This is a genomic window from Chitinophaga sp. (assembly GCF_017745275.1).
Taxonomy (GTDB): Bacteria; Bacteroidota; Bacteroidia; order Chitinophagales; family Chitinophagaceae; genus Chitinophaga.
On record NZ_JAGHZS010000002.1, the window covers coordinates 235,859 to 293,529 of the forward strand.

General features: G+C 46.2%; 43 protein-coding genes and 1 tRNA gene (1 of these 44 cut by a window edge). 27 read left to right on the forward strand and 17 right to left on the reverse strand.

The features are described 5' to 3' along the window. The 4 genes from J7623_RS06635 to J7623_RS06650 all read left to right on the forward strand — a co-directional run. Positions 1–3,923: Calx-beta domain-containing protein (locus J7623_RS06635; RefSeq protein WP_291918808.1), on the forward strand; the 3,923-nt coding region annotated here is incomplete at its 5' end. A 37-nt stretch (positions 3,924–3,960) separates the two neighbouring features. Beyond that, the gene (locus J7623_RS06640) at positions 3,961–4,962 is read left to right on the forward strand and encodes a type IX secretion system membrane protein PorP/SprF (RefSeq protein WP_291918810.1); all 1,002 of its coding nucleotides are present in this window, start codon (positions 3,961–3,963) and stop codon (positions 4,960–4,962) included. 18 nt (positions 4,963–4,980) lie between these two features. After that, the gene (locus J7623_RS06645) at positions 4,981–6,789 is read left to right on the forward strand and encodes an OmpA family protein (RefSeq protein WP_291918812.1); all 1,809 of its coding nucleotides are present in this window, start codon (positions 4,981–4,983) and stop codon (positions 6,787–6,789) included. Positions 6,790–6,902: 113 nt separating this feature from the next. Further along, on the forward strand, positions 6,903–7,142 hold the full coding sequence (locus tag J7623_RS06650) for a GlsB/YeaQ/YmgE family stress response membrane protein (RefSeq protein ID WP_291918814.1): 240 nt from the start codon (positions 6,903–6,905) through the stop codon (positions 7,140–7,142). A 75-nt stretch (positions 7,143–7,217) separates the two neighbouring features. Here the strand turns inward: J7623_RS06650 and J7623_RS06655 are convergent, their stop codons facing one another. Continuing rightward, a complete protein-coding gene (locus J7623_RS06655; RefSeq protein WP_291918816.1) occupies positions 7,218–8,054 on the reverse strand; it encodes a sulfurtransferase in 837 nt (278 codons plus the stop codon). A gap of 146 nt (positions 8,055–8,200) precedes the next feature. Here J7623_RS06655 and J7623_RS06660 point away from each other — a divergent pair, with 146 nt between their 5' ends. Next, positions 8,201–9,205 (forward strand): hypothetical protein, encoded by a 1,005-nt coding sequence (locus J7623_RS06660; RefSeq protein ID WP_291918818.1) that lies wholly within the window; start codon positions 8,201–8,203, stop codon positions 9,203–9,205. 45 nt (positions 9,206–9,250) lie between these two features. Here the strand turns inward: J7623_RS06660 and J7623_RS06665 are convergent, their stop codons facing one another. Continuing rightward, the gene (locus J7623_RS06665) at positions 9,251–9,940 is read right to left on the reverse strand and encodes a type 1 glutamine amidotransferase domain-containing protein (protein ID WP_291918820.1); all 690 of its coding nucleotides are present in this window, start codon (positions 9,938–9,940) and stop codon (positions 9,251–9,253) included. Positions 9,941–10,133: 193 nt separating this feature from the next. Here J7623_RS06665 and J7623_RS06670 point away from each other — a divergent pair, with 193 nt between their 5' ends. After that, positions 10,134–10,700 (forward strand): Crp/Fnr family transcriptional regulator, encoded by a 567-nt coding sequence (locus J7623_RS06670; protein ID WP_291918822.1) that lies wholly within the window; start codon positions 10,134–10,136, stop codon positions 10,698–10,700. Here J7623_RS06670 and J7623_RS06675 read toward each other — a convergent pair whose 3' ends face one another. Both J7623_RS06675 and J7623_RS06680 read right to left on the reverse strand, forming a co-directional pair. After that, the gene (locus J7623_RS06675) at positions 10,701–11,300 is read right to left on the reverse strand and encodes a macro domain-containing protein (RefSeq protein WP_291918824.1); all 600 of its coding nucleotides are present in this window, start codon (positions 11,298–11,300) and stop codon (positions 10,701–10,703) included. A gap of 78 nt (positions 11,301–11,378) precedes the next feature. Continuing rightward, on the reverse strand, positions 11,379–12,326 hold the full coding sequence (locus J7623_RS06680; RefSeq protein WP_291918826.1) for an NmrA/HSCARG family protein: 948 nt from the start codon (positions 12,324–12,326) through the stop codon (positions 11,379–11,381). Between the two features lie 142 nt (positions 12,327–12,468). Between J7623_RS06680 and J7623_RS06685 the strand changes: the two genes are divergently transcribed. Then, positions 12,469–12,855, forward strand: coding sequence for a helix-turn-helix domain-containing protein (locus J7623_RS06685; RefSeq protein WP_291918828.1), 387 nt, complete (start codon positions 12,469–12,471; stop codon positions 12,853–12,855). Between the two features lie 58 nt (positions 12,856–12,913). On the opposite strand, the gene J7623_RS06690 is transcribed toward J7623_RS06685, so the two are convergent. The 5 genes from J7623_RS06690 to J7623_RS06710 form a co-directional block, all read right to left on the reverse strand. After that, entirely contained in the window at positions 12,914–13,663 is a 750-nt protein-coding gene (locus J7623_RS06690; protein ID WP_291918830.1) for an SDR family oxidoreductase, read from the reverse strand. 33 nt (positions 13,664–13,696) lie between these two features. Beyond that, on the reverse strand, positions 13,697–14,383 hold the full coding sequence (locus J7623_RS06695; RefSeq protein WP_291918832.1) for a hypothetical protein: 687 nt from the start codon (positions 14,381–14,383) through the stop codon (positions 13,697–13,699). 208 nt (positions 14,384–14,591) lie between these two features. After that, positions 14,592–14,876: a transcriptional regulator gene (locus tag J7623_RS06700; protein WP_291918834.1), complete on the reverse strand. Its 285-nt coding sequence runs from the start codon at positions 14,874–14,876 to the stop codon at positions 14,592–14,594. A 10-nt stretch (positions 14,877–14,886) separates the two neighbouring features. Beyond that, positions 14,887–15,459, reverse strand: coding sequence for a hypothetical protein (locus J7623_RS06705; protein ID WP_291918836.1), 573 nt, complete (start codon positions 15,457–15,459; stop codon positions 14,887–14,889). A 166-nt stretch (positions 15,460–15,625) separates the two neighbouring features. Further along, positions 15,626–17,761 carry a GH92 family glycosyl hydrolase gene (locus tag J7623_RS06710; RefSeq protein ID WP_291918838.1) on the reverse strand — a complete coding sequence of 712 codons (2,136 nt, stop codon included), beginning with the start codon at positions 17,759–17,761 and terminating at the stop codon, positions 15,626–15,628. 217 nt (positions 17,762–17,978) lie between these two features. On the opposite strand from J7623_RS06710, the gene J7623_RS06715 reads away from it, so the two are divergent. The 7 genes from J7623_RS06715 (at position 17,979) to J7623_RS06745 (ending at position 26,888) form a co-directional block, all read left to right on the forward strand. After that, complete coding sequence (locus J7623_RS06715; protein WP_291918840.1) at positions 17,979–18,545, forward strand: RNA polymerase sigma-70 factor; 567 nt, start codon at positions 17,979–17,981, stop codon at positions 18,543–18,545. An 83-nt stretch (positions 18,546–18,628) separates the two neighbouring features. Continuing rightward, the gene (locus tag J7623_RS06720; RefSeq protein ID WP_291918841.1) at positions 18,629–19,696 is read left to right on the forward strand and encodes a FecR domain-containing protein; all 1,068 of its coding nucleotides are present in this window, start codon (positions 18,629–18,631) and stop codon (positions 19,694–19,696) included. A 197-nt stretch (positions 19,697–19,893) separates the two neighbouring features. Continuing rightward, positions 19,894–23,148, forward strand: coding sequence for a SusC/RagA family TonB-linked outer membrane protein (locus J7623_RS06725; RefSeq protein ID WP_291918843.1), 3,255 nt, complete (start codon positions 19,894–19,896; stop codon positions 23,146–23,148). Between the two features lie 25 nt (positions 23,149–23,173). After that, a complete protein-coding gene (locus J7623_RS06730) occupies positions 23,174–24,724 on the forward strand; it encodes a RagB/SusD family nutrient uptake outer membrane protein (RefSeq protein WP_291918845.1) in 1,551 nt (516 codons plus the stop codon). 195 nt (positions 24,725–24,919) lie between these two features. Next, positions 24,920–25,798 (forward strand): hypothetical protein, encoded by an 879-nt coding sequence (locus J7623_RS06735; RefSeq protein ID WP_291918846.1) that lies wholly within the window; start codon positions 24,920–24,922, stop codon positions 25,796–25,798. A 65-nt stretch (positions 25,799–25,863) separates the two neighbouring features. Then, complete coding sequence (locus J7623_RS06740; protein WP_291918849.1) at positions 25,864–26,454, forward strand: Crp/Fnr family transcriptional regulator; 591 nt, start codon at positions 25,864–25,866, stop codon at positions 26,452–26,454. Between the two features lie 74 nt (positions 26,455–26,528). After that, the gene (locus J7623_RS06745; protein WP_291918851.1) at positions 26,529–26,888 is read left to right on the forward strand and encodes a nuclear transport factor 2 family protein; all 360 of its coding nucleotides are present in this window, start codon (positions 26,529–26,531) and stop codon (positions 26,886–26,888) included. 86 nt (positions 26,889–26,974) lie between these two features. Here J7623_RS06745 and J7623_RS06750 read toward each other — a convergent pair whose 3' ends face one another. The 4 genes from J7623_RS06750 to J7623_RS06765 form a co-directional block, all read right to left on the reverse strand. Then, positions 26,975–29,857, reverse strand: coding sequence for a glycoside hydrolase family 38 C-terminal domain-containing protein (locus J7623_RS06750; protein ID WP_291918853.1), 2,883 nt, complete (start codon positions 29,855–29,857; stop codon positions 26,975–26,977). Between the two features lie 331 nt (positions 29,858–30,188). Continuing rightward, on the reverse strand, positions 30,189–31,700 hold the full coding sequence (locus J7623_RS06755; RefSeq protein ID WP_291918854.1) for a RagB/SusD family nutrient uptake outer membrane protein: 1,512 nt from the start codon (positions 31,698–31,700) through the stop codon (positions 30,189–30,191). A 55-nt stretch (positions 31,701–31,755) separates the two neighbouring features. After that, the gene (locus tag J7623_RS06760) at positions 31,756–34,803 is read right to left on the reverse strand and encodes a TonB-dependent receptor (RefSeq protein ID WP_291918856.1); all 3,048 of its coding nucleotides are present in this window, start codon (positions 34,801–34,803) and stop codon (positions 31,756–31,758) included. A 289-nt stretch (positions 34,804–35,092) separates the two neighbouring features. Then, entirely contained in the window at positions 35,093–36,403 is a 1,311-nt protein-coding gene (locus J7623_RS06765; protein WP_291918857.1) for a hypothetical protein, read from the reverse strand. 247 nt (positions 36,404–36,650) lie between these two features. Between J7623_RS06765 and J7623_RS06770 the strand changes: the two genes are divergently transcribed. Then, a complete protein-coding gene (locus tag J7623_RS06770) occupies positions 36,651–37,382 on the forward strand; it encodes a GntR family transcriptional regulator (RefSeq protein ID WP_291918858.1) in 732 nt (243 codons plus the stop codon). A 118-nt stretch (positions 37,383–37,500) separates the two neighbouring features. Here the strand turns inward: J7623_RS06770 and J7623_RS06775 are convergent, their stop codons facing one another. Beyond that, positions 37,501–38,388: a hypothetical protein gene (locus J7623_RS06775; protein ID WP_291918860.1), complete on the reverse strand. Its 888-nt coding sequence runs from the start codon at positions 38,386–38,388 to the stop codon at positions 37,501–37,503. 181 nt (positions 38,389–38,569) lie between these two features. On the opposite strand from J7623_RS06775, the gene J7623_RS06780 reads away from it, so the two are divergent. Continuing rightward, positions 38,570–42,595, forward strand: coding sequence for a DEAD/DEAH box helicase (locus J7623_RS06780; protein WP_291918862.1), 4,026 nt, complete (start codon positions 38,570–38,572; stop codon positions 42,593–42,595). Positions 42,596–42,722: 127 nt separating this feature from the next. On the opposite strand, the gene J7623_RS06785 is transcribed toward J7623_RS06780, so the two are convergent. Next, positions 42,723–43,481 (reverse strand): SDR family oxidoreductase, encoded by a 759-nt coding sequence (locus J7623_RS06785; protein ID WP_291918864.1) that lies wholly within the window; start codon positions 43,479–43,481, stop codon positions 42,723–42,725. A 10-nt stretch (positions 43,482–43,491) separates the two neighbouring features. After that, entirely contained in the window at positions 43,492–45,210 is a 1,719-nt protein-coding gene (locus J7623_RS06790; protein ID WP_291918866.1) for an IlvD/Edd family dehydratase, read from the reverse strand. A 231-nt stretch (positions 45,211–45,441) separates the two neighbouring features. On the opposite strand from J7623_RS06790, the gene J7623_RS06795 reads away from it, so the two are divergent. The 6 genes from J7623_RS06795 (at position 45,442) to J7623_RS06820 (ending at position 51,501) form a co-directional block, all read left to right on the forward strand. Beyond that, positions 45,442–48,234 carry an outer membrane beta-barrel protein gene (locus tag J7623_RS06795; protein WP_291918868.1) on the forward strand — a complete coding sequence of 931 codons (2,793 nt, stop codon included), beginning with the start codon at positions 45,442–45,444 and terminating at the stop codon, positions 48,232–48,234. A 5-nt stretch (positions 48,235–48,239) separates the two neighbouring features. Then, positions 48,240–49,010, forward strand: a complete 771-nt coding sequence (locus J7623_RS06800) for a GLPGLI family protein (RefSeq protein ID WP_291918870.1) — start codon at positions 48,240–48,242, stop codon at positions 49,008–49,010. Positions 49,011–49,036: 26 nt separating this feature from the next. Further along, positions 49,037–49,834 carry a helix-turn-helix domain-containing protein gene (locus tag J7623_RS06805; RefSeq protein ID WP_291918873.1) on the forward strand — a complete coding sequence of 266 codons (798 nt, stop codon included), beginning with the start codon at positions 49,037–49,039 and terminating at the stop codon, positions 49,832–49,834. Between the two features lie 142 nt (positions 49,835–49,976). After that, the gene (locus J7623_RS06810; protein WP_291918875.1) at positions 49,977–50,351 is read left to right on the forward strand and encodes a VOC family protein; all 375 of its coding nucleotides are present in this window, start codon (positions 49,977–49,979) and stop codon (positions 50,349–50,351) included. Between the two features lie 105 nt (positions 50,352–50,456). After that, positions 50,457–50,714: a hypothetical protein gene (locus J7623_RS06815; protein WP_291918877.1), complete on the forward strand. Its 258-nt coding sequence runs from the start codon at positions 50,457–50,459 to the stop codon at positions 50,712–50,714. A gap of 253 nt (positions 50,715–50,967) precedes the next feature. Continuing rightward, positions 50,968–51,501 (forward strand): hypothetical protein, encoded by a 534-nt coding sequence (locus J7623_RS06820; RefSeq protein WP_291918880.1) that lies wholly within the window; start codon positions 50,968–50,970, stop codon positions 51,499–51,501. A gap of 8 nt (positions 51,502–51,509) precedes the next feature. Here the strand turns inward: J7623_RS06820 and J7623_RS06825 are convergent, their stop codons facing one another. After that, complete coding sequence (locus J7623_RS06825; RefSeq protein WP_291918882.1) at positions 51,510–51,947, reverse strand: thioesterase family protein; 438 nt, start codon at positions 51,945–51,947, stop codon at positions 51,510–51,512. Between the two features lie 176 nt (positions 51,948–52,123). Between J7623_RS06825 and J7623_RS06830 the strand changes: the two genes are divergently transcribed. The 5 genes from J7623_RS06830 to J7623_RS06850 form a co-directional block, all read left to right on the forward strand. After that, positions 52,124–52,208, forward strand: a tRNA-Ser gene (locus J7623_RS06830). A 329-nt stretch (positions 52,209–52,537) separates the two neighbouring features. Next, on the forward strand, positions 52,538–53,623 hold the full coding sequence (locus J7623_RS06835; protein ID WP_291918884.1) for a hypothetical protein: 1,086 nt from the start codon (positions 52,538–52,540) through the stop codon (positions 53,621–53,623). 169 nt (positions 53,624–53,792) lie between these two features. Beyond that, on the forward strand, positions 53,793–55,520 hold the full coding sequence (locus tag J7623_RS06840; RefSeq protein ID WP_291918886.1) for an ABC transporter ATP-binding protein: 1,728 nt from the start codon (positions 53,793–53,795) through the stop codon (positions 55,518–55,520). 2 nt (positions 55,521–55,522) lie between these two features. Continuing rightward, positions 55,523–56,725, forward strand: a complete 1,203-nt coding sequence (locus J7623_RS06845; RefSeq protein WP_291918888.1) for a glycosyltransferase family 4 protein — start codon at positions 55,523–55,525, stop codon at positions 56,723–56,725. A 15-nt stretch (positions 56,726–56,740) separates the two neighbouring features. After that, positions 56,741–57,671 carry the 5' portion of a glycosyltransferase family 2 protein gene (locus tag J7623_RS06850; protein ID WP_291918890.1) on the forward strand. It continues 107 nt past the right edge of the window, so only the first 931 of its 1,038 coding nucleotides appear in the window; the start codon lies at positions 56,741–56,743; its stop codon lies off the right edge, out of view.

Sequence of the window (57,671 nt, forward strand, 5' to 3'; positions counted from 1 at the left end):
GCGGTAACAGCACCAGCTTCAGCTTCACGACCAGCACTACCAATGGTAATGCGTCCATGAATATTACAGATGATGACAATGTAGCCGCTAACCGGGTAATCTATGTAACAAACCCGGTAGATGCCGCAGAACCATCTGCCAATGGCTCCTTCACGGTAAGCCTGCCAGCAGGCTACACCGCCGCTGAAGATGTTACGGTGAACTATACAGTAGCCGGTACGGCAACAACAGGTACAGACTATACTACCCTGAGTAACAGTGTGGTAATTCCTGCAGGTAAAAACAGTGTATCCGTAGCTGTAAACGTAATCGATGATAAGATCATAGAAAACACAGAAACGGTTGTATTAACAGCTACCGGAGCTGCTTCTACCAGCTTTACATTCGTGGCAGGCAGCACTAACAAGAGCGCCACCGTGAATATTACAGACGATGATAACACTGCTGCTAATCGTGTGCTGAGCGTAGGCAATGCCGGTAATGCGGCAGAACCAGGTACCAATGGTAGCTTCGCTATTAGCTTACCTGCAGGAGTAACCTCGGCTGAGGATATTACTGTCAGCTACGCCATAACAGGTACAGCTACCAGTGGCGCTGATTATAATGCGCTTAGTGGTACCATTGTTATTCCGGCCGGTGCAAACAAGGTAATATTGCCTGTAAATGTGATAGATGATAAAATCATTGAGAACAGCGAAACAGTAGTATTGACCCTGGCCAACGGTACCAGCACCCACTTTGCTTTCACTGCCAGCGCTGCCAATCGCCAGGCAACGGTAACGATAGCCGATGATGATAACGTGCCAGCAAACCGTGTTGTGACCGTAACTGCCACTAAAAACGCGGCAGAACCAGGTACAAATGGTGAGTTTACCATCAGCCTGCCAGCAGGTATCACTGCGTCAGAACCTATTACAGTAAACTACACCACCAATGGTACAGCTACTGCCGGAGCAGATTATACAACGCTCGGTGGAACCGTGATCATTCCTGCCGGACAGAATAAGATTACTGTACCTGTATCCGTAATAGATGACCGGATCCTGGAGGGAACAGAAACGGTAGATATGAAGATAACAAGTGGTGCTTCTACCAGCTTCGTGTTTACCGGAGGTAGCACCGCTATAGTAAATATCACGGACGATGAAGACATAGCGGCCAATCGCATACTCAACATTGTTAAAACTACGGATGCGGCAGAACCGGCCACCAATGGAAGCTTCAGTATTAGCCTTCCTGCTGGTATCGTTGCGGTAGAAAACATTACCGTGAACTATATGGTTAGTGGTACTGCCACCAGTGGTACAGACTATACCTCCATCACAGGATCTGTTACCATTCCTGCTGGTCAGAACAGTGTGGCCGTACCAGTGGTAGTAAAAGATGACCAGGTAATTGAGCAAACAGAAACTGTGATCATGACATTGAATGGTGGAAATTCAAATCATTTCACTTTCACTGGTAATACCAATGCTACAGTAAACATCGCCGATAATGAAAGTAGTACGCCTGCTAACCTGGTACTGACGATTACGAAAGGCGCAGATGGTGCAGAACCAGCTACCAGTGGTAACTTTAAAGTAAGTCTTCCTGCAGGTATCACTTCTTCAGAAGATATCACCGTAAACTATAACGCAACAGGTACTGCAACAGCCGGCGCCGACTACACTACACTGGCAGGAACCGTAGTGATCCCGGCTGGTCAAAACAGCGTAGCTATCCCGGTAGTAGTTGCGGATGACCAGATCATTGAAGTAACAGAAACAGTAGTAGCCACCCTTGGTGGTGGTACTTCCGCTCACTTTACCTTCACAGGTAACAGCAGTGCTACCGTTAATATTACCGATGATGAAAGCATCACTCCGGCTAAGCTGGTATTAACTGCCAAAGGAACAGACGGCGCAGAACCTGCCACCAATGGTGGCTTTACCATCGGATTGCCGGCAGGGATTACTTCATCTGAAGATATCACCATTAACTACGCGATAACAGGTACGGCTACTGCCAATGCAGACTATACTGCGCTGACCGGTACCGTTGTCATTCCAGCAGGCCAGAACAGTATCACCATACCAGTGATAGTGAAAGATGATAAAGTGATAGAAGGTACTGAAACAGTGATCATGACACCAACCAGCGCCAGCTCTGCACACTTTGCCTTCACTAATGCAGGTGCGGCTACTGTCAACATCCTGGATGATGAAACGGTAACTGCTAACCTGGTGCTCAATGTAAGCAGGATTGCTGATGGAGCAGAACCTGCTACCAACGGTAGCTTCGCTATCAGCTTACCTGCCGGCGTCACCGCAGCAATGGATATCACGGCTACTTACACCGTAGCGGGTACAGCGAAGAGCGGCATTGATTACAACACCTTAACCGGTTCAGTGATCATTCCTGCAGGCCAGAACAGTGTGACTATTCCGGTAACTGTTATCGATGATCAGCTGATTGAAGGCAACGAAACAGTGATCATTACAGGAACAGGAGGTAAAGCCGGTACGCTGGTATTCACACCAGGCAACAGCGCCACCGCTACAGTAAATATTGCTGATGATGACAACATCAACCTGGACCTGGAAGCCATAGCTACGAAGTCAAACGCCGCGGAACCATCAACAGCAGGTGAGTTCACGATCAGGCTGGCCAGTGGAAAAATACCAGAAGCAGACATCACCGTTACTTATATTATTGAAGGCACGGCCACACCTGGTAATGACTACCAGCCGCTTACAGGTACTGCTGTTATTCCCGCGGGCAAGAATAGTGTAACCGTACCCGTGATGGTAACTGATGATGATTTGATAGAACCGGTTGAAACAGTAATACTTACTGTTACCCGCGGCCAATCGCCTGCCATTAATTATACAGTAGGAGCCAATAAAAAAGCTACTGTAAACATAGCGGATGATGATAATGCGAACCTGGACCTGGTGGTAACAGCCAGCCAGCCAAACGCTGCTGAACCTAACATCAACGGTGCATTTACGATCAGCCTGGCAAGCGGCAAGCGCACAGCAGCTCCTATCACCATACGATATATGATGAGTGGCAGCGCCACACCGGATGCAGATTACACGGCCATTAGCGGTACCATCACCATCCCGGCAGGTGCAAACAGTGTAGTCGTTCTTGTTATCGTACAGGACGACCGCGAAGTAGAGACTCCGGAAACCGTGGTGTTCAAACTTACCGGTGCCCAATCTGCCGATTATACTTTCACAGCAGGTGCAAGCGATGAGGCTACCGTGACCATTACAGATGATGATAAACTGGCGGCTGATCTGGTAGTGACAAAAGAAATTGTTACACCAGCGGCAGGACCTTACCGCATGGGCCAAAATCTGACCTATCGTATCACCGTGAAAAATATGGGTAACGTATCAGTCACCGATGTAAGAGCAGAAGACCACCTGCCGGTACAACTGGATATACCTACCCATACGGCTGCAGACAAAGGTGAAATCACCATAACACCGGCCAGCAAGCTGGTAGTGTGGAATGTGGGTAACCTGGCAGCAGGTGCTACTGTGCAAATGACGCTGACAGCCCGTGTAATAGAAGGCGGAAAGCTGGTAAACGAAGCAACAGCATACAGTACAACGATGCCGGATGCTGACAGCTCCAATAACACCGGCGTATCTACGGTGATGATAGAAGGATCTGATCTGTCGTTCCCGAATGTGATTACACCGAACGGCGATGGTAAGAACGAAAGGTTCATCATCGGTGGTTTGGAAAAATATCCGGGTGCAGCGATGTATATATTCAACCGTTGGGGTGGACAGGTATATCAATCTAAGGATTACCATAACGATTGGGATGGTTCTAACCTGAATGAAGGTACCTACTACTACATCCTGGAAGTAAGGAAACCGGATGGCATTAAGAAGTATAAAGGTTGGGTATCCATATTACGGTAAGAGATAACAATATTATCTGCTACAAAAAAAGTAAAAGATGCAAACAGTACTTAGAGGAGGAATGATGGTCTTGCTGCTGGCACTCGGTATGCGCGGGGTAGCGCAGCAAAACATACAGTTCAGCCAGTATGTATTCAACGGTTTAAGCGTTAACCCCGCTTATGCAGGCTATAAAGAAGACCTGTATGTGAATACCGTTTACCGCCATCAATGGGCTGGTTTCCCCGGCGCCCCGCGTACAGGTGGGGTGTCAATAGATGGGGTAACGCCAGCCAGCGATAATAAAGTGGGATTAGGGTTGCAAATGTTGTTTGATCAACTGGGGCCGCAGCAGGGATTATCGCTTTATGGTTCTTATGCTTATCGCATTCCGCTGGATGATGAGGGTACACGCCGGCTTTGCTTTGGCCTGGGTGGTGGCGTTACGCAATATTCCATTGATGGTAATTCACTGCAATACATAGATAATGAAGATGCGGCGCTGCCGCTGGGGAAGAAAAGCGTATGGGTGCCCGATGCCCGGTTTGGTATTTACTATTATACTTCCCGTTTTTATGCCGGTGCTTCAGTGATGGATTTGTTTTCGTTGTACTCGGATGCAACCCGCTACAACTGGAAAGGAAATAACTATGCAACGATCCGTAAAACACAACACCTGTATATTACTACCGGGGCCATGTTTCCTTTAAGTGAAAATTTGCAGCTAAAGCCTTCCATCCTGATCAAGGAAGATTTTAAAGGACCTACGAATGTAGATATCAATGCTTTCCTGCTGATTGGTGAAAAGCTATGGGCAGGTGCTTCTTATCGCACAGGGGTGGGCATATGGCGCAAAACCAACCTGCAGAAGGATCTCAGTGAAGTAGATGCAGCCAGTGTAATGGTGGAGTTTTATGCTACTGAAAAACTGCGTATCGGATATTCCTACGATCTGACCATTAATAAAATGGCAGGATACCAGGGAGGATCCCATGAGATATCACTGGGCTTTTTAATTCCTTCCAAACATTTTACCGTAAGAAGCCCCAGGTATTTTTAACCTTTAGTTATTACACGTATGATACGTTGCAAGATAATGGCCATTCCGCTGATGCTTTTGATGACCTCCACATTGTATGCCCAGGAGCAGAAGAGTTGGTTGCAGTTAGCTGATGAAGCGTATGCAAGACAGGAGTACGCCAAAGCAGGGACCTTGTATTACCGGATTGCCCGCAGCAAGGGGAGTAAAACACCGTTAAGTCAGTTGATAAAAATGACCCATAGCTACCAGGCAATTGGTTACTATAAAGCGGCGGCGGATATCTGTAAGGAAATGACCAGTCGCCCGGACTGTCCTCCGGCTGCCCATTTTACTTATGGAGAAGTACTTCGGCAGTTAGAGCAATATGAGGAAGCCAAAAAGCAGTATGCTTTATTTACGACCTCTAATGCCGACAGCCTTACATTAAAAGATATCGCGCTGCAAAGTTGCGATAGTGCTGTAATATGGAACCAGCAAGGCGCTCCGGTATCATTAAAGCCGCTTAAAGAGTTGAATACTTATGGCTCTGAGGTGGTAAGTGGCGCTGTAAAGAAAGGGCTGCTGGTGATGTCGAACGGGTATCGTTCAATGGCGCTTAATGGTGGGGGGCAATCGCATCCGGCCATCGATAAACGTACAGAACAACCTTATTACAAAGCATATGTTTACCAGCAATATGCAGGTGACAATTCAAATGCATACCTCGAAGAACTGGTTCCCCAGTTGCTTGGGAAATATGATTATCATATTGGACCTGTATGTTTAAGCAGCGGAGAAGACACGCTGTATGCTACCATCAATATACAGGGAAGGGGAGTGCCTGTTACCAGTAAAGGCATTGTGAACGGTGTACGCCAGCTACAGCTTTACCAGTCTGTAAAAAAGAACGGTAAGTGGGAAACCCCGGTATTGATGCCGGGTATTAACGTAGACGGCTACTCGGCGAGTCATGCCGTATTGAGTTCCGATGGGGATATCCTGTATTTTGTATCCGATCGCCCGGGAGGCCTGGGACAAACAGATATATGGTATACAGAAAAGCAACCCGATGGTACCTGGGGCGCGCCCATTAACTGCGGCAGCCAGGTAAACACCGTGGCTGCGGAAACTTTCCCCACCGTGAATGAAGAGGGCATTCTCTATTTCTCCAGCAGAGGCTATGCCGGCATGGGCGGTTATGATATTTATCGTGTAAAAGGAGCAAAATCCAGTTGGGAGAAGCCGGAGAATATGAAATTACCATTCAATTCCGGCGCTGATGATATGGGATTGGTGTTAAAACGAAATGGGTATGAAGGTTACCTGGCTTCGAACCGGCCAGGTGGCATGGGCAAGGATGATATCTATTATTTTTCAGACCCTAATTACTTTAACCGGGGTACCCCTGGCCAGGAAGTGACTCCGGTTGTCAAACCCGGTACACCACCTGGAACAGGAGAACAGCCGGTTCCGGTAGGAAAAGATCATACCGCGGAAGAAAAGACAGACCGGCAAAAGCTGGAAGAGTTGAAGTTTTTGTATGACTACAACAGTGCATCGTTGTTGACGGAGTCCCGTAGAATCCTGGACCAGGTGGCTGCTGTCCTGAAACGTCATCCTGGCTGGAAGATCGTAGTTACTTCCTTTGCCGACAACCGTGGTTCAGACCAGTATAACACTGACTTGTCTGCACTGCGCTGCTATGCAGTTATCGATTATCTTGCTGGTAAAGGTATTGATCCAAAACGGCTTTACTATAGCAACAAAGGGGAGAAGGACCCGGTAAATGGATGTAAAGATGGAGTACCGTGCAACGAAGAAGAATACAAGCAAAACAGGCGTTCAGAGTTGCGGGTGAAATGGTAGTTTTAGCATTAAAAAAGTAAGCGCCTTCAGATGTTCATCTGAAGGCGCTTACTTTTTTAATGACATATGTTGTAAATAATTGTTACATTCATTTATCTTAAAAATATCTCCTTATGTTATGGACTTTACTCATTGGCGGCATTGCAGGATGGCTCGCTGGTAAAATTATGCGTGGTGATGGATTTGGTGTGTTGATAGATATCCTGGTAGGCGTTGTGGGTGGCTGGCTCGGTGGCTGGTTATTCGGCAAGCTGGGTATCCATATGGGGAATGGTTTTATCGGTTCCCTGATAGTAGCATTAATTGGATCGGTGATCCTGATTTGGCTGGTGCGCCTTGTAAAAGGGAAGTAGCAGATTGTTGTGTAGTGAAAAATGTTGATGCATGGTGCTGTGATTGTACAAATCACAGCACCATGTATTATTTTGTCAGATCTCTTTTGCTACTGGTTTATCTCTTCGGCTCCATTCACTCCAGGAGCCTACATACAAATTCGGCATTTCCATACCTGCAGAGGTCAGTGCTAAAATAGTATGACAGGCAGTTACTCCCGAACCACAGTGGATAATGAGTTTTTCGGGTTTGCCTGATAATAGGTTCGTATATTTTTCCTTTAAAATTTCCGGGGAGAGAAACTGGCCATTTTCGTCGAGATTTTCCGAAAAAGGAATATTAATCGCGCCTGGAATATGCCCTGCTACCAGGTCGATAGGCTCTGATTCACCACGATAGCGGTAGGCATCCCGCACATCAATGACGGTAGCTGATTGGGCAGCTATTTCTTTTTCAACGTCTTCAATATTGGAGAGCGGCAGTTCCCATGATATCCTTTTCTGCAGTTGTCCTTTTTCCACCGTTTCTTCTCCCTGTGAAAACGCCAGCCCTTCTTTTTCCGCTGCAGGAAGGCCACCATCCAATACCTGCACATTTTTTAATCCGAATGCTTTCAGCATCCACCAAAGTCGTGCGGCGGCATTGGAGCCATTTTTGTTATCATAAATAATGATGTGTGCATCTTCTGTAACACCGGATTGCTCCAGCGTTTTTCGGAAGTCTTCAAGGCCTGGTAACGGATGTCTTCCTCCATTGGCGGCGTTTTCCGGAACATTAGCCAGGTCTTTTTCCAGGTTGGAAAAACGGGCACCTTTTAAATGTTTGGAGAGGTATTGCTGGTACGCATCTTTTCCCGCGCTGGCATCGAAAATGATAAGATTTTCCCTGCTGGAAATTGCTTTGAGATGTTGGGGACTAATAAGTGGTTCCATCTTTTCAATAATTATTATACCCGGTTATAAAAATTAGTGTTGAGGAAATACGGCGAACACTATCACAAGATAATCAATCGCTGTATTTTCCTGGAGCTAATCATGAAAAACGATTATTTTAGCTGATATCATATTGTTATAAGTGCATGAAACCTATACTCTCGCTGTGCCTGATTTTCCTATGGTGTAGTTGCCACCAGGCAAGTAGCGGCGGTGAAGTCCCACAAATAGAAAGCGATACCTCACAGCGTTTCCCCAAACCAGATTCCCTGAGCCATTTCAAAGAAACTGTTTTTGTACCTACTTTGGAAAGCCGTATTCCTACGGGAAAAACGGCCATATATACTCCCACGTTATTATTGTCCTGGGATAAGTTACGGGAAGCACTGCCAGATGGCATTTCATTATTCCCGGATGCTCCGGAGGAGTTGAAGTTATTAAATACCACTTCATCTTTTAAAGACGCACTCCGCAAGGGTGAGTATGAGGTAACCGCCGGAGCGGAAGGGGGACTATTGTACGCAAAGTCAAAATTCAGTAAGTCGTTGCCCTACAAAATACCTTTTGATAGCCTGGTAGATTTTCTTCAGTTTAATAATACTCCCGTAAGGGCGTTCGGGTTGCTCCGCTATGATTATTTGATAGTAGATAATTTTTCCATTAACTCATATAAAGATGCAGATCACTTTGTAGTTACCCTGCAACCGGCTGATACTACCCAGGAGATTATAATGGCCAAAGGGTTATCACATTTCAGTAATTTGTCTGCCGGAATAAAAGCGGTAAATGCCTGGCTGGCTGCTGGTAAAACAGAAGAGCATCTTTATTTTGACACCCGGGATGAACTGGCGATACCAGTGTTGAGATTTAACCTGGCTACCCGTTACTCCTCATTGGAGCAACAATCCATCTTGTCAAAATCAACTTCATTTTTGTTGGCTGAAGTATCGCAGCGCATTGCATTGGTAATGGATGAAAACGGCACTGAAGTAGAGAGTGAAGCAGTGGCCGCCGCCGCTGTAGATAGTATGCCGCCGGCACCGAAGAAATTATATTTCGATAAGCCGTATTTGGTGATGATGAAGAGAAAAACGGTGAAGGAGCCTTACTTTGTGATGTGGGTGAATAATTCGGAGTTAATGATGAAGTAATGCATCAGGCTTCAAACTAATGCATTTGAAGCCTGATGTATCATTTTATTTCTCCTGCAAAGCAGCCATTACTTTTTCTCCAACCAATACTGCTGATGCGGGATTCTGTCCGGTAATCAGATTCCCTGCTGTTACCGCAAATGGTTGCCAGTCGGCGCCCTTTACATATATCGCCTGCTTTTCCTTCAGCATATCTTCCAGCATAAAAGGTACTTCCTGGGTGGTTTGTCCGGCAACTTCTTCGCTGTTGGCGAACCCGGCTACCTGTTTGCCATGTACCAGCGGTAAGCCGTTTTTATTTTTTACGTTTTTCAGTGCAGCCGGTGCATGACATACCAGCGCTACTGGTTTACCTGCCTCATAAAAATTTTCGATGAGCTGAATAGAAGCAGTATTATCTACCAGGTCCCACATAGGACCATGGCCGCCGGGGTAAAAGATGGCGTCATAATCTTTGGCCTGTACGCTGCTGAGAGGTACCGTATGATCCAGTTGTTGTTGTGCGGAGCTGTCCTGGAAGAATCGCTTTACGGAAGGAGTGCTGAATTCCGGGCGGGTACTCTTGGGATCTATAGGAGCCTTTCCACCTTTAGGCGATGCAATGGTAACGTTGTAACCCTGATCGGTAAACTGGTACCAGGGAGTTGTAAATTCTTCTATCCAGATGCCTGTTGGGTGGTTGTTGTGAGGTACTGCATCACAAGAAGTAACCACGATCAATATCTTTTTACTCATATGATTTGTTTTATTTTGACTGTAGGCGAAAAAGCCTGTTAATAAGCAGCATAATAGCCAGATGCTTTGTTTCATGTGATAAATTTGATGTAAAATTCGCATGCTGGCAGGACCTGTAAAAGGATACAGATCACTATTAAATAGTGATCTGCATCACATTTAAACCTATTTTGCAGGCGTAAATCAGTAAAAAATGAGTACCGTATTAAGACAACATATCGCTGCTATTGTATCACTGACGGATACTGAATTTGAGCAGGTACTCTCTTATTTTACCACGAAGAAATTAAAGAAGCATCAATACCTGGTGCAGGAGGGAAGTGAAGTAACACAGGAGTATTTTGTGGTGAGTGGGTTGTTGAAAGCTGCCTATACCAACGAGGCGGGGAAAGAACACATTTTACAGTTTGCGATGGAAGACTGGTGGATCTCCGATTACCTGGCATACCTGCAGCAAACGCCGGCGCAATTGAACATCAATTGCCTGGAAGATACCACGCTGCTGTGTATATCTATCGAAAACAAAAAAAAGCTATGCGAAACCTCTCATAAGATGGAACATTTTTTCCGGATGAAAGTTTCGTCAGGATTTGTAGCCCAGCAGCAAAGGATTCTTTCGTTGTTAAGTAATGATGCACAGTCGCGCTACGAGCTATTGCTATCGCAGTACCCGCGGCTATTTCAGCGGGTTTCCAAAACGCTTATTGCTGCCTACCTGGGTGTTTCCAGGGAAACGCTGAGTCGTTTTTCGGGGAAGTAATCAATGCGTCCAGATCATCCCTTGTGGGTTGATATTCCAATGGTATTTTTGAGCCTCCCCGAAGTTCGCGAAGTCCTGTTTCTTTCCTGCCACTATTTCGTCGTAGGCATAGCGCATTTGTCTGGCGCAGATCACAGGCTGCATACGGCCTACGCCTGTACAGAGACCGGGAATAGCTACCATTTGTATCCGTTCATCACCATCGGCTGCTATCAGAATTGCCTTCATGGCGAGGTAGGCATTAATGGACGTGTCAATATTGAAATTAGTAGGAATACGCATGGTCGGCGCAGAAATAAGATATGGAATGTCGGGGTCATTGGTTTCCAGTACCATAGCTTTCCCTACTAATAATTCCCCCTCCGGGAGATGCTTAATGCGTTGTTGCAACTCCTTCTCCAACTGCCATCCCAGTCGCTCTGAAATGGCATAGTCCAGTGAACCATCCATGAAACCAAATGAATTGGCAGGGCTTACGATAGCATCTGTTTTTAATTTGGTAATATCACCTTCTATGATTTTTACATGCGGTACGTCGGCAAAGGATTCCCTCCAGGCGGCGACTAACTTAGGGTTGGTATCTATTAAAATGTATTCCACAGGTATTCGTTTACCCGTGTAAGATAGTAAATAAAGAGAAGCGGCCGCAGGAAGGATATGGCCGCTTCTCTTTTGCCATTAATAGGCCCGTTTTTCACCTTTCCAGCCCGTGTTGTGTAAGAACTGTTCCCAGGTAACACTGTCGGGGTTTATCTGCCGGCTCCACTCCAGGTCGCGTCCTTCCTGGTAGTAACCATGTTCATAAGCATATGATACCATGCCTAAAAGCTCTTGTACCAACGTTTCATTTTCTCCAAAGTGCGGGAAGTGTGTTAATAATTCTTCCCGCGTATAGGCGGAGGCGTAGGTGGCTTTTTTGCCGGTAACCCGTACAAAGGTGTCGACCATTTCCTGCGGGGAAATAAATTCACCGATGACAGGCAATCCTTTCCCGGCGTATTTGTCGGGGTTTGAAAGAATTTCCAGTACTGCAGGTCCCGTGGCCGTTAACGGATCAACGAAGGGCGCCTTGAAGTCTTTCGGCAGATAGATGGGGAATACCAGTGTATCTTCTTTTTGATAAGGGGTATAAAACTCCACCAGGTTGGTATAAAAGAAAGCCATGTAGATAAAGCTGCTCCTGATAGGGAGGGTACGGATATAGGCTTCTACGTTAGCCTTGTCTGTAAAGTGAGGGGCAAATTTCTCACCGCCACTGATGGCATGCACGTTCTCCAGGCTGCTGAAGATAAGATGCGGTACACCTGCTGCTACTACGGCGTCGGCCAGTTCTTTACCCAGTGGCGCTTCATGAGTAGCGGGAGGAGTAATGCCCGGCGTCATCAGGAACACGCTATCGGAGCCGCGGAAAGCTGCTATAAACTCAGATTGATGCCCCAGGTCCAGCGGGATACTTACCAGTTCCACGCCTTGTTCCGCTAAACTGATGGCCTCCGGTGAATGAACGCGACGGGTGATACCGCGTACCCGGTAACGTCCACTGTCTATTAAAGTGCGTGCTGCACTAAGTCCCTGCTTGCCTAAAACACCTACGATGGTAACGAGTGGTTTATATGGATGTGTCATTATTACCTGTTTTTTAAAGTTAAATAGTTGGTTTTCGCTATCAATTTTTAGTACTATAAAATTTATAGTTGCAAAACTAAGTATAGTTAAATAGCTTTGCAATAACTATCCATTTGGATAGGTGTATGAAAAAACAATGATGATGAAAATAGAATGCGAAAGCGACTATATAAAAGTAAATGGTAAGCTATATCCCTGCACAGTAAGCCTGGCGATGGATTTCGTGGGAGGCAAATGGAAGACGGTGATTTTTTATCATTTAAAAGATGGATGCAGGCGATATAACGAGCTTAGAAAGGAAATGCCCAGTGTAACGGAAAGAACGTTGAGTTTACAGTTAAAGCAACTGGAAGATGATGGGTTGGTGTCAAGAAAGGTGTATGGAGATAAGCCGCCGATTAAAGTTGTGTATGACTTAACTGATTTTGGGAAAACATTCGTGCCGGTATTAGACGCACTTTTTGGATGGGGCAACCAGATTGCTACAGAAAAAGGAGAGTTTGTAAGAGTGAAGGTGCCGGCAATATAAAAAACATGGCCACGCCTAAAGCGTGGCCATGTTTTTTAAACGATAGAAGGAAACGCCTTTAGCCCGCCAGTAGCCCACCGTCTATCGGTAAAGCTGCGCCTGTGATAAACTTGGCCTTATCTGAAGCGAGGAATAAAATGAGCGGTACAATATCAGTTGGTGTAGCCAATTTGCCGGTAGGCATGGCTTCTGCAATTTTTTCCAGGCGTCCGGGTATTTTTTTTATGTTCTCCAGCCATTGTTCCGTTTGAATCACGCCTGGTGCAATGGCATTTACGCTTATCTGGTGACGGGCATTTTCCAATGCGGCGGCCCTGGTTAATCCTATCAGTCCGTGTTTGGCGGTTACATAACCCGCAATGTTTTGTCCTACGCCCTTCAAACCTGCAGTGCTGGCAGTATTGATGATACTTCCACCAGCGGCTTTCATGACCCGTATTTCATGCTTTAACGCATAAAAGGTGCCTGTCAGGTTCAGTTGAATAGTGTTGGCAAATTGTTCAGCAGTGGTATCTTCTATGGGGGTGTTGCCCGCATTGCCACCTGCGTTATTGAATGCCACGTCTAATTTCTTATAGCGACGAATGGTTTCATCTACCAGGTGTTTTACCTGTTCTTCCTGGGTTACATCGGCCTGGATAAAAGTAGCTTCTCCACCAATTTTGCGGATTTCATTTTCCAGTGCAAAACCCGGTTCTGTGCGTCTGCCGCAGAACACTACCTTGGCGCCTCTGGCGGCAAAAGCGCGGGCAGCATCAGCACCCAAACCGGCAGTGCCGCCCGTAATCAGTATTACTTTGTTTGTCATTATGAATTGCTTTATAGTTGAAAAGGAAAAGAATCAAACTGATTTGTTTTTCATTAGCGAAAATCCTGTACTCACCATCCAGATATAAGATCCAAAGCGGACGATGGGCAGGAGGATAAAGGCGGATTCCAGCACCAGGCCGAACATCGACACTTGTGCGAGGAACCCCAGTATGATCCCCAGCCACGCCATCCAGGCAGGTGTATATTTTCTCAGCAAACAGGGAACGGAGATACCGGCCATGAGTAAACCCAGTGCCATGGCATGTGTAATGCCACCGGTGGCAAATCCCAGTAACCGCAATACACGCACTGTCTCTACATTGTCTGCAACGCCCGGCTGCGTAATGATCCAGCTGGACACCCCGGAGAGGCTCACGAACAACGAAGCCGTAATGCCACCAAACAATGCCAGGGTAGGACCTGCGGCCATCACACCAAGTGATCTCGTTTTACTGACAATGGCGGCCGTAAAGATCCCCAACGGCATGGCACTGGCTACTTGCAGCAGTGAATTGGCTTTCAGTGCGGCCGGGAAATCCTTTACCAGTTGCTGGAATTTCCCCAGGTCACTAAATGGCGAAGGAAAAGTAGCGCCATGCGCAAATACGGAGAACAGTATAATACTGGCCATAAACAGCACGATGTAAACGATGGCCAGTATGCCGGGATGTGGCCCCAGGTAACGCTTTGTAGCACGAAGATTTGTGGTAACATTCATAATGAGTACTATTTTAAATAATGATGAACGCAGGTGCCGGTAGCTGCAGGAAGCCCGTATTCCCGCTGCTACTAACCTTTTTTTGATTTTATTTGTTAATCTTGTTTGTATCACAAACTAAAAAAGACTAAAAAAAGGCTGATTTTAGCCCGTTAAAAAAAGCCCCTTTTTTAGTCGTAATGTTGATCGATACAAGCATCACCCACCCTCACAAGTGTAAATATTTTTTGATGTCCTCCACATACTTTTCAAATGCTTTCCTCCCTTTGGTAGTGAGTTTACAAATGGTATGCGGATAGTTGCCTTTAAATGTTTTGATCACTTCCACATATTCCGCTTCATTTAATTTCTTGATCTGGTGACTCAGGTTGCCTTGTGTAGTTTTCGTTACTTCCATTAAATAACTGAAATCTGCCTGCTTCATTTTTATCAATACCGAAACAATTGCCAGTCTTACAGGTGTATTTAAAACAGGATCAAGATCACTAAACATGCAACGTTAATTATGATTTGGAATATTTAAGCAAATACCCGGGAATAAGATACCCCAGCATTACAGCAATACCATGAATGAGCGGACGATACATCTCATCTATGAAAACGCTGATAACGGCAAAGATAAAAAACAATATTCCTCCAGCCATCAGTGGTTTGAATCGGAGATTTAACCCCGAAACAAGGGTACCTATGCCACCGATCAGCAGGGTAAAGGTAAAAGGCTGTACTTTTTGGGTAAGACTGATAAACACCGTCAACACAAAGCAAATGCCCAATACAAACCATAAATTTTTCAGGTAACCCGCCAGGTATGTTTCAGCCGTTTTTTTGGAGGACCGGTAATACAGCGCTGTAATCAGTACACCAGCTCCCACCAGCAACGGAAACGGCAGAAAGAACAACGACGAGGCCGTAAACGTATGCAATGCAAAGAATGCAATACTGGCCACTGCAATGATCCATCCCCATACCAGGTAAAGAAAGCCATAGTTCTTTAGCTCGTCTTTAGTCTGCAAAATGACATCTGATATTAACTTCAGACTTTGTAAAGGATGCATTTCATTTTCCACTGCACTCATAATGCTGTTTTTACATACGAATGTAAATCTTGTTTGTGATGCAAACAAAAAATTATTTTAAACAGGCTGGGAGAATTACGAATTTGCAGGGAGATTAACAACGGGGTAAGACCCGCGTTTACTATCTCCCCACAAATCCGTAATTCATAATTCATAATTCGTAATTCTACTTAGTATTCACTTCTATCACGCCGCCATTCCTGAATAAATCATGTGGTACAAAGTATCCTTTGTTCGTTTGTCCGTTTACTTTGATTCCCGTCAGGTTCCTTCCTGTTGCTGGCCTGGAGATGGTGAGCCATTTTCCGGTGGCGGTTTTCCATTTTATTTCATCAAAGAGCGGAACGGTGACGAGGTAGTTAGGATCGGTGGCCGAGTAGGGGTACAAGCCTAAGGCGCTGAATACATACCAGGATGACATTTCACCGGCATCATCCATCCCGCACAGTGCAATGCCATCATCACCGATACCGTAGAGGGTATTCAGGATGGTATCAATGATATGTTGGGATTTAGCCGGCTTCCCTACAAAGTAATAAGCGAAAGGCGCTTCGTGGTCCGGTTGGTTACCGTGACAGTACTGGCCTATCATGGTTTCTACGTTTCTGGCAATGTAATGTGGGTTCCAGGGAACGGTGAATAAGGAATCCAGTTTGGATTCAAAGGCATCCGCACCGCCGTACAGCGCAATCAGGCCTTCCATATCATGCGGCGCAAAGAAGGATACCTGCCATGCATTGGCTTCACGGAACATGTATTCGTAGTAGGGATATTGTGGGTCGAAGGGCTCAATCCAATTGCCATTGGCCAGTTTACCCCGCATAAACCGGATGGATGGATCAAACACATTTTTATAGTTCTTTGACCTGGCCATGAGGATGCGATAGTTGGCGGTGTCGCCCAGTTTTTGTGCGATCTGTGCTACCGAATAATCATCATAGGCATATTCCAATGTTTTGGATACGCCGGCTTTTCCCTTGCTTTCCACGTGGGGATGGCTGATATCCGGGTCCGCAATAAATCCTTTTTCAATGTATTCTTTAATGAAAGGCCTGGCGCCACCTTCTATGTTGGCGTTTTTCAACAATATGTCATACGTGCCTTTGATGTCAAACTTATCAATGCCGCGGAGATAAGCACCAGCAATGGAGGAAGCCCCGTGGTCACCATGGAAAAAAGTAGGGATAAAGCCCTTCTTGTCTCCCACATCCTTCATCGACTTAATCACATCCAATGTTACCTGCGGAGAAATCAGTCCCAGCAACACATCTTTATTCCGGTAAGTATCCCAGAGAGAGGGTTCAGTATAGTAATTAAAATCAGCTTTCACCACCTTGTGTTGGGCGTCGGTATAGTCGCCATTTACATCGCTGCGCAGGGCTGGCCATAGGAAGGAGCGGTACAGGCAGGAGTAAAACATGCCCTTTTGTTTTTCTGTACCACCTTTTACCTGGATAGATGATAACAGCGTTTCCCATTTTTGGGTGGCTTCCTTACGGATATCACTAAACGTTTTTTTTCCAATTTCTTTTTCCAGGTTCTCCTTAGCGTTCATGGTGCTCACGAAAGAGATGCCTATTTTCATTTCTACCGGACCGGTGCCGTCCACCAGTGTAACGAGGCCATAGCCGCTACTGTTGCCTTTATTGGGCAGGTCTAACTTAGCAATATTGGTATTCAGGATGGCGTAGAAAAAGATGCGTTCTCCCGTTTGCTGGTAGCCTTGCAAGGCATTATTGCCCACTTTTTCCATATCCCAGCTATTTACGTGGTTATTAGCTTTGGCCAGGTCAAACAGGATTTGCCGTTGATGGGCGTCTTTGAATTGATATTGGTGATAGCCGCATCTCAGGGTAGAAGTGAGACGTACGTCTACGTTATAATCATCCAGGTATACCTGGTAAAATCCGGGGGCGGCGCTTTCTCTTTTATGAGAAAACCGGGAACGGAAGGTTTCGCCGGGATGAGATACCGGAAGCACCGGGATATTACAAAGGTTCCAGTGTCCTTTGTTGGTATGGGTAAAACTGTAGATGATGCTGTCTTCATATTGATACCCTGCGCCGGAGCCATAAGCGGTCATGGGGCTGAGCTGTACCATGGCATTGGGTAATGAGCTGCCGGGGAAGGTAAGGCCGGCCCAGGACCGCCAGCCCTGTGGCAGTTCGTAGCCCAGGATTTTTGGATCTGTAAGCGGTGCGGTTCCAACAAATGTATTGACGTACTTCGTATAGGCCTTTTTAGACTGACTATTGGCGGTTGCAGCCAGCAGCAGGAATAGTAGAACGTGGAATCCCTTCATAATGCACTTGTTTATGGGTTCGTAATGAGTATCCGTATGGACCTTATAAGGTTGCTAAACCGATTTAGGTGCCGATAAAAATATTTAAAAAATCCTATTAATCAAAGCGAAGAGGACGCAGTTGGTATATAATAACACTATTTACAGGTAATTTACTATTGAAAATAGGTAATCCGATATTCAGCGGGTATCAAAAGAAATACTATTTTAGTTTTTCATGACCATGAGTAGTAAAGCAGCTGATTATTCTTCTTTTTGGGCATTGGGGGATCTTGCCGTATTTAAGCAGATGATGAAGGCGTTTAGTCCTTCATTGCGGTATTTCGCGTGCAGCATTGTGGGCAATGAAGCAGAAGCAGAGGAAGTGGTAGCAGATGTATTTATCAAAATATGGCAGCAAAGAGCGCAGGTAACCCCGCCTGATAATGTGCAATACTATCTTTTTAAAGCAGTAAAAAATACGGCGCTTAACTACTTAAAGCAAAATGGGCGGCGACAAACACACCTGGCCGCCTGGGAAGTGGAAGTGAGCCACCACCATGCACAAAACCCGGAAGATATCCTGATCAACAAAGAGCAGCTGGATCATATACAAGCCGCTATCCAGTCTTTGCCGCCCCGTTGCCGGCAGATTTTTATACTGGTAAAAGAGGAAGGATTTTCCTATGAGCAGGCCGCCACCCTGCTGGACCTTTCGAAAGCCACCGTGAATGTACAAATGACCATCGCCCTGAAAAAAATATGGGCCGCACTGGGACCTACCCTGAAATATTCCTACTCTTAAAAAATTTTTTTCACCCGCTTAATTGTTTTTCTTTCGGTGGTTGTCTTATTACTACAATCATCGAAAAAATACACTTTTTGTAAATGACCCAACGGTTATCGGAATTATTGGCCCTGCACTGGAGTGGCGAAATTTCCGCCGCTGAAAAAGCGGAGCTGGACGAATTGTTACTACAACATCCGGGCGACTGGCTGAAAGCCGGTATGATAGAGCAACTGTCTTTTCAAAAAAAGATGGTGGTGGACGATGCTGACACGGAAAGGTTGATGGCAAGGGTAAGTAATGCTATAGGAGATGAATACCTGGAAGCACCCGCCGTTAATACGGAGCCGCCTAAGCGGCGCTTTCGGGCCCGCCGGGTACTTGTTCCCCTGCTGGCAATGATTTGCCTGGCTGGCGCCGGACTTGGATACCTGTATTGGCAATCGTCTTTTCCGGGATATAAAATAGTGACCACAGATGCCGGGATGAAAACGAAGATTCGTTTAATGGATGGCAGTACCATCTTACTAAATGCCGGCAGTACTTTACGCTACCCGGAAAAAATGGATAAAAGCGTGCGGGAAGTATACCTCACCGGGGAAGCTTTTTTTGATATTAAACATGCCGCCAGCCGGCCTTTTATTATACACGCGGAAAAAATGGATGTTCGGGTACTGGGTACCAGCTTCAATATACGCTCTTATAAAGAAGAAGATTTTGAGGAAACAGCGGTGATCTCCGGTGCGGTAGAGGTAAGGGTGAAAGAAGGGCAACAGGTACTACGGGTAACTCCCAATGAAAAAGTATTGCTGAGAAAAGCCACCGCTACCACCGAAAGCAAGCAGGCCAACTATAACAACCACAGAAAAGAACAGCTCGTTATTGAACGTCAGCCTTTATCACCTGTTTCATCAACAGATAGCAGCCACGTATTGGAAACTGCCTGGATCAATAATCAACTCATATTTCAAAATGAAACGTTGTCTGTTCTTGCACAACGACTGGAACGCTGGTATGGGGTAAAAATAGCGATCACTGATCCGCAACTGGCAGGACAGCGCTTCTCCGGGCGGGCCGACAATGTATCAATCGAAAAACTACTAAACATTTTACAGGAAATTCAACCATTTAAATATTCCATCCAGGGGGATGTAATAACGATTAACTAAAATCTTCCGTTATGAATATCAACGCCATTTTTGGGGAGCGACCTCCCTAGCGGGCTTTCTATGCCGGTTAGTGTCGGCCATTTATTACAAAAGGATTCCACATTTATTGAGTCTTAATAAGAATTTTCCAGGTTATGAAAAGAAAAACGCAACGAACAACGTTTGAACTACCATGTTATGGAAGAAAACTACTACTGATGTTTAAATTTACCTGCTTTCTGATCGGCCTGTTTTTCCAGGTCTCTGCATCAGGGTATTCGCAAAATACCATCTCTGTTTCCTTTGTGAAAGCAGATGTAGAGAAGGTATTCCACTATCTCGAAAGAAAATCGGGGTATACTTTTTACTATAGCAATACCGCTATTGAAAAGCTGCCACGGCTTAGTCTCACCATGGAAAAGGCCGATATCCGCGATGTATTGAACGAAATATCCCGTCAAACCGGCTTACACTATGCCATCATGGAAAATAACATGGTGGTATTTAAAAGTGCCGCAGAACAAATCCGCACAAAAAAAATCACCGGGAAAGTACTGGATGAAAAAGGACATCCGTTGCCCAACATTACCGTACAGGTGAAAGGCACTACCAACGGTGCCCTTACTACGGTAGATGGCCTGTTTTCCTTACAGGTACCGGACAACGCGGTGTTGGTGATCTCTGCGATCGGTTTCCTGAAACAGGAAATTGTGGTGTCAGATCAAACTGCTATTACAGTAGTCCTGAAAGAAGATGTAGCAGGATTAAATGAAGTAGTGGTGGTAGGTTATGGCACACAGGAAAAACATAAGCTGACCAGCGCCGTGGCCACCGTTTCCGGTGCAGACCTGAACAAACGGGTGGCCACTAACCCGGCCTCCCTGCTCCAGGGGCAACTCCCGGGTTTACAGGTAACGCAAGGTTCCGGTGAACCCGGCAACGAAAATGTACAATTGCGTATCCGTGGTGTGAGCACCTTCAGCGGTGCCGGCAATGATCCGCTGGTGATTGTTGACGGACTACCCGGTAACCTGACCGCCCTGAATCCTAACGATATTGAATCTGTTTCTGTGTTGAAAGATGCGGCATCTGCCGCCATCTACGGCTCCCGTGGCGCCAATGGCGTTATCGTGGTAAAAACAAAAAAAGGAAGAGCGGGTTTCTCACTTACCTATGCCTACAACCTCGGTATCTCCAAAGCAGCCAAACTGCCGGATGTGATCAGTAACTCGGCAGAGTATATGTCGCTGTCCAACGAAGCACGCGCCAACTCCGGCTTACCTGCCATCTATAGCCAACAGCAAATAGATCTTTATAAGAACGCCACCGACCGCGAAAAATATCCTAACCACAACTGGCTGGATGATATTTTCCGCACTGGCTACACACAAAACCACTACCTGAACATGAGCGGTGGTAAAGACAATACCAACTACAGCCTGGGCCTGGGTATCAGTAATCAACCCGGGGTAATGATTGGCTTCGACTATAAAAAATATACATTAGATCTCGGACTTAGCTCCAGGGTTAATAAAAGAGTAACACTCGGAACTAATATCCAGTTGCGGTATGCCAACCGGAAATATCCTGAAAATGGCGCCGGTGATATGTTCCTCTCTGCCCTGGCACAATCACCGCTTTACCCTGCTTCCTACCAGGGTAAATGGATCAAGAAAGCCTACAACAATGAATTGGGCAATAAAAACCCGGTAGCTATTGTTGACGAAGACATACGGGTACGCACCAACGATTATTATGCACAGGGTAACTTATCACTCGATGTGGATATCATTGATGGCCTGAAGTGGGAAAACCGTGCCGGTATGAACTATGATAACTACAAATCCAACGATTTCAGGCCTGTAGTGCCCACCTATTACTTTAGTGATATGAGCTCCGCCGGTTTGCTGGATGACGGCACGCCAGGGCTGTATGTGAGCAATACCGGGTATATCTACACCGTGTATTATAGCCAGTTTACCTACAAGAAGAAATTTGGCGCACATAACCTGAACGCACTCGCTGGTTTCCAGCAGGAACAAAATAAAGCAGATACCCTGGGCGCCAGCCGTAACCAGTTTCCTACCAACGTACTGAGAGAACTGAATGCAGGTCCTACTGATGGACAAACAAACAACGGTACCTCCGGGCAATGGGGAATCAGTTCCTTTTATGGTAATGCCAACTATGATTATAACGATAAATACCTCTTCGGCGCCAGTGTACGATATGATGGTACTTCCCGGCTGCCTTCCAACACCCGCTGGGGCTTGTTTTATTCCTTCTCCGGCGCCTGGAGAATATCAGAAGAAGCATTCCTGAAAAAAGTGTCCTGGATCAACGACCTGAAACTACGTGCTTCCTGGGGACAACTGGGTAACCAGAATATTGGTACCTATCCGTATCAGTCTACCCTCAATAACGCACCTTATGTTTTCGGTTCCAATATCGCCACCGGTTTCTATGGTCGCCAGATCATATTCCCCGGTCTTACCTGGGAAACCACCCGGGTCCTGGATTTTGGAATTAACCTGACCGCTTTTGATAACCGTCTTACTGTTACCGGCGACTGGTTCAACAAATATACCTTTGATATCCTGCGGAACTCCCAGGTGCCTATATGGTTGGGCTTAAACGCCCCCATTGTGAATAATGGTGCGGTAAGAAACAAAGGATATGAATTTAACATCCAGTATAACGACCGTATCGGGAAAAATTTTACCTGGTATGTAGGGGCTAACTTCCAGCATTATAAAAACATCCTGGAGAAATATGGTAAAAGAGATATCCTGGGTAATAATATCAGGGAAGAAGGACATCCGCTGGATGAATATTACCTGTACCAATGGGATGGTATTTTCCAGAGCACAGATGAAATAGCCAAATCGCCCAAACAACCGGTAGACGCCAAACCCGGAGATCTGAAGATAAAAGATGTTAACGGAGACGGCGTGATCGACGACAAAGACCGTACTTACACCGGTGGAAAATACCCTACCCTGCAATATGCGGTGAACCTCGGTGCCTCCTGGAAAAACTTCGACCTGAGTGCGCAGCTGTATGGCTCCACCGGGCAGAAAATTTATGTTACCGGGTGGGGAATAGAACCTTTCAGACAGGGATCCGTACCTACTGCCGACTGGCGGAATCGCTGGACACCAGAACATCCCAGCACTACGATGCCCCGGATATACGTAGCCGATAACTATGCCCCGGTACAGTACTATCGATCTACCTACTTCCTGAAAGATGCTTCTTTTCTCCGGCTGAGAAATCTGCAACTGGGCTATAGCTTACCCGCTGCCACTATCAGCCGTATTGGTATGAAATCATTGCGGGTATTCTTTACCGCCGACAATGTATTTACCATCAGCAAATTTCCGGGCCTGGATCCGGAGCGTGTAGGAGATGGCAGTTATGTAACTTATCCGCAAACCAAAACCTACACTTTCGGCGCTACGGTACAGTTTTAATTTCTTCCCGTTAAATGATTCAGTTATGAAAAGATATCAGCAATATATACTAGTAATAGCAGGTGCCACCCTGATGCTGTTGAGTGCGTGTAAAAAGGCGCTGGACCTCACTCCTCCGGATAAACTGGCCACCTCCCTGTTCTGGAAAACACCGGATGATGCAGACAAAGCACTGGCCGGCTTATATAACAATCTGTACGCCAGCAGCGGTGGATACGCTACATCACAGTTCACCGTTTTTGCCTGGGATAATTTTACCGATGATTCTTACGGACAATATAATTACGGTGGAGGAACTAATGCGCTTACTTCAGGTATTACACCTCAGTCGGGAGATTTTGTAAGATCTTATTATGATAACAGCTACCAGGCCATTGCTTCCGCGAATGTGTTCCTGGCTAAAGTAGGTACCGTATTAAGTGGGGATAAACTGGCATTGTATAAAGGAGAAGCTTACTTTCTGCGGGCCTTCAATTACTTCTGGCTGGCCCAGCTCTATGGCAATACCGTATTAATCACCGAAGATCCATTCACTGTTGATTATACTACTTCCAGGGCAAAATCTCCCCGGGCAGATGTATTAAAACAGGTACTCGCTGATCTGGATGCTGCTATCGCGGCATTACCGGATACCAGCTACTACAACGGGCATGCAGTGAAAGCCACTGCACAGGGGTACAAAGTAAGGGTACTGATGTTCCAGAAAAGATATGCAGAAGCAGCAGCGCTGGCGAAGGAAATCATGACAGCCGGTAAGTTCAGCCTGAACCCCAGCTATCCTGGCAATTTCTACAAACCTGATCAGAACAACAGCAAGGAGATCATGTTTTCTGTGAGGTATATGCGTCCTAATATGCTGCACCAGGATGTGGCCATATCAGTGAACCTGCAACGCTGGAAAGGAGAACTGGCTACCCAGGATCTTATCAATGAGTACGAAGCGGCAGACGGCAAAGACACGGCTTCTTCCGGTGTATATGTTCCGGGCAAACCGTATGAACACCGTGATCCACGCATGCGGATGACTTTCTTCTTCCCCGGTGATACCAAAGCACAGGGCTGGCCATTTGACGGCGACTTGTCCGTAGCCACCCCCGGAAAAGATAGCTGGATAACAGGATACTATGCCGTAAAAAAATGGCTGGATCCTTCGCTGACAAACCCGGACTATGGTACCATTGATGATAATGATTTTGTATTACTCCGTTATGCCGATATCCTGCTGATGTATGCAGAAGCACAGAATGAAGCTGCCGGTCCGGATGGTACTGTATATGCGGCCATGAAGCAGGTACGTAACCGCGTTGGCATGCCGGATCTTCCGGCGGGCTTGTCACAAACGGATATGCGTACACGTATCCGCCATGAAAGAAGAGTGGAATTTGCGCTGGAAGGATTGCGTTATTTCGATCTGAGAAGATGGGGCATTGCAACGCAGAAATTGAATGGCTTTGTACCGAATCCGCTGCATCCTGATATCAAAACAAAGTACAAGGATAACTATGAATTCTGGCCTATTCCGCAAACGGAGATAGACCGTAATGCACCTGTACTGATACAGAATGACGGATATTAAGTGTGATTAAGTATGATGTAAATGAGGTCGTCTCTTCTTTTAGAGGCGACCTTTTTTTTGCTTCGTTTGTAACAGCCGCTGTGCTTCCATAGTTTTTAATGATACTGATATAGAAATTTGTATGCACCGTTTCATCTTCCTTTAAAGTACTTTTGCCAACCAAACTGATCGTCGCAACATTTAAAGCAGGAAATTATGAATAAGAAAATAGCCCTGGTTACTTATCAACAGCAAGCACGGTACAATGAAGGCATTACAGAAAGCGAAGATGACCTGTTATTGAAATTCCTGCAGGAGAAGGGCATCGATATCACACCGGTGGTATGGAATGAACCTGGAGTAAACTGGCAACAGTATGATGTGGCCATCATTAAATCGCCCTGGGATTATCATGATCAGATTGATACATTCTATGCCTGGTTAAATACAACAGAAGCAGCAGGTGTGCAATTACTCAACTCCGCCGATATGGTGCGGTGGAACAGCAATAAAAAATATCTCCTCGAAATAGCGGATGCCGGGCTACCGGTTATTCCGAGCCGGTTATTGCCACAAGGCACTACACCCGACTGGCATTCCTTTTTTACCTTGTGGAATACCGATAAAATTGTAGTGAAGCCCTGCGTAAGTGCCGGCGCAAAAAATACAATGTTATTAACTGTTAATGAAGTTGCCGCCAAACAGGCTTTCCTGGATGATTTGTTGCAGGCAGAAGATTTCCTGGTACAACCTTACCTGGAAGAGATCGAAGAAGGAGAGTGGTCGTTTGTTTTCTTTGGTGGCGCGTTTAGTCACATGCTGCTGAAAACGCCTAAACAAGGAGACTTCCGCGTACAGCATTATCATGGAGGCACCTTTAAACGGGCGGCTGCAGGCGAATCATTTGTAAGCAGAGCGCAACAATACGTGGATCAATTCTGCAAAGGAACATTGTATGTGCGGGTAGATGGTGTGATCAGTGCCAATGAATTTTACCTGATGGAGCTGGAGGCGATAGAGCCTTATCTGTTCCTGAGTACGGCCGCGCAGGGATATGAAAATTATTACCAGGCGTTGATAAAGCTATTGGCATAGCCGTGAGCCAATAGCTTTCTGCTTTCAGAAAATACAATCTTTCCTGTTTTAAACAGCACCTACAGATGTTCGATGTTGATAACGCAGCAGCCAAAAATGTTTTAGCTTATATACGGTCACTCACTGCCTTTAAAGATAAAAGCTGGGAGCAGTTATATCCTGCACTTAGTATTGTAACGTTTAAAAAAGGGGAATACCTGCTGGAAGAAGGAAAAGTATGCCAGTCGCTGTTTTACATCAGTGAGGGATACTGCAGGGCCTATTACAACAAAGACGGAAAAGATATTAACACTGCTTTCTTTTTTGAAAACGATATGGCTACCAATGTCAGCAGCTTTGGGCAGGGAGAGCCATCGGAGTATGCTATACAGGCCATGGAACCACTTACTGCCGTGAAGTTCGATAAACAGTTATTATTCGCAGCCGCAGGACAGGATCCGGATATCCAGGTATTAGGCAGAAAATGCCTGCAAATGATTGCCGCGAAGCAGGAGAAACATGCGGCTATTTATAAACTCATGTCCGGGCAGGAACGTTATGAATACATGGAAACCAACTTCCCCGAATTGTTACAACGTGTATCCCTGTCGCATTTGTCCTCCTGGCTGGGCGTGGCAAGAGAAACCCTGAGCCGGATACGGGGCAGGAGAGAGTAACTGCTCTTTTGTGACGATCGTCACAGGTGCGGCTACCAGCAACTGCTGATCTTTGTGATACAAAAAAAGCAATGATGACAACGATAACAAATACAAACAGCGCCAGGGAAATAGTATTAGCCTTTATTAACGCCTTAAATAACGAAGATTTTGCTGTTGCACGGCAGTATCTGCACGATGACCTGACTTTTATCGGTGTATTGGGCACGCGTACCGGCGCGGATGTATATATCAGTGAGATGTCCCGCATGAAATTCAAGTACACTGTAAAGAAATCATTTGAAGAGGGTTCAGATGTGAGTTTGTATTATGACATTAATATGGGAGACAAAACTATTTTTTGCAGCGGCTGGTATGAGCTGAAAGATAATAAAATCAGCTTGTTCCGGGTTGTTTTTGATCCGCGGCCGTTGTTTGAAGAGCGTAAAGGATAAAGTTCACGCAAAGAAGCAAAGGATCAAAGACGCTAAAAAAATCGCTTAGCGTCTTTGACCCTTTGCTTCTTTGTGTGTATTTATCCTTAATGCACCCTAATCATGATAATGCCCTTGCCGGGAATGCTAAATGTGCCGGGCAGCGATTGTTGTGTGTTTTCCAATAAATCGCAGGTTACTATCTGCAGCTTCGTTTTTTTGTTTTTAGGCGTAAGTGTAACGCTGCTGCTGTGAGCGGCGGTATTCACCAGTTGCAGTATTACGCCCTGGCCATCTTTGGCCGGATAGATATTTTCAGTATATACATCGGGGTTACTGATGGTAAAAAACAGGCTTTCTGTAGCAGGTCCGGTAGCCGGAACTACTACAGGTGGCTGATGATTTTCCAGTCCGCTGGCATTCGCAGCGGCAGCGTTGAAGGCGCCATGTACCTGTAGGAAGTAGCGGAAAGTTGTTAGCCCCTCCTGGTCCCTGCGGAAATTGGTATGCCATAAATTGTTCATCACCCAGGAGCTGATGAGGGGTTGTTGTTTCATAGAATCGATCCAGAGTGGTGAGTGGTGCAAGCTTTCCAGCAGGCCGGCGGTTGGATATTGTCCTATTTCAAACAGCGGCGCATCCGGGCTGCTCCAGGTAACCCCGGCTTCAGTGTTGGAAACATCTACCCAGCGTTGCTGCGTATACCAGTTACGGTTAGTATGTGGCAACTGGTCAGCTTCCGCCCGGATGCTGCCCCATGGAATGCTATATCTTACCTGCACGTTTTGCAGGCGGAAAGGAAAGGCAAAATGCACGCTTTCTTTGTCGCCGATCGCTATTTTATCGATGGTGTTGATAAGGGTGATGCGGTCTTCTCCGGCGGTGAGCCTGATTTCCCGTTGCAGGGAACGGGCGCTGGGAGCGGCACTGTTCACCAGCAGGCTCACCACCAGTGGCCCTTTTTCTTTGATTGTTATCGTAGCGGGCCCATTGAATTGTACCTTTTCAGCGCTGTCGCCGGGCAGGTAGTTGTATTGATTTAAACCGGCGCCATCTGCAAAATTCATTTTAAAGCCCTTTTTAAGCAATGTGCTGATGTTGCCCGTGTGTTTATTTACCCGGATGGAATAGATACCATTTTCGAGGCTGCTATCACTTACGCTGGCCTGTTGTGTTACCGCTGCCTTACCGGGATGGATGGTAAACCGTTGTTTGGAGAACGGCGGGAGGGTAGTTTGAAATGCCAGTTCCCCGGTGCTGAGTCGCTGTGAGGGCAATATATGCCCCTGTGCATCTTTTACGAGATCGCCGGCGGTACTGAGTGCGGCGGGAATGGTAACCAGCGTGTGCCGGGCGTGATCGATGGTATTATACACATCCACCGTGTTGGTGGCCGTAGTGTTGGCAGCGCCGCTGGTGCTGAGTGCCAGCAACTGTTGGGAGCCGCTTTGTGCCTGCAGGGCAAAAGCTTGCTTGTAGGCCCATTGCGATATAACTTTCGGATCTGCCGGGTCTGATACGCTGTTATAGGCGCCCCACGTATGCTCATTGAACAGCAGCAGGTTGGTCCAGGTACGATGAAAAGAGTCTGCGGGATAACCGGGCTTATGACGTAGTGCCCAGATGGCGCCGGCTTGTTGCAGCCGGTCGGATGCATTGCGGTTAATAGCTGTTTCACGGGCGGCGGAGCCGATACCATCGGTCCAGTATTCGGAGTAGTCGCCGGACATCACGGGAATCTTCTCTTTCCAGGCTGTTTCAAAATCGGTAAAGAATTGTTTTACGGAGGTAATAATGAGTTGGGGAGATGCATACCGCTCATTCCATGCTTTTACTGCGTCGGGCAGTTCGGGGTCTATTGGCGCGTTGTCGCTCATGGCCCAGGTGAGCAGGGTCATATCATAGGGGAATGAACTGTTTTCCAGGTTAGAGAGATAATCGAACAGGTAAGGGTTGAGAAAATTCTCGCTGGGCTTACCCGTATAGTACGGTTTAGGATCCGGTATGGTAAAGAAGTTGGGGATTTTACTTCCTTTCAGCGTATAGCCGATAGAGTAAGGAGATACCTGCCAGAAGAGGAGGGAAGCAGTACCGGAGGCATCCCGCCAATAGAAAGGCTTATCACGCCACAGGTCTGCGCTGCCGATGCGATCGGAAGCGTTGGGGGCGCTGAGAAAATATTTAATGCCGGTGATATTGGCCTGACTGCTGAGTCCCCAGGTGGCGCCGGGTACATCCCCCTGGAACAGGGTATGGATCGTCATGCCGTAATCTTTTGCCAGTTTGGCGCCGGTATAAAACAGTTGTAATAGTTGTGCAGAGCTGGTAGCGCTGGTGTTGGTATTGGCGTAGCTGCCATCGAGATTAATCCATCCCTTTTTAACGGCGTCGCGGAAGGTTTGTTTTTTTTCATCGCTGGCACGGGCCAGGTATTGATCTACTACCCACAGGGCTTCTGTATTCCATTTGAAGCGGGCCGCCGGCGGGTAATTGGCGGTGCGGGCGGCTATCTTAATGGCTTCGTCGATATTGTTCATGTGAATAGCGAGCACCTTTTCCTGTACGTCGGTATAACCGATGTCTACATGCGAGTGCGGCATTACATATACCTTCCATTGCCTGGCGGGTGTTACTGTACAACTGGCGCGGAACGCAGTTTTCCCGCCGACATAACGTACCTGCAGCTCCGTATTTTGTTGTACCGGTGCTCCGGGTACCGGCAGTTCGTAGCTACTTATCCCCGCTGCGTTGGCTGGTATTTGTACGCTATCTGTGTGGCCGTTAAATGAAATATAGGCGGTAGCCGGCGCATAACTTTTACCTCCAACAAATTGCAGGTGCACCATCCTGGCTGCCGCACCCTGGTAATTCAGGTAGGCCGACGTAGGCTGTAATTCAATGCTGGTAAAGGAATCAGGTGTGCTTTGCGCATACAGTTGTCCTGAAAAAATGCAGGTCCAAAACAAGAGTTTTGTGCGTAAATGTTTCATATGTACAAATGTATATACATATTTGAAAAAAGGAAGAAAAATAGGTTGAGCGGAAAGCCGAAAGTAGAAAGCGGAAAGCATAAAGCTATCGAAGCGATTGACCAGGGCGGTTTTTTGTCTTAACCATGATTAGCCTGAGTATATTTTAATGATTTAAAAAAGATGATGGGAGATTTAAGCGGATAAACCCACTTAAATCTCCCATCTTTCTAAATCCGGAAAATCAAAAATAAAAATCAGTTTGATCAGTCTAATCCTCATTAGCACAAAAACTCGCGCTGGTCAATCGCTTCGATAGCTTTTTGCTTTCTGCTTTCTGCTTTCCGCTCTACTAGAATCCCGGGTTATTCGGCAACAAATTCGGGTTCACATCTATTTCCTGTTTAGGAACGGGGAACAACAGGTTCTTTGCTGCAAACGTAGCACCGTACACGGTAGTATGTCCAACGAAATCATCCCAGTTGCCGGTAACATCATTATGTACTTTCCGGGTGCGGATCATATCGAACCACATTTTGTTTTCAAAGCACAGTTCAAAGTACCGTTGCAGCCATACTTCGTGTTCGAAATCGGTTTGCGACATATTTGCGGGCAGTGGTCCCAGCTTGGCGCGGGTACGGATGGCTTTCACATAGTTGAGCGCATCTGCGTTAGGAGCGCCTTCTGCACGGTTAGACGCTTCTGCATACATCAGGTATACATCGGCCAGGCGGTATACGGTGTAGTTCAGATCCGACTTGGCAGTGGTGACTACGGCCAGGGAATCAAAGAACTTGTAGATGTATGTGTTCCTGAAAGTAACAGTATCCGCACTGTTGATTTTTTTGTACTTCGTATAGAAGAACTGCCTTTCCTGTACGCGTTTGTCGCCCGGTGCGAACGACTTTATAAACTGAGGCGTAGGATATACGGATCCGTATTCATCAGAATATTTGGAGATACCGGCGTAGTTCGGAATCGTCAAAGCTGTTAATGGGTTAGGCGCTGGCACGGATGCTGCAAACTGTACCTGGAATATGAACTCGCCGCCGTTCTTATTAGCTGGGTTGTTCATATCTGTGTAGCTGGTAAAGAGAGAGGCGCCACTGTTGGTGATAACTGCTTTGGAAGCTGCGGCAGACAAAGCATAGTATTGATTTCCTCCGTTGATGGCAGCGCCTGCGTACGTGAGATATACATCAGCCAGCAGTGTTTGCACCAAACTCATAGTCACCTGGCCGGAAGCGTCTTTCCAGGGCAGGGTGGATTTGGCGGCTTCCTGCAGGTCTGGAATAATGATGCTGTCGTATATGGCTTTGGCGGGCGTACGCGGCAAATTCAGATTAGGAGCCGTTGGCACTGTAGGCACCACCGTTACTTTTGGAACTGCCCCGTATAGCCGTACCAGGTAGAAATAATATAATGCCCGCAACGTTTTGGCGGTAGCCAGTTGATTGGTGGTAGTGGTGGCCGGTTGTATGGCTTTCGGAATATTCTGAATCGCCAGGTTGCAGGCACCTATGCCCAGGTATAAACGTTGCCACCAGGTATCTACATAAAATGAAGTGTTGTTGTACAGGAGATTCTGGAAGGTGGCAAAACCTGTTTGTCCCAGGTCGCTGCCGGCTTTACCAGTCATAAACTCCATCAGGTTGTAAGTATTACCACCATAAGAAGAGGGTTGGCCATATACTAATCCCTGCAGGTTTTGATAACATCCCAATGTAAAGGCAGTGGCTACTTTCGGGCTGGTAAGATCCGCGTCCGGCGTGAGGAAGTTCGTGGGTTTTTCATCCAGGAACTTTTTGCAGGAGTAACTGAACAACACCAGCAACGCTATTAATATATGTTTTGTCGTTTTCATTTTCAGATGTTTTAATTCACTAAATGATATCACCGTTCCGGTTATACGTAAATGGCTAGAAGTTGACATTTACACCCAGGTTCCACACACGCGGGCGGGGATAAGGGAAGAAGTCAAGGTTCTGGGAAAAGCCGGTGTTAGAGCCATAGGTGCTGGTGAAGGTATCTACTTCCGGATCATAACCAGTATACTTGGTGATCACGAAGAGATTTTGCACGCTGGCGTATATACGGAATTTGCTGATATGGCTTCTTTTCAGGAAAGCATCCGGGAAAGAGTAACCTAAGGTGAAGTTCTGACCACGGATGTAAGAGCCATCTTCTACCCACCAGGTATCAAAGTGAGAATCCTGGGTGAATTTGTAGCTGCGTACCTGGGCAATGGAGGTATTCTGGTTTTCAGGTGTCCACGCATTCAATACGGTAGCCAGGCTGTTGGCCAGTGTCTGACGGTCTTCCGTGGAATGTTTAAAAGTAGCCGCAGTATTCACGCCTTGTACAAAACGGATATCGCAGGTTAAATCCCATCCTTTGTATTTAAAGTTGGTGCTGAATGTACCGGTCCACCTTGGATAAGCGCGGCCAATGATGCTATATACAGCGTTGCCGTTGGCATCATATACATATTTGCGGTCGCCGGGCATCAGGCCATGTTTGGCTGCTTCGGCTGCTTCACTGGTACCATAAGTACCTAAACGCGTCATGCCATAGAAAGAACCAATAGGCTCACCTACCCGCAATACGTTCGTTTGTCCGAGGAAGTTAGGACCCGGGAAAATGTCCGCATTGCCTTCATTGAGCTTTAAGATTTGATTTTTATTGGAAGCAAAAATGAAGTTGGTACTCCAGGTGAAGTCAGGGCGTTGAATATTGATCGTATTCAGGTTGACTTCTATACCGGTATTTCTTACGGAACCTACGTTTTTGTATACATTGGCATTATACATACCGGCAGACCATGGAATAGGCGCTGCCAGCAGCAGGTCTTTGGTAGTACGGGTGTATACATCCACGTTCAGGTTAATGCGGCTTTTCAACACAGACAATTCCACGCCCCCGTCGAACTGGTTGGATTTTTCCCATTTCAGGTTAGGGTTGCCAATGTAGCCTGGTACAATGACCGGCTGGTTGGCACCACCTATAACGGTTTGATCAGGTCTGTACTGTGGTACATTCTGGAACTGCCCGATTTCCTGGTTACCGGAAAGACCATAACTGGTACGGACTTTCAGGTTGTTAACAAAGTTGCTGTGCTTCAGCCATTCTTCTTCAGACATACGCCATGCAAAAGCAACGGAAGGGAAGAACGCAAATTGTTTTTCCTTACTGAATTTAGATGAACCATCATACCTGCCGGTAGCCGTGAACAGGTATTTATTATGCAGGCTATAGTTAACACGTGCATAGTAAGAGTTCATATCCCATGGAGTAGTCAGCGAGGTAGCGTTAGAGCGTACAGAACCTGCGCCCAGGCTATTCCACTGGAAATAATCCGACAGGAAGTTTTGTGTTTCTACCAGGCTGTTTTCGCCGGAATATTTGATGAAGGAGAGACCTGCAACGGCATTTAAGCTGTTATTGCTATTGAATTGTTTGTTATAGGTGAAATAACTTTCTGATTGCCAGTATTTGTTGTAGTCGTTGGTGATTTTGGCTACACCGCCCTGGTCCTGCGACAGGTGAGGCAAGTCACCTGCAGAGTAATAGTTGGCTTTGGTACTTACCAGGTCATAACCAAAGTCTGTTTTGAAATCCAGTTCTTTGGTCAGGTGGAACAACAGGTAGATATTACCCAATGTATGTTGCATATTATTCAGGGTATACCTGTTTTGTGCAATGTGTACCGGGTTAGGACCTCCTTCAAGACCGGCAATGTCATTGTTGCCGGCCCAGGTGCCGTCCGGATATCTTACCGGTACAATGGGTACTTCTTCTGTTACCATCCTGGCTACGTTCAGGGAGCCGTTACCATCAGATATCAATCTTTGTTTGCCGGAAATGATATTCAGGCTACCACCTATTTTCAACCATGATTTTACATCATCGTCGAAGGTGAGCCTGGCGGAATATCTTCTGTACCAGGATTGGGTCATTAAACCATTCTGATCCAGGAATCCGAGGGAAGCACTATACAGTATTTTGTCGTTACCACCCTGGAAGTTCAGCTGGTGGCTGTTAGAAACGGCTGGTTTATAGGTTTCCTTTTCCCAGTTGGTGTTATAAAGAGGTTTATCGTTGGCATCAAAAAGCAGCGGAAAATTTTGGTGATTGAGTGCTTTAGGCGGCGCCCAGGTGCCATGCTGCGGATCAAACTTGGTGGCGTTTACAAATGCATCATTATACACTTTTACAAATTCATCTGAATTCAGTGTTCTGAGATGGCGGGCGAGGGTGCTCACGTTTACATCGCCCTGGTAGCTCACCTGCGTAGGACCAGCCTTACCACGTTTGGTGGTGATCATAATTACACCATTGGCACCTCTGGCACCATAGATGGCGGTAGAGGATGCATCTTTTAATACTTCTATAGAGGCAATGTCGTTCGGGTTGATGGCATTACCATCTACACCGGCTACACCATCTACCACGTACAGTGGATCAAGGGAAGAGTTGATAGAACCAATACCCCTGATGCGTACCTTGGCGGCCTGCCCGGGTGCACTACTGTTAATGTTAACATCAACGCCGGGTAGTTTACCTTGTAACGCCTGTGAAATATTAGGTACTGGAGCATCCATGATCTGTTCTGCTTTGAGAGATGCCACCGCACCGGTGAGATCAGATTTTTTTACGGAACCGTAACCAATCACCACCAGGTCATTCAGCGTATTCGCTTGCTCCGAGAGGGAAACGTTGATGACGGTTTGGTTACCTACCGTTACTTCTTTCGTGGCAAATCCTGTAAAGGAAAATACAAGCACCGCATTGCCGTCGGGTACCTGTAATGTATATACGCCGTGGGCATCTGCAATAGTACCTTTCGAGGTACCTTTAATGGCAACGGTAGTATTAGGGATTTCACTCCCGTCTGCAGAATTGGTGACCTTGCCACTTATTTTAATCTGGGCCATTGCGTGCATGGACAATAGTAGACATGCAAGCATGTAAACAAGTTTTGCTTTCATAACAAGTCTTTAGAAATGATGGAATAATAGCCGGTAAATCGTTTTAACAAAAAGATAGTGGGTAGGATTGCTTTTTACGTGGAATCCCCCTTTCAAACAAGTGATCAGAGCTGATAAGATAATAACTGATAAATCGTTCAATAAAAGATAATGGCAGGATAGCTTTTTACATGGATCCTCCATTTAAACAAGTTGATCAGAGCTGAATCATAGTTTTTAATCAGATTTGGTTGAGGGTGAATAAATAACAAATGAACAGCGGGAATCTTTACTGGTGTGTGTGATAGGTTGCCCATTTTTTCAGCAACGTGATCGCATCCAGTAAAACGCCTGCTTCTCCCCTGAAATCTCCTGATCCTTTCGGTGTGCCTGTCTGAACATCGTACCATTCGTAGAATCCATTGTGAGCAATAACACGATTGGTCATGGGTTTAAGCTCATCAACAGCTTCCTGTATAAATCCATTTTTAATAAGGGCTTGTATCATACGTCCGCCAAACCAGGTCCAGTCGCCTGCGTTTTGATACACGTAGGGATGCATATTCGGGAATTCCTTTGCCGGGTAGGGAGGATACACCGTTATGCCGATGGTGGCGAACTTTTCTTTTGCAGCAGCCTGCATCATTTGTTGGTTGATGTTGGCAATTTCTGCTTTGGTATTAAATCCGGCGAGTATTGCACAGGCAGAACCACCGGTGACTAAAATCGATTTTTCATTGAAGGAGGGAGAAAAAGGACTGCCATCGAGGTAGAGGTGTGGAATATATTTTTGGGCAGTTGGGTCCCACAGGTATTTGCGTACATTTTTCCGGATCCCGTCGGCTACCTGTTGCCAGTTGCGGGACATTTTATAGCTGGCGGGTTTTATGGCCAGCAGGTTTTCTATGGCTATCACAAACATGGCATTGTCATACACGTCGATTGCCCATTTGGTTTTGTCATTAATGGCTACGCCCCATCCGGTTTCCGGTTGTACATCTCCCCAGTCGACGGTAGTAGCCCCGGTAACCAGGCCATATTTTTCCGACCAACGGTGTTGAAGGACATACTCCAAAGCCCACTCCATGCGTTGCAAAATCGTTTTATCACTAAGGGCTAAAAAAAGAAACTGCTGGTCGCCGGTAGCAATTACATATTTGCTGACCGCCTGTATGAGGGAAGATTCCTGGTCCGTTTCCACGGTGTTTTTATGCGCGGCCCATCCTGGCGCCATCGCTGCATAACGATACGGGTAACCTACATGCGCTTTTTCTTTGCTGATCATGCCGTCTACAATATCGCCATCATCTCCCTGCATTTTGAAAAACAGGAGTAACCTGTCTTTGATGGTGTCACGCGGAAACACCTGCATGGAACCGTTGATGAACGTATTAAAATCCCTGATCCAAACTTCTCCATAGGATGTGCCGGCGGAAAAACCGGTGAGTAATCGTAAAGCGCGGGCTTGAATAGTATCCAGCTGGGAGTCTTTGAGAATAGACGACGCCAGGACCCCGGGTGACTTACTTTGGGCATGCATGCTTTCTGCGAAGAAAACAGGAAGGGTAATACCTGCAATTATGGGAATCAGTTTTTTCATAATGTGGCCCCGGATATCATGTACAAACATATAAACATAAATTTACTAATGCAAGAAAAGTTTTTCACAGGGATCAGTCGGTTTATTATGCTGTGAATGAATTGATTATAACATATTCGGGCGCTAATTGTTCGGGGAGGTAGAAAAAAATGACATCGATTGTCATACAGGCCGGCGACCATACATATTCGGTAAAATACCCCGGCTAAAATTGTTTTTTTAGTTATTTTCCGTTTGCTTTGCAGGCATGAACCTAAGCATAGATCATAAAAATCCTTTACCGCTGCACATCCAGGCCGAGAACCTGTTGCGAAACATGATCAAAGACCCGCAATATGCCGGAGGGAAGTTTTTACCCAATGAAGTACAGTTGGCAAAACAACTGGCTATCTCCAGATCTACCTTACGTCATGCACTAAATAAACTCGTATACGAGGGACTGCTGACCCGCAAAAAAGGCGTAGGAACAAAAGTAGCGGAAGCCGCCATCAGCTCTAAATCCAAAAACTGGCTCAGCTTTACCCAGGAAATGACCGCCCGCGGAATTACGATCCGAAACTTTGAACTGCACGTTACCTGGGTACTGCCCGATGAAACCATCGCCAACTTTTTCGAAATCAGCCCTGATAAAAAAGTATTAAAACTGGAGCGCCTGAGAGGCAAAGCAGAAGGACCTTTCGTTTATTTCATCTCGTATTTCCATCCCCGCGTGGGACTCACCGGAGAAGAAGACTTCAAGCGCCCCCTGTATGATATACTGGAAAAGGATTACATGGCAATAGCCACCTTGTCTAAAGAAGAAATCAGCGCCAAAACAGCCGATAAATTTATTGCCGCCAAACTGGAACTGGAACCGGGTAGCCCCATCCTTTTCAGGAAACGTTTTGTATACGACCAGGGCGAACGCCCCATTGAATATAACCTCGGCTACTATCGCGCAGATAGTTTCGTGTATACCGTAGAAAGCCGGAGAGAGTAGGAGAAAAATTACGAATTACGAATTACGAATTACGGATTTGTGGGTAGATAATAGCGAATGTTATTATTAGCATTTACTCTCTACCCACAAATCCGTAATTCGTAATTCGTAATTCAAATTACGGCTGTGGTGCGGCAGCCACATCTTTAGTGACTACCGGCCATACGCCTGGTGCTGGAACGCTCACACCTTTATTGGCACCTCTTACGCCGGCATCCTGCCCAAAGTAATATAGTGGCCACCCTTTATAAGTCAGTTGCTTTTTCCCGAATACAGTGATACTGCCAAACTGCGTTTTATCCAGAATGGATGGCACCACAATCTGATCTGTTTCATAGATCGGCCAGATGGCATTATTGGAGAAATCTGGTTTGGTAAATTTGTTGACATTGAATTTATCTATGCTGAAAGCATAGAGGGTAACGCCTTTGCCATCGGTGAAGTAAAGCGTTTTACCGTTTCCTTCCGTATGATCTGCCAGGTAGTTTTTGCCGTCGGCGCCTACCAGTTGGGCATTCACCAGTTGAATAGTGTAGTCGGTTTTGGCCACAAACCAAATGTTGCCTACGCCTTCACCTTTTGTTTCACCGGCGGCTTCGCGTACGTTGGTGCCGTTCACGTTAGGTGCGTAGTAATACAATGGCCAGCCTTTGTAAGTAGTTTGTTTTTTGCCATCTGTAGTGGTGATGCTGCCGAAGTCTTTAATGTCTAACCCTGTGCCGAGTGCGGCCTGGGCAAGGTTATCGCCGGCATAGTAGATAGGCCATACTGCTGCACATCCGCCGGCACAGTGGTTGGCACCGTCAAAGTCGTTGGAGAAATAGTACAGCGAGTTACCGTCTACGTCGGTGATGTGTGCGCCAAGCGTAGCGCTGGTGCTGAGTTGTACAACCGGCTTTGGCGCCGGCTTATCCGGGTTGTTGTTATCATTTCCGCCACAGGCGCTGAATGCTACTATTCCGGACATAGCTATCCATGCGAAAAAGGTGTTTCTTACGCAGTTCATATTGATTAAAATTTTTTGAGATAATAGATGAATAGGCGCTTACCTGCTGCAACATCAGCAGGAGGTACTATCCGATATGTATGCTTATTCGCAAAAAACAATGAAAAGGTTGCCACGGCAGAAAAATAATTTTGCGGATTTATAAAACAGGTACTCCTTATAATCCGCTAAATTTGCTGCCATGGTAAATGAAAGCTACTACCTGCAGCAATATGAATCACAGGAAGCCCATGCCCGGCTGGTCATGGACGTGATGTCGGTATATCTCTATCCGTTAGAAACATTTACCATCACAGATGCGGTGAACCAGGTGCAGGAAATGAAGGGGCCTGACATCAGCGCAATAATTAAACAACTAATTACCGCTGGGTTGGTGGTCAAACAGGTAACCGGTAACTACTCGTTGATACCGGAATTGAACTTTATCCTGTTTCCAAAAAATATTGCAGACCCTAAATATGCCTCCCTGCAGGGACGCACCCGGGTGGCGGTGCACGCTTTTTATACCACCAGTGGCCGGTTGCAGGACCTCCAGGAACTGCTCACTGCTTATTTTACGGGCGACCGGTTTTTATTGGCGGCTCCCATCAGGCGGCTGGAGCTGGAACTGGACGAGTACCAGTCATATTTATCGTACTTGTTGTATTTCCCTGCCTATGCAGGGCTACTGTCATTTTTCAGTGAGGAAAGTGTCAACAAAATGGCTTTGTTCGCACTGAAGTTTAACCTGCTGAAAATGTTGCCAGTAGCGGAACTGGAGGCGTTTCGTCAGCAATATGCGGTGGCTTTCCCGGAATTATCCCTGGTACAGGGACATTTAAATATCCCGGCAGCAGACCAGTCGGCTGACGACTGGTATACGCAGGCGGTGATATCGTTGTATAGCGACGCCCCGGAAAAAGCCCTGGCACAGTTTGAGAAAGGGATCAAACGTCAACGGCAACACGACAAAAAAAACACCCTGCCTTTATCACCACTGTTTGCTTTTTATTATGCATTTACCCTGGCGGTAATGCCCGGTGAGAAAGTGAATCCGCTGATAGCCAAAATAATCGCCGCCTATGAACGGAAGTTATCTCCTGCTTTTACCCCCGCTGTCTGCCTGCTGCATTACCATGCCGGTCGCCGGGAAAAAGCGGATAACCTGTTGCTGATTTTACTGGAAGGAGGTGGCAGTCATTTGCTGAGTTACCTGTCTATCCTGTGTGTGCAGCTTATGCATCCTAAAAGCAAATTATTACGCACGTTTAGTCCGCAGGCGGGTAACCTGTTGAGTACCGGTATGGAGCGTCACTACCGGTTACTGACCTACGAATATTTATATTTATTTAAGGGAGATGATTACATAGGCTATGAAAGCCAGTTCCGGGAGGCCGCCACGATCATAGGCCAGCCACCGGTATTTTCACAGATGGAGCAAACACCCGACTGGGAACGATTGCTGAACACCATGTTGGGAGCAGATAGTCATCTTACTAAAAAAGAGAAAAATGTCAATGCGTCCCGGTTAATTTACCTGATCGACTTCGACGACTATAAAATTCAACCGGTATTACAATCGGCCCAGGGCAGCAGTTGGAGTGCCGGCAGGAATGTAGCCCTGAAGAAACTGAAGGAAGGAAAGGCAGAAGCCATGACGGAACAGGATTTTCGTATAGGGAACACCGTGCAGAAAGATCACTACTATAACTACGACGGCGAATCTTATTCCTTTGCAGAAACTGTATGGCAGGAGATTGCAGGGCATCCGTTGTTGTTTTCCGCAGATGATCCCACCATATCAGTAGAAGTGATCAAAGCACAGCCGGAGCTTAGTGTGAATAAAAACGATCACGGCTATACGTTTAGTGCTAACATTAACGACTATATCAGCGAAACGGTTTTCGTGAAAGAAACCAATACACGCTTAAAAATAATCAGTCTCACTGCCCAGCAGCGCCGTGTACTGCAAACATTGCAACAGATTCCGCTGGTGCCTGCCTCCGGGAAAGACAAGCTGGTACAGGTATTGAAAAGTATTGGTGCACACCTCACCATCCATGCTGATATGGGCGATATGACGGCTAATATCAGCAAGCGCCCGGCGGATTCACGCATCGTGATACAACTGTTGCCACTGGGGGATGGGCTGAAAGCTGGTTTATACGTGAAGCCCTTTACGATGGACCCGCCGTACTGCAAGCCCGGTGCCGGTGCGCATCATATTATCGGTATCAGCAATGGTGAACGCTGGCAGGCGGTACGTGACCTGGCGAAAGAAAAAAGTAATGTCACCACGTTACTGAATCTTATACAGGGAACTATTTCACAGGAGCTGTCGGATGATACTATCATCTTTGAAGATCCGCTGGATTGCCTGCAATTACTGGAGATCATTAAGGACAATCCTTCGTTGGTCAGGGCCGAATGGCCGGAAGGAGAACGATATAAAGTAACGCAATCGGCCGGCTTTGCCCACCTGAGTATTTCGCTGAAAGAAAAAGACCATTGGTTTATGGCCGATGGTGAACTAAAGGTAGATGAGCTGACAGTACTGGCGTTGAAAGATTTGCTGGATACCAGTCGTACCGTGAAGCAACGGTTTGTTGCCCTGCAAAATGGCGAGTACCTGGCGCTTTCGGCCGACTTACGTAAACGCCTCAACGAAATGTCCAGTGTGGCACATATCGATCGTCATACGGTAAGCATACAGCCATTTGCGGCCACAGTGCTGGAGGAGTTGCTGGAACAGGCTGGGCAGGTGACTACAGATGCTGCCTGGAAAGCTTTCGCCCGCCGGCGTACCGAAGCCATGGAGCTGGTGGCGCCGGTACCGGGTACTTTGCAAACTACGCTGCGTCCTTACCAGGAAGAAGGTTTCCGCTGGATGACACACCTGGCGGCCTGGGGAGCTGGTGCCTGCCTGGCTGATGATATGGGCCTCGGCAAAACCATTCAGGCAATTGCTTTGTTGCTGCATCGCGGTGAGCAGGGCGCGGCGCTGGTAGTATGTCCGGCTTCTGTAGTGAATAACTGGCGCAATGAAATCAACCGCTTTGCTCCTTCACTGAATGTAATTTACCTGCATACAGGGCATCGGTCTAAGTTGGTGAAAAGTGCCGGCCCCTTTGATGTGGTGATCACCACGTATGGCTTGCTGCAGGCAGAAGAAAAATTATTGTGTTCTGTGAAATGGCCTACAGTGGTGCTGGACGAAGCACACACCATCAAAAACTTTCAAACCAAAACATCGAAAGCGGCCATGTCGCTACAGGCAGGATTTAAGCTCATGCTAACGGGAACGCCTATACAAAACCACATGGGCGAAATCTGGAACCTGTTTAATTTCCTGAACCCAGGCTTGCTGGGTACATTGGATCATTTTAATAAACAGTTTGTGTTCCCCTCGGTGCGTAACCCCGAAAGCGCCGTGAAACAGCATTTGAAGAAATTATTGGCGCCGTTTATCCTGCGTCGTACTAAAACGGGGGTATTGGATGAGCTGCCACCAAAAACGGAGATCCTGAAGCTGGTGAGTTTATCGCCGGATGAAGCGGCGTTTTATGAAGCCCTGCGCCGCAAAGCGCTGGAGAATATCAAAGCAACGGAAGGAGGTGTGGCGCAACAGCATATCCGTGCGCTGGCAGAGATCAGCCGCTTGCGCATGGCGGCTTGTAACCCGCAGATGGTGGATGCAGAAAGCGATATCCCATCTTCCAAATTAATGGTATTTAAAGAGATAGTAACTGAGTTGGTAGCCAATAATCACCGGGCGCTGGTATTCAGCCAGTTTGTAAAACACCTGGACATAGTGAAAGAAGCCTTGCTGGCCATGGGTATTACTTATTGCTACCTGGATGGCAGCACGCTTATGTCGCAGCGCGATAAGCTGGTGAAGGACTTCCAGGCAGGCAAAGCGCAGTTATTCCTGATCAGTTTAAAGGCAGGCGGATTAGGGCTGAACTTAACTGCGGCGGATTATGTGATCCATATGGATCCATGGTGGAATCCGGCTATTGAAGAGCAGGCCTCTGACCGTGCGCATCGGATCGGACAAACGAGGCCCGTTACCATTTATAGGCTGGTGGCGCAACATACCATTGAAGAAAAAATTATTGAACTGCACAACAGCAAGCGTGATCTGGCCGATCAATTGCTCGAAGGCAGTGATCAGGCAGGCCGGTTAAACGCCAAAGAGCTCCTGGCGCTGATTGCAGAAGTTGATTGAGCAGAAAGCGGAAAGCAAAAAGCTATTGAAGCGATTGACTAAAGCGGAATGAATATAAAATTCATACACCCGCACTGATCAATCGCTTCAATAGCTTTTTGCTTTCTGCTTTCTGCTTTCCGCTCCACTAAAAAGGTGATGGACTAATGCTCGTCCAGCCGCCATCAATGATCAAACTTTGCCCGGTAATATGTCTCGCCATATCTGATACCAGGAACAGCGCTGCGTTGGCAATATCAATGGTATGTGCCGGGCGCCCCATCGGTGTTAATTGCGACCATGTTTTTTCATAGCCGGGATCGTCCATGGTCCGCTCTGTGAGCGTGGCGCCGGGTGCAATGGTATTTACTGTGATGTTATGAGGTGACAATTCGATCACTAAATTTTTCGCCAGCATTTCAAGAGCGGCCTTGCTCATACCGTATGCGGCGAGGTCTTTATGCGCCTGGTGGCCGGTAACAGAGGAGGTAAACAGGATGGCGCCACCGGATGGTTGTTGCTTCATCTGGTTAGCGGCCGCCTGTGCCAGGAAGAAGGAACCGCCAAGGTTTACCTGCATCACGCGGAAGAAGGCATCCGGCGTGTAGGTAAAGAAGTCGCCAAATAAGGTGATGCCAGCATTGGCAATCACAATATCCAGGCTGCCATAGCGTTTCATGGCCGTTTGTACCATTTGCCGGATAAAGGTCACATCACTGGAATCGCCGGGCATGGCAATACAAATGCCGCTGGCGCTGGTGATTTCATTGGCCGCGGTATTGGCCAGTGTTGCATCAACATCATTCAGGATCACGATAGCGCCCCGTTGCACCAGTTGTTTGCATATTTCAAATCCAATACCCTGGCCGGCGCCGGTAACAATGGCTACTTTGTTTTCAAATTGCATAACCGCTATTTTAGTGTGAATCTCTGGTTACTTCACTGCCGGAGCCGCCTTTCAGAAAGTCGAGGTCGGCGCCCAGGTGTGCCTGTTCTACGTGTTGCTGATATAGTTGCACATATCCACGGGTGGATTGTGGATACACGGGTTGCCAGGAAGCTTTCCTGCGGGCAATTTCTTCGGGCGACAACTCTGCATGCAGGCGGCGCTGCTGCACATCCAGTGTAATTACATCGCCGTCGCGCAGGATGGCAAGTGTGCCGCCGGTAGCCGCTTCCGGCGATACATGGAGTACCACGGTGCCAAATCCTGTGCCGCTCATACGGCCGTCGGAGATACGCACCATATCGGTAACGCCTTTAGCCAGTAGTTTGGACGGGAGTCCCAGGTTACCTACCTCCGGCATGCCGGGATAGCCTTTGGGGCCCACATTCTTGAGCACCAGGATGCTGTTTTCATCTACCTCCAGCGCAGGATCATCGATCCGTTTTTTATAATCGTCAATATCTTCAAATACCACGGCTTTCCCGGTATGCTGCATCAGGTGCGGACTGGCGGCGGAAGGTTTGATCACAGCGCCTTCTTCGCAGATATTTCCTTTTAGCACTACAATGCCGGATACCGTATTAAAAGGTTTATCCAGTGGTGCAATCACGTCGTTGTTATAACTAACGGCATGGGCATAATTAGCGCCGATGGTTTTGCCGTTAGCGGTCAGGCAATCTTTATGCAGGTGATGGAGCAGGATATTGATCACGGCTGGCAATCCGCCGGCATAGTATAGATCTTCCATGAAATAACTCCCTGAAGGTTGCAGGTTGGCAATCAGGGGGATGTTGGCAGAGAAGGTATCCATATCCTGCAGGTCAAGTTCAATGCCCATGCGTCCTGCAATGGCGAGCAGGTGCAGTACAAAGTTGGTGGAACCGCCAATAGCAGCGTTTACACGGATGGCGTTTTCAAAAGCTTGCCGGGTGAGGATGTGGGAGAGTCGCCGGTCTTCCTTCACCATTTTCACGATTTCATTGCCGGAGAGCTGTGCCAGTACTTTGCGGGCGGCATCTGCGGCGGGAATAGCGGCATTTTGCGGGAGAGAAAGCCCCAGCGATTCCACCATGCAGGCCATGGTGGAGGCGGTGCCCATAACGGCGCAGTGGCCGTCGCTGCGGCACATACCGGCTTCGGCCATCATCAGTTCTTCATTGGTCATGCGTCCGGATCTTACGGCTTCACTGAAGCGCCAGATATCGCTGGTACCGATGGCTTGTCCCCGGTGCCTCCCGGTAAGCATAGAGCCGCCGGATACCACGATAGTAGGCAGGTCTACACTACAGGCGCCCATCACCAGGGCGGGTGTGGTTTTGTCGCATCCGCAGAGTAAAACCACCCCATCCATGGGGTTGGCGCGGATAGATTCTTCCACATCCATACTTACCAGGTTGCGGTATAACATGGCCGTAGGCTTGATGAGCGTTTCACCTAAAGACATCACCGGGAACTCCAGCGGGTAACCGCCAGCTTCCAATACACCCCGCTTTACCGCTTCTGCCAGTTCCCTGAAATGAGAATTGCAGGGCGTTAGCTCCGACCAGGTATTACAAATGCCAATAATAGGTTTTCCTTCCAGCTCGTGAGCGGGGATGCCCTGCTTCTTAAGCCAGGCGCGGTAGATAAAGCCATCTTTACCTTCACGGGCAAACCAATGGCTGCTTCTGAGTGAATGTTCGTGATTCATAACGGGAATGGATATAGTATATAAGATACGTTTTATAGATCCTTCTGAAATGTACGGATTTTGAATTTATCATGCAACGTACCTGCGCGGATATGGATTATCTATTCTTTGTCTACATGATAAATAGGCTGTCCATTTAACAGATGTTTATCATACGGGAAAAGTAAGTTATCTTTTTATTATGGAATTTTGACCCCGTTGCATCTGTACCATAACCCGTAGTTGTCCACAATGAAGAAATTAATTTTACTACTCCTTTGCATGCTCACCTTTACGCGATTCTCTATGGCTCAACAGGCCAGGGTAAAAGGATCTGTCGTAGATACACTCAATCACGCTGCCCTTTCCAATTCAGTGGTGGCGCTGCTTCAGGCCAAAGATTCCATGCTGGTTAAGTTTGTACGCAGTAATGAACAGGGACATTTTGAGCTGAATAAAATACCGGCCGGAAAGTATGTACTCCTGATTAGTTACCCGGCATTCGCTGACTACGTAGAGCCGTTAACGTTATCGGATACTTCCGCGGTGAATGTAGGAAAAGTGATGCTGACACAAAAGTCCCGGTTATTAAACGAAGTAGTTATACAGCAAAAAGTAGCCGCCATCAAAATAAAAGGAGATACCACCGAATTCAATGCCGCCAGCTTTAAAACCGCCGCCAATGCTTCCGTGGAAGACTTGCTCAAAAAGTTACCGGGTATACAGGTAAATAGTAAGGGGCAAATTACCGCCCAGGGAGAAACCGTAAAGAAAGTATTGGTAGATGGGGAGGAGTTTTTTGGAGATGACCCTACACTGGTGACCAAAAATCTGCGGGCGGATATGGTGGACAAGGTACAGTTGTATGACAAGAAAAGCGATCAGGCAGCCTTTACCGGAGTAGATGACGGAGAGAAAAGCCGAACGTTGAACATACAACTGAAAGAAGACAAGAAGCGGGGCTATTTTGGGAAAGTAGCCCTGGGAGCCGGGGACCAGGGCTATCATAGTAATGAGGCCATGTTGAACGTATTCCGCGGAAAGAAAAAGATATCCGCCTTTGGTATTGTTGCCAATACCGGTAAAATAGGCCTCAGTTGGAGGGACCGGGAAAAATTTGGTGGTGGTAATGGTGAGCTATCGGTTAACGATGATGGCGATTTTGAATTCAATGGCGGCGGCGGCGACGAGCTGGATAGCTGGAGTGGACGGTATGACAACAACGGCTATCCATTGGTACAAACAGGAGGCCTGCACTACGGTGATAAGTGGAACCGGGATCGTCAAAACCTGAATGCCAACTATAAAATCATGAAGCTGTTTGTAGATGGTAGCTCCAACACCATTTCGCAGAATATCCTGAAAGATACCACCTACTATAACAATTCTTCCGAACAGTTTAAAAACAGTATCCTCCGCAATCGCATGGATGGTAGTTATGAACACCAGGTAGACTCCAGCTCTTCTATTAAAGTGATGGTCGACGGAGGTATAGATCACAAGATTTCTTCCATGTTCAATACTTCCGAAGTAGCTATTGGCGCCAATAATAATATGAATATCGTCAACAATACCAACCGGAAAACCTCCTCTGTATCAGATATTGGTGGCATCAACAGCAGCCTGTTGTGGCGAAAGAAGTTTAGTAAGCCCAGACGTACCCTTTCTGTATTAGTGGCGGAAAATTATAATCGCACTAACGGAGAAGGTACGCTGGACGCGGTGACCAACTTCTACAAGCAGGGACAGGTTGATTCCTTACAAAAAATAGATCAGCGAAAAGTTACCAACAATGAAACCGTAAACGTGAATGGAAATATTACCTATACAGAGCCCATATCGAAATCATCGGTACTGTCTTTTACCTATGCGTTGAATGTCAGCAATAACCACTCTAACCGGCTTTCCTATAACCAGGGCAGTGATGGGAAATATATGGCACTGGACTCTTTGTATAGCAACGACTACTCCTTTAACATGTTAACGAATAGCGGTGGATTGAACTATGCTTATTCAAACAAAAAAATGCGCGTGAGCATTGGAAGTAATGTAGGGTTTAGCAGTTATAGGCAGTCTGATCTTTTTAGTGGTCGTTCACTGAACCGGAATTTTGCAAACTGGTATCCCAAAGCTGTCTTTCGCTATAACTTCACCCAGCAAAGACGTTTTTCATTTAACTATAACGGCTATACGCAACAACCAGGCATCAACGATTTGCAGCCGGTGCGGGTAAATAATGATCCCATGAATATCGTTATTGGAAATCCGGATCTGAAGCCGGCGTTCAACAATAACTTCAACCTGAATTTCTCTGACTATAAGGTAATGACCCAGCGGAATATCTGGGTAAGCGCTTACTATTCCATTACCAGCAACGCTATCAGCAGTCGTAGTGTACTATCCCCGGATGGTAAGCAAACCACGCAGTCGGTCAACGTAAATGGCAACAGCAATGGGCGGATCCATGGTAATATCGGCTGGAAGATTGCTCCCTGGGATATGAGGCTTGGACCAAGCCTGAATGCCGGGATGAACAGGAATGTGAATTATGTGAACGGGGTATACAATGTGACAAAATCTGCCAATGGTGGATTCGGCTTATATGCTTCGAAAGGAAAGGATAAAAAGTACGATATCTACCTGGATGCCAGCGCCAACTATAACACCAGTGTATCTTCCATACAAACCAATCTGCGCACCAGCTACTGGACGTTTTCCGCTAGTCCTAACGTAGATGTTTATCTGCCTTTGAAAATAATGTTGCATGCCGAGATGAATGGGGAGATCCGCCAGAAAACAACTTTATTCGACAAGAATAATAATATGGCCATCATCAATGGATCTGTAACAAAGAAATTTGGAAAGAAAGAATTGATAGAAGCCGTTTTTTCTGTCAACGATATATTGAATCAGAATATAGGATTTGACAGGTCGGTGAATACCAATACCATTACACAAACAACCCGCAGCACCATTGGCCGTTACGGCATGCTGTCTTTTATCTGGAATTTTAATAAACTGGGCGCGGCAGCGCCGAAAGAATAGTAGCTATGAAAAACAGTAGTCGAAAATTAGGTTTGCTCCTGATGCTGGTGACGATGGCTTTTTCCGTTCAGGCGCAACAAGCTATGTTTCTCCAGCAGGGACGCATAGAATACGAAAAGCGGGTGAATCTGCAGGCACGCATGAAAGAGATGTCTGGAGAGGAAGAAAGTTCGTGGTCGGAGAGTATCAGGAAAAGCATGCCACAATACCAGGTAACTTATTTCAATTATTCCTTTGCCGGGAACACCAGTTTATATCAGCCTGGAAGAGATAACTCGGCAGAGAATAAAACTTCGCTATGGGGAGAAGGCCCCGCAGAGGAAAATGTGGTATACTCCCGGCTAGACAGCATGCAGAGCATTTCACAGAAAAAAGTATTTGAGCAATTGTTCCTGGTAAAGGATTCTATTCGTACTATCCGCTGGAAAATAACGGATGAAACCCGTAAAATCGCGGGGTTTGATTGTCGCCGGGCCAATGCCATCATTATGGATTCTATTTATGTAGTAGCATTTTATACGGAGGCCATTATTACCCCGGGTGGTCCGGAATCATTCAATGGGCTGCCGGGTATGATACTGGGAGTGGCATTACCCCACGAGCATATTACCTGGTTTGCCACCAAAGTATTGGTAGATGATATCAAAGAAGGGACCATTAAGCCGCCAGTTAAGGGAAAACCGGTAGATAACAAGGGGATGAGTGTTGCGGTAGAAAAGAGTATTGGCAAATGGGGGAATTGGGGAAAGGCGCATATTAAGGCAATTATGTTATAATTGCAGTTGACAAGGTCAATGATGGTATGCAAAAATCACCTTATATCCGGGCACTGTATGCTCCTGTTCAGCCAGGCCTGAAGCAGGCGGAAGGTGGTGTGATGTACCAGGAATGCTTACCGCATGCGGGTTTACAAGAGGTGATTTATTGTTACTGGGAGTTGAAAACGGAATGCAGGTTAGCGGCGCCTTATCAGTACCGGGTGGTGGCTGATGGCTGTATAGATATTTTTTTTGAGCGGCATAACCCAACAGCCGCGGTGGTGATGGGCTTCTCAGACGCTTATACGGAGTTTCCGCTGCCTGCTGCTTTTCATTATGTGGGTGTGCGCTTTTTACCCGGTATGTTTCCTGTTTTGTACAAGGTGAATGCGGCCGAATTGGCGCATAAGGAAACGCCTCTTGCGGATATCACCACTCACTTCCTCCGGGAAGATCTTCCCGGGGCCTTGTCTTTAATGGACATTAAATGCAGGCTGGATGCCCACTTCCTAAAGTTGCTGTCTGCCACAGATCTCCCGGCAGACAATCGTTTTTATGAATCTTTAGACCTGATTTTACGTACTGCCGGTAGGGTGAGTATTGAAAAGGAGTTGCCGTGGGGCATCAGTTCCCGGCAGTTGCGGCGTTTGTTTGCCGGTTATATCGGGGATACGCCGAAGGCATTTAGCAATGTGGTACGCTTTCAGCATCTGTTACGCTCTCCTTTGCCGGTGCTGAAAAACAGGTTGTACCTGGATGCCGGTTATTATGACCAGGCGCATTTTATTAAGGTATTTAAAGCCTTATACGGTCTTACTCCCTCCCAGGTATTCGATAAATAGTTTGTCCGTTTTTTACAATGCCGGTGCTCTCTCCCCGCTTAATTTTGTGGTCATAAAATTTCAGATCATGAAACGATGGTTGTTAGCAGGAATTTTTTCTTTCCTTTTTTTTCCACTTTATTCACAAATAAAACCGGTGACCATGAAATTAAATGCAGGCATTATTACCCATAAGATAGCAGCAAGTAAAAAATTTTATACAGAGATATTGGGCTTCGGGGTAGCATTTGAAAACGATTTTTACCTCCTGCTGCATACCCCCGATAGTAGTGCTATGCTAAGCTTTTTACTGCCGGATCATGCTTCCCAGCAACCGTTGTTCCGTCCTGCCTTTGCCGGCAAAGGGATATACCTGACGATAGAGGTAGCCGACGTTGACGCGTTATATCAGCAGATCAAAGCGAAAGGAGCGGAGATCTTAATTGAGCTTCGAAACGAGCCATGGGGCGACCGTCACTTCGCCATCCAGGATCCTAATGGGGTGGGGATAGACCTGGTTACTTACGCTCAGCCATAAACGACGTTAACATTTTTTTAAGCTAAAGAAATCTTAAAACGCGGTGGATGGCCCATAAAGGGGAACCATTTTTGTTTTATGCCAGGTAACTAAAAAATTTTAACCATGGCAAAGCAAAGCAAGGACGCAGTAAAACAAGAAATTCAGGAACTGGCCATCGGTAACTATAAAAGTTACCCTGCTGATTACGAAGAAGCACCGGCAGCGGTTTTACAGAATATCCAGTCATTAGCCAAAGGCTATTGGGATTGCCGCGAATTCAGAGAGGTAGCGCGTGATGAGCAGTTAGGCATTCAGTTGGCGGACTATCAGCACTGGACAAGAGAAGCCTATGATGTCTTTTTGAAAGCCAATATGAATTAGTGTCATCCTTTTTACTACCCCGATGGCCCCCCTGCGACTAAGTTGGGGGGCATTTTTTTTTAAATCTGCAACTATTTCTGGTCAAGGGTTGTTTAATTATGACGGTGGATTCACTGCCATATAATGTAGTGGGCACTACACCTGCTTAGCTTTGACAAAACTGCTTTTACACCCCATACAGAGCCGGTGTTCGTAACTCCTTGATTGCATTGGGCTTGTGGCTGAACCTGCCATTAACCAAAAATTTCAGCGCATGAAACAGTTTTTATGTTTGTTGATGATCCTGGGTGCCGCATGGCCGTTGTGCGCTCAGAATGCACCAGTTGCAGCAGTTGTTAAGCAGGATGAGGACCTGGTAACACAGATATTTGGAAAGAATAAGGAATCGTTGCTGGATGATTTATTACAGATTTCTCCGGTGGAGATGCAGGCCTTCCAGGCTACCTTCCTTGAATATGAAACAGAGAAAAGCCCGTGGCTGTCGGAGCGTATCGCGTTATTAAAGATGTATAATGAGGAGTTTTCATCCCTCGATGAACGTAAATTAAACTCCCTGACCAGGCAGATGATCAACAACGACCTGGAGTTTGGGCGCTTACAAATGCGTTATTTCCGGCGGATGAACAAGTTGTTAGGCGCTACCAGGGCGGCAAAGTTCTTCCAGCTGGACAATTACCTGGAGCAGTCGTCCAGGGCATTTATTCAAAACAAGCTACCTTTTATTAAAGAGTTGGAAACGGATCGGCAGGAATTTATTCATGGTGGCCGGCCGTTAACCAGCAGGTAACATCCTGATCAGGGTTCTTCCACAAAATCCTCGCTGCGTGGAATGGCATTGAATTTTTCGAGCAAGTCTGCCGGGAGTGCTGCCAGCTTCCGTTTGCGGGTATCTATCCAGGCGCCGTCTACCTGTATGGTAGCTGATTTGGTGCCGTCACCCCTGTAAATTTCGTGCCTGATAGACCAGCGCGATGCATCTGCTTTGCATTTCGTCAGTTCGCAGGTGACCTGTACTTTATCGTTGGGGCCTATTTCCCGGTGGTAAAGCAGTTCTTCGCGGAAGAGGATAGGTCCTACCTGTAGCTGTATAAAGTGGCTGGCATCCAGTCCTACCTTTTCCAGGAGGGATAAACGTGCCTGGGCGGCAAAGTCGGCGTAGGCCGAGTGCCGCAGGTGCATATTAGCATCTACCTGTGCCCATAATACGGGTCCTTCAAAGAATACGTTGTTCATCTTTAAATTTACGAAAAAGCGGTAGAAATGATAGGGTGGCTCCGGGAAAGCTATCGATAACGGCTATACGTAAATAATAAAAGCCTGCCATGGGCAGGCGTATTAATGAAAAAAAACAATAAAAAAAAGTAAAACAAATTTTTTTAGAATCAATTCGTGTTATACTTTCGCGGCATGGAGAGTTGGCAGAGCGGTCGATTGCGGCAGTCTTGAAAACTGTTGACTGTAACAGGTCCCGGGGTTCGAATCCCTGACTCTCCGCCCAGAAACTGTAAATTATTAGAAAAACCTGCAGAACATTAAGTTCGGGCAGGTTTTTTTATGCCTTTACTTTTTCTTACATAGCGTTGTAATGTTTTTACCGTTTACCTCAATAACTGATACGAGCAGATACTTTAAGAGAGTTGAAGTAAGAAATACTATCCGGCGAATAAAAGATGTGCAACAGAACATTCTGGTGTGATGTTTTGTTTATGTAGGTATTAATGCAATAAGCGAGAAAGCGACCAAAATTGATAGTACGCGAACGCCGTGTGTCCCGGTGTGTCATGGGATAAATTTTTAAAGATTATAGTAAAAACTGGTTGTTCATGAGTATTTCGGATAGTGCCCTTGCAGGCAGCATCGGAAAGGGTTTAACTTTTTTATACCACCATCAGTTACTCCACGGGGAATTCCTAAATTATTATTCGGATTCGGAAGACATGCTTGCTCCATGTTCTCCGCAAAGCCTTTCTTTTAATACGCCTGTGGTATGTTACGCTATGTCTTTTCTTTCACAGGACTACGAAAGAGCTGATGAGATCATTGCTAAAGCCATTCACTTTTTAAGGGCGCATTCACAGTATGGTGTATGGAGTTTTGTCAGTAAAATAAATAAAGTTTATACCTGTTTACCCTTTGATGTAGATAGCACCTCTCTGGCTGCACATGTATTCAGGGAAAGAGGAGAACAATATCCGGGAGATACACATACAACGAAGATTATTCTCGCCAATAGAAATCGTAAAGACTTATTTTATACCTGGATTTTACCACGCTTTAGTTCGAAGTATAGTAAACCTTTTTTACGAACAGCGCTGCATGTTCTTTTTGATCCAATCAGGCATATCGTTTTCTGGAACTGGAGCGACTGCAACTATTCAAATATAGACTGGGGGGTGAATGCCAACGTGTTATTCTTCCTGGGAGACAGACCGGAAACCCAGTCGGTAATCTCTTCCATGATCGATATTATTATTGAAAATAGAGAGTCCACCTGCGATAAGTGGTATCGCAACCCTTTTGTTATCTATTATTTTTTCTCAAAGAATTATTATAAAGGTATTACAAAGCTGGAGCCCATCAGGCAACCAATTATCAACAGGATTACTGCCCGGGCGCATCCGGATGGAAGAATTGGCAACAGCTTATTTGATACATGTTTGAGCGTATGTGTGTTATTGAATTTGAATTTTCATTCAACCATTGTTGATAAGGCTATTCAATATATTGTGTCTGCCCAGCACGAGTATGGCAATTGGGAGCGCTGGGCGCTTTTTTCTTCGGGAAATATTAAAAAGGGTTATGCAGGCGCGGAAGAGGTGACAACAGCTTTCTGCCTGGAAGCACTGGCGAGATATAGAAAGATAAAAATTAAGCAGCATCAGCGGGAGGTGGCAGATACACTATCCTGAGAAATGAGTAGCCATACGCTGCTATTTGAATAGCGGGTTTGTGCTGATATTGGTGAACAGATAAAGTATTTGGTTGCAAATGTTATTTCCTCAAAAATTAAGAAAAGTATTCACTGGACTCAATTTGGGCCGGACATTAAAATTAGTTTGGTCACTGAGCCCTGGCTTAATGATCACTACGTGCGTACTGATTTTTCTTGAAAATGCTTTTTTCCTGTTGTCTGCCTGGTCTTTTAAGGAGTTGATTAATGTAGTACCTGGCATGGTATCCCGGCAGGTGCATAGTATACAGTCCCTGTTACCTGGCTTGCTGCGCTGTATGGCAGGAGCACTGTGTTATACTGTTGTCAGATCGCTTTCAGCATATTTTATTGAACTCCAGGGAGCTACTGTCAATGAATACCTGGATGATAAAATCCATGAAAAAGCCAATCAGCTGAATCTCTCTTTTTATGAAAGTCCGGAATACTTTGATACACTGAAACGGGCAAAGGATGCAGGATCTGATAAGTCTGTAAACATTGTTATCACTTTTATAGAAGCGATAAAGCACATTATTATGCTGGGCACGTTGAGCCTCCTGGTGATGGCAATCGCATGGGAATTGATTCCTTTATTGATAGCCTGTATACTACCTGCTTTTTTGGTGAGAATGACTTTAGCCAGGCGGCTGCATAAAAGAAAAATTATGCAGACACCTGTTGAACGACAGGCAGCTTATCTTAGTTCATTACTGGTAGACGATAAATCTGCCAAAGAAATACGCACGTTTAACCTGGGGATGTACCTGAAGGAAAAGTATCTCCGTATCCGGTTGATGCTCTTGGCAGAAAGAGCGGGAATTACCAGGACGGGAACATTTTATAGCATTATCACAGACATACTGGCCACCTTTGTTTTTTTTATTTGTGTGCTATTCATCTGCTATAAGGTGATTAACAGTGCTATAAAGCCCGGTGAGATTACCCCGTTCCTGCTTATTTTTCCCCAGGTATTTATGGTGTTGCAGCAGTTGTCAACATCCCTGGTGAAGCTTTACCACGATCATATCTTTTTGGGATGTTTGTTTAAACTGTTTGATTTAAAGTCAACACTGCCGGAAGCCAGTCACCCGGTACCCATTCCATCCACAGATAAGCAGGCAATAACCGTCAGTGGACTGCATTTTACCTATCCGCATAGCAGCGTTGCCGCCCTTACAGATATTAACCTTACGTTTCCATCAGGCAAGATAATAGCGATTGTAGGGTTCAACGGAGCCGGTAAAACGACGTTGATTAAAATGCTTTGTCGTCTATATGATCCTGGTGAAGGCACCATTGCGCTGGGAGGAACAGATATCCGGGAGTATAGCATTACTGAATACCGGAGGCAGGTAGCGACTGTGTTCCAGGATTTCGGCAGGTATAATTTCAGCGTTGCAGAAAATATTTGTATGGGAGATGTAAATGTTGCGCCACAGTCAGCAGCTATGCATAATGCGGCAGTGGCAGCAGGCGCGGATCGGTTTATTGCGGCATTTCCGCGACAATATGAAACTGTTTTGGGACGCCTGTTTGAAGATGGACAGGAAATCAGTATGGGGCAATGGCAGAAGATTGCTATTGCGCGTGTATTATATGGTCCAGCCAAATTTATCATCCTGGATGAAGCCACCAGTGCACTGGATGCAAAATCGGAGAAAATATTCTTTGAGTCTTTGAAAGATAATATCGGAACAAGAGGGGCTTTGATCATCAGCCACCGGTTGTCGGCAGTTCAACACGCGGATTATATCTATGTATTGGCAGATGGGCGTATAACGCAGGAAGGTACACATGATGCACTGATTGCAACCGGAGGTGATTATGCAAATCTTTTCTCTAAAAATGCTAAACATTCCTCAGTAACCATTTAGATATGAAGATGACAACGCATAAAGCAGTTGATGTAACTAAACAGGGAATTGCTATTGTAGCCAGTTGTATTGATGACTGGGGAGGATGCGATGAATTATGGAGTAAAAGTATTCCTTATCTCCAGGCTGCAGGATATACTATTACGGTGCTTAAAAAAGGCATCAATAAGATGCATCCCCGGATGCTCAAACTGGCTGCTATTGCCGTAGCGCTTATTGAATTAAATCCCAGACCGGATAGCCAATTATTGCTGGAGCGGGTAATAAGGAAATCCCGGAGAGTAATTGGAGGTTGGCTGATGCTATCTGAGCATAAAACCGACCCTTTACGCGAATGGCTGCTTAAGTGTAAACCGGTATTGGTGATAATTAATCAAAGTATCAATTTCGATGCTTTGTCTTATGCTGTTGCTTGTAGTGAATTGGCTTTACCTTATGTTATTGTTTCTCACAAAGCGGTTGATTTTTTCTGGCCTGCTGATCAGGACAGACAATATATGGCCGCCGCATTTCGAAAGGCCCTCCATTGCTTTTTTGTATCAAAACACAACCTGAACTTAACAGAAGAACAGTTTGGGTTCCGGTTTAATAACGCTTCTGTTGTTTTTAACCCTGTAAAAGTAAAGACGGTAGTTCCATATCCCGGGGAAACAAATATAGTGAGACTGGCATGTGTGGGCAGATTATTCCTGCTGGATAAAGGGCAGGACATCCTGCTGAGAATACTGTCACAAAGTAAGTGGAGGAATAGAAATATTACGATATCATTCATCGGGCAGGGAGTCGACGAAAACGGGCTGAAAAGGATGGCGGCGTTGCTGAATGTCGATAAAGTTGAATTTAAAGGGCAGCTGGATGATTTTGAGGCTATTTGCAGAGAACATCATGCATTCATCTTACCCTCCCGAAGTGAGGGATTACCATTGGTAGTAATAGAAGCGATGACTGCAGGCAGGATAGTAATTGCCAGTAGAGCTGGTGGCAATGCTGAGGTAATAGAAGACGGTGTGACAGGATACCTTGGGCATGCTAATGAAAACGACTTTGAGGAGGCTATGGAGCGCGCCTGGAGTCAACGTTATAGATGGGAAGAGATGGGTAAAGTTGCCGCAAATTATATAGGTACGCATATTCCTGTTTGTCCTGAATGTGATTTCGCCAAAAAAATAACTGATATCTGCGGGCAGCAGAAATTATTCAATTAAAGTAACTCAAATAATATGGAATTTTTAGCAAGCGCTCCGTTAGTTTCAGTCATTATCCCGACTTATAACCGCGCGCACTCATTAGGAAAAGCAATAGAGAGCGTGCTTAATCAAACGTATAGTAATATTCAGTTGATTGTGGTGGATGATGGCTCAGATGATGGAACATCCGAATTTGTAAAGCAATATGAAGAAGTGCAATTTGTACTTCAGGTGCATGGTGGACAGGGAAGGGCTCGCAATACCGGATTAAAATATGCTAAAGGTGTTTATATTGCTTCCTTGGATTCGGATGATGTATGGGCACCCACCTTCCTGGAGAAAACAGTAACAAAGCTGGAGCAGGATCAGTTGGATTTTGTGTTTGTCAATTGGTTGCAGGCAATAGATGAGGAGTTTGGAGCAGATTTTTTTGCAGAGAGCAAGATATTGGATCATATTACCGGCTCCTCAAATAATGGATGGATAGATTTATCGTATGATACGGTAAGGAAATTATATACGAATGTTTGTCCCTCTCCTTCTTCATCGTTTATTATGCGACGTACTTCTATGCAAAGTGGATGGAATGAGCAGTTGCATATTGCTGATGACTGGTGTTTACTTTTAGACATAATTTTGTCTGGTCACTGCAAAGTGTCCTTTACATTTGAGCGCCTATGGATAAAAAAGAGAGATGGGAGAAATATCTACGACGGCAGAGATGCGCTTCAGATTATCCAATTACTTTGGAAAAAAGATTACAAAGTAATAATGATGTTGTTTAGGGACCTGTTGACAGCTGAGGAATTAAAAAACTTCCACCGTGTTCAAGTTTCTCAGCTTTATAGCTATTCACTGATTTCCTTTAAGAGATTCCTGTTTACGAAAGAAAGTATACATACGTTTTGGACGGCGGTGAACGGTTCTCCTTATATGTTAATTCATATCCTGTCTGCGGTGACAA

Coding starts and splice junctions, on each gene's coding strand:
- J7623_RS06640 (WP_291918810.1), top strand. CDS start 3,961: ATGCAAACAGTACTTAGAGGAGGAATGATGGTCTTGCTGCTGGCACTC.
- J7623_RS06645 (WP_291918812.1), top strand. CDS start 4,981: ATGATACGTTGCAAGATAATGGCCATTCCGCTGATGCTTTTGATGACC.
- J7623_RS06650 (WP_291918814.1), top strand. CDS start 6,903: ATGTTATGGACTTTACTCATTGGCGGCATTGCAGGATGGCTCGCTGGT.
- J7623_RS06655 (WP_291918816.1), bottom strand. CDS start 8,054: ATGGAACCACTTATTAGTCCCCAACATCTCAAAGCAATTTCCAGCAGG.
- J7623_RS06660 (WP_291918818.1), top strand. CDS start 8,201: ATGAAACCTATACTCTCGCTGTGCCTGATTTTCCTATGGTGTAGTTGC.
- J7623_RS06665 (WP_291918820.1), bottom strand. CDS start 9,940: ATGAGTAAAAAGATATTGATCGTGGTTACTTCTTGTGATGCAGTACCT.
- J7623_RS06670 (WP_291918822.1), top strand. CDS start 10,134: ATGAGTACCGTATTAAGACAACATATCGCTGCTATTGTATCACTGACG.
- J7623_RS06680 (WP_291918826.1), bottom strand. CDS start 12,326: ATGACACATCCATATAAACCACTCGTTACCATCGTAGGTGTTTTAGGC.
- J7623_RS06685 (WP_291918828.1), top strand. CDS start 12,469: ATGAAAATAGAATGCGAAAGCGACTATATAAAAGTAAATGGTAAGCTA.
- J7623_RS06690 (WP_291918830.1), bottom strand. CDS start 13,663: ATGACAAACAAAGTAATACTGATTACGGGCGGCACTGCCGGTTTGGGT.
- J7623_RS06695 (WP_291918832.1), bottom strand. CDS start 14,383: ATGAATGTTACCACAAATCTTCGTGCTACAAAGCGTTACCTGGGGCCA.
- J7623_RS06700 (WP_291918834.1), bottom strand. CDS start 14,876: ATGTTTAGTGATCTTGATCCTGTTTTAAATACACCTGTAAGACTGGCA.
- J7623_RS06705 (WP_291918836.1), bottom strand. CDS start 15,459: ATGAGTGCAGTGGAAAATGAAATGCATCCTTTACAAAGTCTGAAGTTA.
- J7623_RS06710 (WP_291918838.1), bottom strand. CDS start 17,761: ATGAAGGGATTCCACGTTCTACTATTCCTGCTGCTGGCTGCAACCGCC.
- J7623_RS06715 (WP_291918840.1), top strand. CDS start 17,979: ATGACCATGAGTAGTAAAGCAGCTGATTATTCTTCTTTTTGGGCATTG.
- J7623_RS06720 (WP_291918841.1), top strand. CDS start 18,629: ATGACCCAACGGTTATCGGAATTATTGGCCCTGCACTGGAGTGGCGAA.
- J7623_RS06725 (WP_291918843.1), top strand. CDS start 19,894: ATGTTTAAATTTACCTGCTTTCTGATCGGCCTGTTTTTCCAGGTCTCT.
- J7623_RS06730 (WP_291918845.1), top strand. CDS start 23,174: ATGAAAAGATATCAGCAATATATACTAGTAATAGCAGGTGCCACCCTG.
- J7623_RS06735 (WP_291918846.1), top strand. CDS start 24,920: ATGAATAAGAAAATAGCCCTGGTTACTTATCAACAGCAAGCACGGTAC.
- J7623_RS06740 (WP_291918849.1), top strand. CDS start 25,864: ATGTTCGATGTTGATAACGCAGCAGCCAAAAATGTTTTAGCTTATATA.
- J7623_RS06745 (WP_291918851.1), top strand. CDS start 26,529: ATGACAACGATAACAAATACAAACAGCGCCAGGGAAATAGTATTAGCC.
- J7623_RS06750 (WP_291918853.1), bottom strand. CDS start 29,857: ATGAAACATTTACGCACAAAACTCTTGTTTTGGACCTGCATTTTTTCA.
- J7623_RS06755 (WP_291918854.1), bottom strand. CDS start 31,700: ATGAAAACGACAAAACATATATTAATAGCGTTGCTGGTGTTGTTCAGT.
- J7623_RS06760 (WP_291918856.1), bottom strand. CDS start 34,803: ATGCTTGCATGTCTACTATTGTCCATGCACGCAATGGCCCAGATTAAA.
- J7623_RS06765 (WP_291918857.1), bottom strand. CDS start 36,403: ATGAAAAAACTGATTCCCATAATTGCAGGTATTACCCTTCCTGTTTTC.
- J7623_RS06770 (WP_291918858.1), top strand. CDS start 36,651: ATGAACCTAAGCATAGATCATAAAAATCCTTTACCGCTGCACATCCAG.
- J7623_RS06775 (WP_291918860.1), bottom strand. CDS start 38,388: ATGAACTGCGTAAGAAACACCTTTTTCGCATGGATAGCTATGTCCGGA.
- J7623_RS06780 (WP_291918862.1), top strand. CDS start 38,570: ATGGTAAATGAAAGCTACTACCTGCAGCAATATGAATCACAGGAAGCC.
- J7623_RS06785 (WP_291918864.1), bottom strand. CDS start 43,481: ATGCAATTTGAAAACAAAGTAGCCATTGTTACCGGCGCCGGCCAGGGT.
- J7623_RS06790 (WP_291918866.1), bottom strand. CDS start 45,210: ATGAATCACGAACATTCACTCAGAAGCAGCCATTGGTTTGCCCGTGAA.
- J7623_RS06795 (WP_291918868.1), top strand. CDS start 45,442: ATGAAGAAATTAATTTTACTACTCCTTTGCATGCTCACCTTTACGCGA.
- J7623_RS06800 (WP_291918870.1), top strand. CDS start 48,240: ATGAAAAACAGTAGTCGAAAATTAGGTTTGCTCCTGATGCTGGTGACG.
- J7623_RS06805 (WP_291918873.1), top strand. CDS start 49,037: ATGCAAAAATCACCTTATATCCGGGCACTGTATGCTCCTGTTCAGCCA.
- J7623_RS06810 (WP_291918875.1), top strand. CDS start 49,977: ATGAAATTAAATGCAGGCATTATTACCCATAAGATAGCAGCAAGTAAA.
- J7623_RS06815 (WP_291918877.1), top strand. CDS start 50,457: ATGGCAAAGCAAAGCAAGGACGCAGTAAAACAAGAAATTCAGGAACTG.
- J7623_RS06820 (WP_291918880.1), top strand. CDS start 50,968: ATGAAACAGTTTTTATGTTTGTTGATGATCCTGGGTGCCGCATGGCCG.
- J7623_RS06825 (WP_291918882.1), bottom strand. CDS start 51,947: ATGAACAACGTATTCTTTGAAGGACCCGTATTATGGGCACAGGTAGAT.
- J7623_RS06835 (WP_291918884.1), top strand. CDS start 52,538: ATGAGTATTTCGGATAGTGCCCTTGCAGGCAGCATCGGAAAGGGTTTA.
- J7623_RS06840 (WP_291918886.1), top strand. CDS start 53,793: ATGATCACTACGTGCGTACTGATTTTTCTTGAAAATGCTTTTTTCCTG.
- J7623_RS06845 (WP_291918888.1), top strand. CDS start 55,523: ATGAAGATGACAACGCATAAAGCAGTTGATGTAACTAAACAGGGAATT.